The following is a 41793-nucleotide window of genomic DNA, read 5'->3' as shown; positions in this document are numbered from 1 at the left end:
TTACTTTTGGCGAAGCAAATTATAACTCTTTACCATGCTGTTTAAAAAATACTCACGAAAGATCAACACGCCTTAGTCTACTGAGATTATCCAAAATTTTCTAATGTTAGAAACGGATAAACACTCTAGTTATTGAACCTAAACATGTTGGCGGAAATCGTAATATTATCTCCCAACAGCATAACTGTTGGGGAGGATATAAAGGTGAATGCTCTCGTTCAGGTATTAGTTAACAGGATTCGATACCATGTTCTTGGAATTCCTAAAAAGCCGAATTGGCTACTCTTGTTAGGTAAGCTATGAATATCATTAATAGCAAACCACCTCCCCAACGATGAATGGTGTAAGCGGCTTGTTCGTTACTCGATGATTGTGATTTAAGCATGGGAACAGCGAGCATGACACCTAATACTCCTGTTAAAAGAGTCATATAAGGAATATCTCGGCTAAGCACTTGCTCTGGGATGATTAACTCTTGGCCTACTAACGAAGGTATAGCGATTACTCCCAATAGATTGAAAATATTCGAGCCTATTACAGTGGCAAATACAATGTCGTACATTCCTCTGCGCACTCCAGCAATCGCAGCCGCTAGTTCGGGTAAGCTTGTCCCAAATGCAATTATAGTCAATCCAATGGTAAGTTCGCTCAAACCAGCAAGTTGAGCCAAGTTAGCGGCTCCCCAGACCATTAACTTCGATGAGGTTAAAAGGAGTAACAACATCACTAAACTTTCCCACCCTGCTCGTTTTTTAGTTAATGGCAAGAACTCTAGCTCATCTTCAGAAACCTCACCTTGTCTTACGGACTTAGCTAAATAGAAACAGTATATGGCTAGCAAGAGCACCAATAATAGACCGTCAGTCATATTTAGCTTTCCTGTGGACATCAGTGTGCTACAGATCAGCATTGACCCTGCCAATATCGGAAACTCTTTTTTGATAAAGCGCTTGTTAGCTTGGATGGGAGCCATTAACACAGCAGTGGAAAGCACAAGACCAATATTAATAATATTAGAACCAATACCATTGCCTACAGCCAACTCTCCTGCATTATTTAAAGCCGCAACGGCGGATACGAGTAATTCGGGGGCAGATGTTCCAAACGCAACAACAGTCATACCTATAAAGAACAATGATATGTTGCAATGCTTGGCATAGGTTGCTGATGTAGAAATAAGCCGATCTGCGCTGAATGTCAGTAAAACTAAGCCGATTGATAACGCTAACGATGGAAGTAAAAAAGCAGTCATAGAATAAGTAATCAGAGGGCTTATAACAAACACGAACAACCCCCACACTTAGCCCTCGCATAAAGTGTGTAAGTTGTTCGAGTCTCGCTGGGTAGGTACTAAAAACTACTGGTTGCACCATGACGTGTGGTCAAATATGTTGACGCAACCTTTTGCAATGCTAGCAAAGCAAAATAGCTACTCCCTCAAACAGGCGTACACTGTAAACGCATAGAGCTAAAAAAGCAATTTGCAGTACGTAGACTAATCCGTGATTTACTAATTTAGCAAAACCGATGACTCACTTTTGTCCAGATCCTTGCTGGCGGGGCGACTTAACTCAGGTTTTGCCCAGAAATGTGTGGCGTATTCATGTTCACATAAAAATAACCCGAAGCTATACCATGCTTGTATTTATATACCGCTTGGATGTTGAAGTGGCTATGCTTTGTATTAAATCCACATCTGACTTTGAGATAGAAAGCGTCAAATACCCTAGCTTCCCTTTACTAACATAGGAAACTGATAATTCAGATCTAGGGATTGAACCAGAAATGCTTTGTGTAGAGGCAATGCAGTTCTTGGTATATGAGTGCTTAAAACGAGGCCGAGTGAATAGTGAAAATACTTGGTGGACGTATGGCAATCATCTATCTCTATCCATGACATTCTGTGAGCAGAACGGTTTGGACTGGCGAGATATTTCAGAAATCAGTGACAATGTAACGTTAGTCAGTGCATATCGTGACCTTTGTGTTGATGAGTTTGGCATGTCAGTGAATTCGATCAATCAACATTTAAGAACGATAGTGCGTTTCTACTGTTATGGTGTAGGTCAGTGGTTTGAGTCACTACCTTGTTCTCTAGAGTCCGTTTGTAGTAAATAAAGAGCAGCAGTTTCTAGGATGTGTTCAACAAATGAAACTACTGCGATTAGGTATTAGTGATATTGGAGAGGCGGGTATAGAGAATGTCAGAAAAGGTATGGAACGCGGTGAAAAGGTACTAACTGCGTTAGGATTCAATGTTGAAGCTATAAAGCAAGAAATTAACGCAACTTATATACAGCTAATTATATGAATTTTAATAAGATTGCTTTTGAAGTAGTTAAAAACCTTCAAAAGTGTGACTAAAAACGAAACGATGTAAAACAGCAAGTTAGCTGTAGTTACATGTAACGAGCTATTTATAAACTATGTACAAAAAATTTGAAGGCTTTACTCAAGCCTTTCCAAAGGAAGAGCCGATACAACCTCCGGCTGGAATCTTGGCATTCTGCCGTCATTACACTCGAGGTTTCGAAAAGCCGTTAATCTTGCTTGGGCTGATGAGCATGACCATCGCGATCGTCGAAGTCGCGCTATTCGGTTATATGGGGCAACTGGTTGACTGGCTATCAACCAGCAACCCAGATACTTTCTTGGCAGACAACCAATCGACATTGATCGGGCTCGGAGTCCTACTATTGGTTGTGATGCCAATTTTGATCAGCGTCTATTCGCTATTGCTTCACCAAACTCTACTCGGTAACTACCCAATGTCGATTCGTTGGTTGGCGCACCGCTATCTTTTGAAGCAAAGCTTGTCATTCTATCAAGATGATTTTGCCGGACGTGTTGCCACCAAAGTTATGCAAACATCACTCGCAGTGCGTGAAACCGTAACCAAAATGGTCGATGTGTTTGTTTACGTGACGGTTTACTTCACCGCGATGCTATTCATGCTTGCAGAATCAGATTGGCGCTTGATGGCTCCGATGCTGATTTGGCTGTTCATTTACATCGGTATCCAACTGCACTTCGTACCAAAGCTAAAAGACGTATCTTCAGAGCAAGCGGATGCTCGCTCGTTGATGACGGGTCGCATTGTTGATAGCTACACCAATATCGCAACGGTCAAACTGTTCTCACACAGCAAAAGAGAAACCGAATACGCCGAAGAAGGCATGGAAGGTTTCTTAGATACGGTACATCGTCAAATGCGTTTGGTGACTGGCTTCAACATCTGTGTGGAATTCGCGAACTACTTGCTGGTGTTCAGCATTGCGGGGATCTCAATCTACCTGTGGCTCGATAGCGCGATCACCGTGGGTGCGATTGCGATTGCGATTGCGGTCAGCTTGGCTTTGCGTATTAACGGCATGTCAAAATGGATCATGTGGGAAATCGGTGGTTTGTTTGAAAACCTAGGTACGGTAATTGATGGTATCAAAACCCTGTCTAAGCCCATCGCTATCGAAGACAAGCAAGACGCGAAGCCTCTGAACGTTCCACAAGGCGGTATCTACTTTGATAATGTCAGCTTTAACTACGGTGAGAATAAGGGGGTAATTAACAACCTAAACCTCAATATCAAACCGGGTGAGAAAGTCGGCTTGGTTGGTCGTTCAGGCGCGGGTAAATCGACCCTAGTCAACTTACTGCTGCGCTTCCACGATGTAGAAAGTGGCCGCATCTTGATTGATGACCAAGAAATCTCACAAGTCACGCAAGATTCGCTGCGCAGCAACATTGGTATGGTCACGCAAGATACTTCACTGCTGCACCGCTCGATCAAAGACAACATTCTTTACGGTAGACCAGAAGCAACCGATGAAGAGGTATACGCGGCAACGAAACAAGCGCATGCACATGAATTTATCGAAACGCTGACCGACCCGTTTGGCAACCTTGGCTACGATGCTCAAGTCGGTGAACGTGGCGTTAAGCTTTCTGGAGGTCAGCGTCAACGTGTCGCTATCTCACGTGTACTGCTGAAAAATGCGCCATTACTTGTTTTAGATGAAGCAACCTCAGCGCTGGATTCGGAAGTCGAAGCAGCGATTCAAGAGAGTTTGATTGAGCTGATGCAAGGCAAAACGGTGATTGCGATTGCACACCGCTTATCGACCATTGCAGCGATGGATCGCCTGATCGTACTGGATCAAGGCAATATCGTCGAAGAAGGTACGCACCAAGAGTTAATTAATCAAAATGGTATCTATGCACAGCTGTGGAATCACCAAACTGGTGGTTTTATTGCCGATGATCTTGAGTACACGGCAAGTGCGTAGTTTTTACATCATCCGTGAATTGCGGCGTATTTCACACCATTGTGTAGATAATCTGTAAATTACCCATAGCAGAGTGTTATGGGGTGATTATATAATAAGCTCAACAACCAAGACGCTTCGCTTGCGCGTTCTGGAATAAGGCTAGACTTCGGGGGGAGGCTAGCCTTTTTTACGCCTGCAGCTCAGTCACTACTTCGACGGCTCGATACACTTGAGCGATCCTTTTGTTTTTTTCTTGGCATTTTTTTCTTAAAATGCGCGCAATATTCTTTCTAGAGATCAACCATGAACAAAAGTGTCTTAACTAACGCTATCGCGCTAGCACTGCTTGCTGGCGGCTATGCGACAGCAAACCAATACATACTCTATGCTGGGCTATTTGCCTTTTCTGGCGCGATCACCAACTGGCTTGCCATTCACATGTTGTTCGAAAAAGTACCCGGCCTATACGGTTCTGGCGTAATTCCAGCACGCTTTGAAGAGTTTAAAGCCGCCATTAAGCAACTGATGATGGATCAGTTCTTCACTGAAAGTAACATCGACCGCTTTCTAAGCAGCGAAATGGCAGGTAAATCGCTCAATTTAGAGCCTGTCATTCAAAAGATCGATTTCAACCCAGCATTCGACTCGCTAGTGCATGTTATCGAGAATTCGCAGTTTGGTGGCATGTTGGCAATGTTTGGCGGTACAGAAGCACTAGAGCCAATGAAAGCGCCATTTGTTGAAAAGATGCAAGAATCTGTAATAGAAATCAGCAACAGTGATTCCGTAAAAAATGCCATCAAGGACGAGCTAGAATCTCCTGCGATGATGGATGAAATCAAAGAGAACATTGAGGCGATCATCGATCAACGCTTGAATGAACTAACGCCAAAACTGGTAAAAGAGATGGTACAGACCATGATCAAAAAGCACCTTGGTTGGCTGGTCGTTTGGGGTGGCGTATTCGGTGGTGTGATTGGCTTAATCTCAGCAGCAATTACGTTGTAAGCGGTTTACCCACCACCCATTTATCTGATTGCCTTTCTCTGGCACTCAAAAAAATGGAAGCTCATTAGCTTCCATTTTTTATATCGAAACAAACACGTTTGAAGTAAAAACCGAGCCCTATTTTAAGGTTGCCAACAACTCAGGGTTAACACCAAAGCCCTTTTTATGCTCTTCAATCACCACTTCACTGCGAGTCTGAATGACACCCGGTAAGGTGCCCAACTTGGTGGCCATAAATGCTTGATACGACTTCATGTCTTTCACTCGAACCTTGATCATGGTGTCAAAGTCACCAGACAAAGAATAGCACTCCTCAACCTCTGGCATTAGTTCAACCGCTTGAGCAAATTTATCAAAAATCGAAAAGCTGGTCTGGTCGAGACGAATATGGATAAAGACTTGGACATCAAGCCCCAACTTTTCCGAACACAGCTCAGCATGATAGCCCTTAATATAGCCATCCTTTTCCAACCGTTTCAATCTATCAGAGCAAGGCGACGTGGTGAGGTTAACCTGCTTTGCCAATTCCACCACAGGTAAACGCCCTGTAATATGCAGAATTCTTAGTATCTCTTTATCGATACGATCGAGCTGATGCTGAGACATACCATTCCTTAAACATTCTAAATTTAGCTCAGTATATTGCATAGTAACAACAATCACGCAAAACTTTGCTCACACATTTAAAAAACCAAACACACTAGGGCGTGTTGATCTTTCGAGCTGATTTTTGCAGCGAGTTGCTGGGTATTTATACAAGACAGAGGCTTCTCATGTAGCTAGCCTACATGAGAAGCCGATAACGTAGTAGAAATGACCAGCAAACGCTGCCCGAAGGGTTCGGCTAAAAGCATTTTACTCTTTGTTGAGGAGGAATTGCTTAGAATAACTAGGCGACTTCCCCCTCGCCGCGATTAAACGCTTTTATCTCGAACAAAATTTAACCGCGAAAGGTCAACACGCCCTAGTATTCACCGGGTAAATACCCAAAGACACACCGATAAGCAAACCTATAAATAGGCTTTAGGTGTTAACATTTGCTTACAGTGATGAACCGATTAACAAATAAGTTGAGCCAGAAAAGAAAGAAAGGATATAGGCCAAAGTGAATAATAGAATTATCAAAGAGAAAGGATGACTCTATTATGAAAACACAAAAACTCGCATATAAACCATACGGTATTTCATGGACATATGTCACCGTATCAAAAGATGTCGCTCAAGCACTCGCAGCTGAGTATTCAAGCTATGGATGGGAAGTAACCATTGATGGCAACGCCATTGAAAGTGAACACCCCCTCAAAGCCGCATAGCAGTCAAAAACCTCCTAAATGGAGGTTTTTATTATGGGTTTCTCATATGCAGACTGCTCGTTAAACGAATCAGTTAAACCAGTCCAACTTGAGGGATCGAGCTGCCGGTTTCACAGCGACAGTTACACGTACGGCAGAAGTGTTGCGGTTCCATGTCGTAATGCAACTCACCACTAAATAACTTTGACGTCCATTGCAATATACGGCTAGAAGCGGTCTCGGGCTCTGATTCACAGCGTTTCATTATCGACTTATGCTGTGTTGTTTTTTTGCATCCTTTGCAATAGAGATCTGGCATTCCTTTGTCCTATAGGTCTTTAGTAGTTACTGACAATTGACACATCATGTCCAATACCGTTCCATAATTCATCGTTCTAATGTCAAAAATGAGTACCAAGTTCAATAAATAGCCATTTTTTTGACATCAAACATGACAGATATTGAGCCTGTTACTCATGCACAACTAAGATTAATGAGCTTCACTGCCAAGTTCGAGCAAGGTCGCGTTACCGCCCACGGCTGTTATATTTATAGTTCGCGTACGCTCGGTAATGAAGCGCAGCGATAGGTGTGGATCATTAGCAACATTCATTGCCGTTAGATCCGTTTCAGCTACTAAACCGACGATTGCACCGTCACGCTGAGCAAGTTGTAAATTGATAGCTTGAGCCGTTTGTGGATTGCCCACATAACCTGCACTTCGGACATCGCAAGACAGCAGCTGTTGAGCAGCGTCATACGAGGCAACCTTTACTAAGTTAGTTGGTAGATTCGCTTGTTTCGCGGCGTCAGCAATTAAGGTATTGAACTGCACGTCATCACTGCACAATTGAACGCTGTTACCTGCCAATAGTGCAGCAGTAATCATTGCCGTTGCGGTTTGCAGCGCGGGCACTTTCTCTTCGCAATCATCAACAATCACCAAAGCCACACCACGACCTGCAGCGTACAACTCATTGGTTTCGCCCGTAGGGCCCGCCATAAGGTGATGTTCAGAAAGCAGTTCAGACGCTTGCTCTAGATGATAAGTCGCCACTGCAGCCAAAGGCGCAGATTGACTTTCGATCTCTGATTTAAATGAAAGTACCTGAGCACTCTTATGATCAAAGTCGGTAAGATTCCATTGTTCCCACGCTAGCAAAGCATCAGAAAAACCTGTCACTTGATGAACCATGATACTGCTCCTTATGCCTTGTCTTGTGATTGAGAAAACTGAACATCAGTAAAGCGATATAGGTAGTGAGGACCACCCGCTTTAGGACCTGTACCCGACAAGCCTTGACCACCAAATGGTTGAACACCAACAACAGCGCCCACTTGGTCACGGTTGATGTAGCAGTTACCCACTCGAACGTGTTTTTCGATCCAACGGTAAGTTGTTTCGTTACGGCTGTGGATACCCATGGTTAAGCCAAAACCGGTTTGGTTAATTTGGTCTACGACTTGCGCTAACTCACTCGCCTTGAAGCGAACGATGTGTAGCACAGGGCCAAACTGTTCTTCTTTCAAACAGCTGATGTCATCAATTTCAAAAGCACTTGGTGGGACAAAATCACCATGTTCACAATCAGCACCTAGAGAAAGTTGAGCCACCTTCTTCTGGGTATTGGTCATGTTTTCTAGGTGCGTCATCAATTTCTGTTTCGCATTTTCATCGATAACAGGACCAACATCCGTTTTGTGTAGATGTGGAATACCAACACTTAGCTCGTCCATTGCACCGTGAATCAATGCAATTACGCGGTCCGCAATGTCTTCTTGGATGTAAAGCACACGCAGTGCAGAACAACGTTGACCTGCAGAAGCGAATGCAGAACGAATCACGTCACGAACCACCTGCTCAGGCAGTGCGGTACTGTCGACGATCATTGCGTTTTGGCCACCGGTTTCCGCGATAAACGGAACTGGTTTAGCATTACGGCTTGCCAATGACACATTGATACGTTGCGCTGTTGGGGTTGAACCCGTAAAGGCAACGCCAGCAATGGCATCATGGCTGGTTAGCGCACTGCCGATCTCAGCACCACGACCAGGGAGCAACTGAATGGTGCCAGCAGGGAAACCCGCTTCGTTCATCAGTTCCACCGCTCGAGCTGCAATCAAGCTTGTTTGCTCAGCAGGTTTCGCCACAGCCGTGTTACCCGCGACGAGTGCTGCTGTAATTTGGCCAAGGAAGATAGCAAGAGGGAAGTTCCAAGGGCTGATACAAACGAACACACCACGACCTTGTCGTGAAGCGATTCGAGTTTGGCCGTCAAAACCTTTTAGTTCGAAACCTTGTAGGTTGTCCGCTTGTTTTGCGTAGTAGCGACAGAAGTCGACGGCTTCACGTACTTCATCAATGCTATCGTGAATTGTCTTACCCGCTTCTTGATGACAAATCGCCACCAATTCAGCAAGGTTGTCTTCCATCAGATCAGCCAACTTCTCAAGTGCAGCCGCTTTGGTTGCAACCGAAGTTGCGTTCCAATTAGCAAATGCCTCGTCTGCGCCAGTGATCGCTGCAGAAACATGATCAAGGTTAGCGAAAGCCACCTTACCCACGTTAATTCGACGATCGTAAGGTGCCGTGACTTGCTCAACGTTCTGATCAGCCTTGATCATGCTTTCGGCAAGAGATTCACCGTTGATCACAGGGCCTGCAGTCCATTGATTATTAAGGAAAGACTTAACCTGCTCTTCAAATTGATGCGCTTCACTCTCGATATCAATGTTGACACCGCATGAGTTCTTACGCTCAGGGAATACCGCTGGAGGCAGAGGGATCTTGGTGTTGTTCAGCGTATCGAACGCCAGAAGCATATCGACTGGATGTTGAGTCAGCTCTGCCACTGGGCACCGTGCATCCACCAAACGGTGTACAAACGAGCTGTTTGCGCCGTTCTCTAGCAGGCGACGTACTAGGTATGGCAGTAGATCTTTGTGGCTACCAACTGGCGCGTAGATACGTACCGACTGTTGGTAAGCTTCCATCGCGTGGTTGTAAAGCGAGTCACCCATACCGTGTAAGCGTTGGAATTCAAAGTCTTTATGATCGGCCATGACGGCAATAGCAGAAACCGTATGCGCATTGTGGCTCGCAAACTGCGGGAAGATATTGCCACGAACACTTGAGCTCAATAGGTAACGTGCACAAGCAAGATAAGCTACGTCTGTCGCTTCTTTGCGAGTGTAAACTGGGTAATCAGTGAAACCAGCCTGTTGTGACCATTTGATTTCGCTATCCCAGTACGCGCCTTTCACCAAGCGAAGCGGGATTAAATCACCCTGCTCTTTCGCTAAGCGGTTTAGCCATACCAGAACCGGTAGTGCACGTTTTGAGTAAGCTTGAATAACCAGACCAAATTTACCCCAACCTTTAACAAGGTCAGTGCGGTACAGTTTTTCGAATAATTTAAGAGAAAGCTCTAGACGATCCGCTTCTTCAGCATCAATCGTAATCGCAACATCGAGCTCTACTGCTCGGCGTAATAGCTGCTCTAGCGTGTCGCAAAGTTCATTTAGAACACGGTCTTCGTTCGCCACTTCATAACGTGGGTGAAGTGCAGAAAGCTTGATAGAAACAGACGGTGCTGGGCTCGATTTTGAAGAGCCATTCGATTCCGAAGAAACATAGCTGTCTCGACCTACGGCTTCAATCGCCATTAGATAATCTTTGAAGTATTTGTTTGCGTCTGCCGTAGTCAGTGCAGCTTCACCTAGCATGTCGTATGAGTAGGTAAAACCTTTGTCACGCATAAACTTACCGTTCTTCTGCGCTTCAGCAATGCTGCGGCCAAGAACGAATTGGTGACCCATCACCTTCATTGCTTGGTGCATCGCTTTACGAATTACCGGCTCAGAAAGCTTGTTCACTAAACGGTTAACCGCTTGACCTGCACTCTGCTCTTTAGATGAAAGTCCAACCACCTTGCCCGTTAGCATTAGGCCCCAAGTGGATGCGTTCACAAACACCGAATCAGAATTCTTAAGGTGAGACTTCCAATCCGCAACGCTTAGCTTGTCTCGAATCAGTGCATCTGCCGTTGCTGAATCAGGAATACGTATCAAGGCTTCCGCCAGACACATCAGCAAGATGCCCTCTTGAGTATCTAAGCTGTATTCAAGCAACAGTGCATCGATCATCTGAATAGAAGTCTTATCGGCACGAATTGCTTCGATCAATGAGGTGGTTTTTTCTGTGATTTGCTGCTTTTCTGACTCAGAAGGGATCGCAAGCGGCAGAAGCTGCTCTAGCCATTGGGTTTCATCCACCATATATAATGGTGAGATAAGCGACCATAGTTCAGCAAGCGGCTGCTCGTTGAACTCTGGCTTTAACACGTCAGTCGCTGTAAACATGTGTTTTCCTTAAACTCACACCCGAAAATAGTTCGGGATCTCTACAATGGCTGCAGTGTATTTAGACTATATAAGGATTACTTGTCAAAAACTCCGAGCTTTTTGCTAAAAACTCGCTTTATTAACAAAATAAACACAATGTCACATGTTAAACGATAAAATAATATGTCGTTATGTTTCACAATTTAACAAAGTTTTTCTTTTTGTATTGTGATGGTGACATGCCTTGCAGGCGGGAAAAGGTATGCGTAAAAGAAGATTGACCTGAGAAACCAGCCAGTTCAGCGACTTGACCTAAGTTCAAGTTCCCTTGATCAATGAGACGGCGAGCACGGTCGATACGTTTACCCAGAACATACTGGTGTGGAGTAATACCCATTTGCTCTTTGAACAGCATATGGAACTGGCTTTCGCCCAAAAATACACAACCCGCAAGTTGAGTAACTGAGATCTTACTGGCGAGATGCTGCTCGATGTAGCGATCAAGCACCTCAAGATCCAAACGCGAATCCTTGATTGAGGTTTCAAATGCCGAGATGTGCCTTTGCATGAGCGCGATCACTGTATCATTACACGCACGACTTAATAGTAAATCATCAGGGCTCGCCTGCATCTCTTGCACCAACATATGAATAAGATTTTGAATTTTAGTGTCTAATTGAAAATAAACGTTCGAGGATTCTAACTGGTTCATCTTCTCCAACATCACTGGATCCCCCTCCGTTGGCAGCGGCATATTAAGCACTAAGATCTCTGACTGACCCACCACGCCACCGAAAGCATGATCACAGCGAGCCGTCACCACACAACCTTGACCAGGGCCAACAAGATTACCTTTACCACTGACTTCAAATTCTGCCTGACCTTTTAAGCCAATCACCACTTGAGAATAATGGTGATCATGACAATCCATATGCGATGGCAAGGTAATGATCTCCGCAGGACGAGGCCCGGTGAGACCTAGCGGAGACAAGTCAAAATCAGCAAAAGGCAAAGGGTTAGACATAGCAGCAAAATACTCGGGGTAACAGATCCAGAATCATACTCTTAAACCTGCACAAGATGAATTTGTAAATGATCATGAGAGTCATTTCCTGACTTCAAAGGAAAGATCATTACTGGGACTCTCTTGATCATACCTCCGGAAAGATGATCAAGAGTGTATAAACTACGGACATTGTAAAACCAATTGTTCCGATGGATTTAAAGGCTTACAACGCAACTCTACAAACACCCAGAATCATGTCATAGATAAATGCTTCTACGTTTCAACATAACGAATAAATTTTCTTATATAGCTCAAATAATTATAATTGACTATAAACCTGTAAAAAATGCATCCAAAGTACCGAAACTTGGCTTTTGAGTAGATTGGACAGCAATAAAACGGTATAAAGACGGGTACTGTGTTAATTGCTAATAACTAGTGACTCACTAATAGTGAAGTAGACACTTAATTAACAAACGAATTTCAATCTACAAGTTACAGAGACCTATGACTAACTTTCGAATTTCAGCGCTTTTACTTGCGCTATCCCCACTTTGGGTATCTGCATCGGTATCCGCTGAAGAACTGAATCAAGTCGACCCCGATCCCGTTTCAGCTATCGATGCAAAGCTAACAGAGAAAAACTCATATATTGAGCGTATTTCAGCAACCAAAGTATCGGCGACTGAGAACCTAAAACAACTACAAAACAAAAACAGTAAGTTGTTACGCGAAGGTGAAGAGCTTAAGGCAAAACGTAACAGAGCCAAGTCCGTACTAGACAAACAGTACAGTCGCTTACTTGAAGACCCAGAAACGGATCTGGTCTCTTTCCAGAAAAGCTACCAAGATGCTTGGGCGGCCGTTAAAGAGAATCAATCTGCTCAGTTAGACAATCAACAAGCAATGAATGAAGGTGAAATTCACCTTTCTCAAATAAAGCAAAAGCAAGCTCGCCTAAATAGTGAACTAGCAAACTTGAGAGAGTCAAAAGTTGAAACGCGAGTAAAACGTATTGCAGCAGAGCTGCGTGAAAGTGCAGTTCTTGAAATCAGCTACACCACCACATGTTCATCAGCAATGACACTGGGTGAGTGTACTGCGCAAGGTAAACACCTAGCCAATCAAAAAGCCGTGCAAACATTCAAGAGCCAATTACTTGAGCAGCTCACAGAAAGCACATTAGCGAAGCAAAACTTACAAGGTGTTCAACTGAACATCCATGTTCAAGACAGCCAAGTAATCAAGAGCGGCTTCTCTGGCAACAACTCTTACTTCATGCAGATGCAAGCTCAGCTTCAAGCAAAGCCTGAAGCGGTTGCTGCGTGTAACCTATTGAACGTTTCAACGCGCTACTGTTTAACTGGCAGTGATGTAGCGGTTGTTGAAAAGAATGACAAGCAGTGGGCTAATGTGACGGTACGCTCTGATCAATACAATGATTCAGTGACTATCAACGGCATCAAGTACGGCAGCACGCCTCTTGAGGTTAGGCTACCAAACGGTCGACACCAAGTGACCGTTTCCAAACAAGGTTACGAGCCTTATAACCGCACAGTCACCATCAACGGCAACGACACTATTTGGGTTAAGCTTCTTCCTAATAAAGAAAGCTAAACACCCTTTCTACATAGAGCTGAGTTAATACAAAACGCTTAACTCTATAGTCAGATAACCGTGCCTATTTCAGAAAGCTGAATGAACACTCGCCATTTTGTTGATCGTTATAAACTTGTATGGTCATTATAAACAATAGCTGCAGACAAAATGGCGTTCTCGTTTAGAATATTCGATTAACCTAAATTACGATTAAAGTAGCCCAACATGCGCCAAGGTTTTCCTACTCTACTGTTTGCACTCGCTCCCTTCTTAATTAGCCCTGCTGTTTTCGCTGAAGCAACACCACCAGCAATTACATCGTCTGTCAGCGACATTGAAAACTCGCTCTTAGAAAATCGCGCCGATTTAGCAGCTCTCAACAAGAAGGTTGTGGACAAACAGAAGCAACTCGACAGTCAGGTGCTACAATCAACATATCTATCGAAGTTGGTAATGAAGGCGGAACAAAATCTAGAGAGAGCCAAAACGAAACTAGAAAAAGATTACGCGCGCGTAATTGACGAACCTGATTTCGATATTTCTCACTCTACAAATTTATTTAAATCGGCTTCGATATCAATTAAAGAAGCCAAGCTTGCAGCGTCAGACTCTGAACAGAAGCAACAAGGCTTGATGATGGATCTAGAAGCAATTCAAGCAGAGAAAATAGCTACAGAAGCTTCAATCGAAAACCTAAATCAAGACAAGCTAAGAGCAAGAGCCGAGCGACTAAGAAACGAGATCACTCAAACGGAAGAACAAACTATCAGCTTCACTAACCGTTGTAGCAACGACATGACACTGGCGCAGTGTTCTGATCAAACAGTGACCTTGGCGCTTCAAAAAGCGGTAAAACAATTCCAACACAGCCTTGTAGACAACGCGACTGAATCGAAAACAGTGAAAGAGCACTTAGCGTCTGCTTCACTGAACATTCACGTTTTACAGCACAAGATAAAATCCTCAGGCTTCTCTGAAGATAACCGTTACCGAGCGGTGATTGCGACGAGTCTAGAAACTCGTCCAAATGAAAACACTCCTTGTCGCCTGCTGGGCATTCAGTTATCAAACTGTTTCACACAGAGCGATCAACAAGCCAGCGACCAACAGAAAGAAGTCGCTTGGGTTAAGTTGGTGGTTCGATCAAACCAGTACAACGATAAGGTATCGATTAACGGCGTGAACTATGGCAGCACGCCAGTTGAAATCATGCTGCCAATCGGCCAACACATGGTGACGATCGAGAAAGAAGGTTACCTTTCTTTCCACCAAGAGCTGAAAATCGCTCGCGATCACAACCTAAGAGCCGTACTACAAGCTAAACAGAATTCACTGAATGTCGGTACTAAGTTTGCAGATTCTATGGGTAACGACATTCAGAGCCCAGAAATGATTGTGGTTGGATCGGGGCGCTACCTACTTGGTGAAAACAATGCCCAGCAAGTAACCATCAAACAACCTTTTGCATTAGCCGCTACCCCGACTCGTGTTCAAGATTTTAAAGCATTCGTCGAAAGCACTGGCTACCAGACAGACGCAGAACTGATGAACACCTGCGACACCTTCGTCAATGCCGAGATCACCACCATTTCTGACAACGACTGGCAGAGCCCTGGCTTTAAACAAGCAAATAACTCTCCTGTCGTTTGTGTGAGCCAAAACGATGCCAAGGCATACACGCGTTGGTTATCTGACAATACAGGCTTTACCTACCGTTTACCAACACCACAAGAGTGGGAAGCAGCAGCAAGAGCAGGCCAAGACACCAACTTCTGGTGGGGCAACGAATTCCGCTCTGGCAAAGCCAATACAGGTTGGGCAGGCACACCTTGGTCAAACGTCAGCACTTCTCCAGTCAAATCATTCTTACCAACACCTACTGGTTTCTACGACATGGTGGGTAACGTATGGGAATGGACAACCACTCAGAAAGGCTTAGCGAAGGGCGGAGCTTGGAGCTTCTCTCCAGAAGAAGCTAAAGTGTATAACGAACTGAACGTTGCGCCTTCAACCGCAGCCAACTACCTAGGATTCCGAGTATTGCGAGAGCTGTAAGCTCTCCATTACTTACTGGAGTTTTAAAATATTTACTCTAGGTTCTCAATTCTCACATTGAGCAGTGTTTATAGGTGAATTCCCCCCTTATGCATTAGCATTCCTAGTAGTAGATTCGTTGATAGGGTAGTAAGTCACTCTGGGTATCTAACTGATGCTCAGTTTTATTTGCATGACCCTCGTGAATAAAACTTAAAATCTTCTACATGTCGACAAGGCATATTTTGTTTTTGGTCAGCCCCTCTTCAGGCTGCTGGGGCTGCAAAGATACTGACTCGGTCTTCATATACGTAAACCTAGCTTACAACCAACTGATTGTCTTAAAACAGGGCGAAACGTGTACAAGCTTGACTGATTGACGGTTCTGTAAGCCGCATCCAGATGAAAGTACAGACGAAAAAATACCGTTGATGTGAGTCAACACAAAATCAACGGTATCTTTTGATTGGTACAGCAGGTTCGAACTAAGGCGCTAGGCGATCGATGTCCCAGCTGTTGTCTTGGCGTGAGAACAAGAAGCGGTCATGCAAGCGGCGTTCACCACCTTGCCAAAACTCAATACTATCAACGCGTACTCGAAAACCACCCCAGAAAGAAGGCACGGGGATCTCTCCTTTCTCAAATTTCTGCTTAAGCTCTAGATATTTACCTTCTAAGATGCCACGGGCAGAGATACGGCTGCTTTGCTTACTGGCGATCGCCGCCAGTTGACTCTCTTTAGGACGCGATGAAAAGTACTTCATATTTTCCATCGCTGACAACTTTTCAGCCGTACCCGTGATGTGAACTTGTCGCTCAAGTGGGTGCCAAGGGAAATGTAGGCTGATTTTGCTGTTGTGCTCAAGTTGATGCGCTTTACGGCTACCTAAGTTGGTGTAAAAAACAAAACCGTCTTGATCAACATTCTTCAGCAAGACAATGCGTTGATAGGGTTGACCGTTTTCATCAACCGTTGCAACTGTCATGGCTGTAGGATCCGTCAACTTAGCTTCAATCGCTTGCTCAAGCCATAAATTGAATTGCTCAATCGGGTCTGAGGCTAAGTCTTTACGTCTCAATCCACCCTTAGCGTATTCACGACGAATATCTGTCAGTTCCATTTGGTTGTTCCTTTTCATTTTTCTGTGATTTTGCGCCGTAATCTTTTTAAACACAAGCCTAAGCGATGCTTTGCCTAGTTTGAAGCCGATTCTCCTTCATGAAAAGTCATGCAATTAAAATGCAACTCACATCATATTAAAACCACCCTAATTCCGACTACAATGATAAGTAAACTGCGCCAACTTATTTAACCTCCTTTGACATCAAGTATCACCAACCTAGAGAAAAACGCTTGATAACAAGCAAAAAAGACAGCAATACGTCAAAACAAATTTTAAAAATAGATAGGAATCAAAAAATACATAAATTCAATCATTTAAAGGAGCAAATTCTTAACATTCATCAAAAGTAAGAATACACTGAATAGGCTTGCACTTTTATTAAGTAAACAAGGACTGTTATGAGCAAGAAAAGTTTCAGCAAATTGAACGAAACCGAACTAGAGTACGTTGACGATAAGACAGCGGCTCTACTCCTCAATACGCCAACCAGCGCGCGTATTATGCTTTGGATGATTGTTCTATTTTTTATTGCTGCTATTGGCTGGTCCTCTTGGGCTGAGATCGATAAAGTCACCGTAGGTCAAGGCAAAGTCATTCCCTCTTCCCAAATCCAAGTGGTACAAAACCTAGAAGGCGGCTTAGTAAAAGAGATATTGGTCAGAGAAGGTCAACAAGTGAAAAAGGGTCAGCAACTGCTGTTGATCGATGACACTCGATTCCGCTCTGATTTCCGAGAGCGAGAACAACAAGTCGCCAACTTAACCGCCAACGTATTGATGCTTTCAGCTTCGTTTAACAGCGTGGTCATCAACGAAGAGTTTTCTGTAGAAAACTGGAAAAAAAGCGTGATACTCGACTACGGTAAACTCGCCTTTCCGCCCAATTTTTACGAGCTTCAACCTAAACTCGTTAATCGTCAAAAAGCAGAATATCGTCAAGATCTCAATAACCTTAAAAACCAACTTTCTGTATTTGATCAACAAGTCGAACAGAAACAACAAGATCTGATCGAGATTCAAGCGCGGGTCACCAACCTGCGACAAAGTTACCGTTTTGCTCGCAAAGAATTAGAAATTACCGAACCGCTTGCCGACGAAGGCATCGTTCCTAGAATTGAGCTTCTCAAACTGCAAAGGCAAGTGAATGATACTCGCCGAGAAATGACCTCTAGTGAACTCAAAATCCCTCTCCTACGCTCTGCAATCAAAGAAGCCATGCTAAGCCGTATTGATGCCGCACTCAGCTTCCGCTCGGAGCAACAAGAAAAGCTCAACCAAGCGCAAGATAAGCTCTCTGCCATGATCGAATCTGCGGTCGGTCTTGAAGACCGAGTTAACCGTACTGTAGTGGTCTCTCCGGTCACCGGAACCGTCAAAACGCTTGGCATTAATACGGTGGGTGGTGTTATCCAGCCCGGTATGGACATTGTTGAGATAGTACCGACAGAAGACTCGCTATTAGTCGAGGCGAAAATTGCCCCGCAAGACATCGCATTCCTGCGTCCAGAGCTAACCGCTATCGTTAAATTCAGTGCTTACGATTTCACTAAATATGGCGGTCTAGAGGGCGTGCTCGAGCACATCAGTGCCGACACCACGCAAGATGAAGAAGGAAATAGCTTTTACATCGTACGGGTGCGCACCGAGCAGTACAGTTTTGGCCACAACGAAGAGCTGCCGATCATTCCGGGAATGACGGCTTCTGTCGATATCATCACCGGTAAGAGAACAGTGCTTGAGTACATGTTGAAGCCAATACTCAGCGCTCAAAACAATGCCCTAAAAGAGTAAGGATGTTTGATGTCGAGTAGCGTTCATCAGTCAGATAGCCAACAAGAGCAACCGCGATGAAATCTCGGTTTTCGCTATTGTTGCTGGTCCTCACCTCTTTTACCTCTGGCGCGCTGAATAAGAGTGACCAAAGGTGGATAGACGCCGTTTCACAAACCTACGGCGAAAGAGCCGGAAAACGAGTGGCGACATGGCGCTCAAATATGACGTCCTACGCAGGGTTAAGTGAAAAACAGAAGCTGGAGTCCGTGAATCAATTTTTTAACCAGATGTATTTTGTCAATGACATCCGCTTGTGGGGCAAAAACGACTACTGGGCAACGCCATTGGAGTTTTTAGGCAGTAACGCTGGGGATTGCGAAGATTTCACTATCGCCAAGTACTTTTCTTTACTTGAACTGGGTGTTCCAGATAAGAAATTACGTTTGGTGTACGTAAAAGCACTTGAGTTAAACCAATTCCATATGGTGTTGGCCTACTACTCAACGCCCAGTGCAGAGCCGCTTATTTTGGACAACTTAAACCCTGAAATTAAACGTGGTTCTAAGCGTCGAGATCTACGCCCGGTCTACAGTTTCAACGGTAAAAATCTTTGGCTAATGAAGTCAGCAGCAGGCAACGGTAAGCTGGCAGGGAAATCTTCAAGATTGAGTTTATGGAACGACTTACGTTCGCGTGAGCGCTCTCTAAAATTAAACAAACCCATTATCAATTACGATGAGTAGGTACAATGACTTTATATAAACAGCTTGTGGTCGGGATGGTCGCGGTGTTCATATTACTGATGACATCAGTCTTTATGATCGAATTCAATACCACCCGTGGATACCTAGAGGAGCAGCAACGCTCTGAGGTCAGTAATACCATTAATACTGTTGGACTGGCTCTCGCCCCTTACCTAGAGGAAAAGGACAAGGTGGCCGTGGAGTCGGTAATCAACGCCCTATTTGATGGCAGTTCTTACTCCGTGGTTCGATTGATTTTCCTCGACAGCGGTGAAGATATTCTTCGCTCATACCCTGTAAAACCGACCGGTGTTCCGCAATGGTTTACCAACCTTGATCTGTTTGAGCCGGTGCATGATCGTCGAGTGATAACCAGCGGCTGGATGCAACTGGCTGAAGTCGAGATCGTCAGCCATCCAGGCTCTGCCTATGATCAACTTTGGCAAGCATTCATCCGCCTACTGACCATTTTTGGATCGATCTTCGTAATAGGACTGATCTCTATCTCATGGATCCTTAAGCGCGCGTTGCATCCACTGTCTTTGATCATCACGAAAATGGACCAGATCGCGAAGAACCAGTTTGGCGAACCACTGGCTCGCCCAAAAACAAAAGATCTGATCTTAGTTGTTGATGGCATCAACCATATGTCAACTCAAGTTGAATTGGCGTTTAAAAACCAAGCGCGTGAGGCTCAAAAACTGCGAGAGCGAGCGTATATCGATCCAATCTCGCAATTGGGCAACCGCGCTTACTACATGTCGCAGTTAAATCAATGGTTGGAAGAGTCTAGCTTAGGTGGCCTTGCAGTATTACAAGCTCAGTTTATTAGAGAAGAGTACGAAGAGAAGGGCTATCACGAAGGTGATGCTTTAGTACATCAACTGGCGAAGCAGCTACAAGCTTCAATCTCATCACCTGAGATCACGATTGCTCGTATTTCAAGTGACGAATTTGGCTTCATTCTCCCCAATATTGATGAAAGCGAACTCAAGCTTCTCGCGGATAGCATTGTGAATTGTGTGCAAAATCTAGGGTCAGACCCAACCGGAACCGCCAACGCTCAGATTGCACTGGGTGTCACCTACACCAACAGAACTAAGACCAGCACCGAGATTATGTCGTTGGTAGATAATGCACTCTCCAGCGCTAAAGCCAATCGTGAATTAACGTACGGTTACATTATCGCTGACGACCATGGCGCGGTGATGGGTAAACAGCAATGGCTAATGCTGGTCGAAGAAGCGATCATCAACGATTTAGTCACCTTCCGCTTACAAGCTGCAAATAACGCCTTTGGTAAAACGTACCACCAAGAAGTATTCTCTGCGATAGAGAAAGAAGGCGTTCGTTACGGCGCTAACCAATATCTGTACGCGCTCGAACAGCTTGAAATGAGCCATGTTCTCGACCAATACGTCATCGAGAAGATGATAGAAAAACTCGAAGCAAAAGAGGTCACAAGCCCGATTGCAATCAACATTTCACCAAGCAGTATTTCCCAACCAAGTTTCATTCGTTGGGTTGGCACTATGCTCGATAAGCATGCCTCCATCGCTCACCTGCTGCATTTTGAGGTCCCTGAAAACTGTTTCATCAACATTCCGCATTACACCGCACTATTGTGCAGCACAATTCGTAACGCCAACTCTGTGTTTGGTGTCGATAACTACGGACGTAACTTCCAATCTCTGGATTACATCAATGAATATCGTCCGAGCTACGTCAAGCTGGATTACCTATTTACCCACAATCTTGATGATGAAAAACAGAAATTCACGCTGACATCAATCTCCAGAACGGCTCATAACCTTGGCGTCACGACCATTGCATCACGAATCGAAACTCAGACTCAGCTCGATATCTTGTCTGATAACTACGTAGAAGTGTTCCAAGGCTTCATTGTTGATAAATAGTTGTAAGGGTTATATCACATGCAAGATCCACTATTGAACTCACTGATCTACGTTAGCCGATATTATGGCTTAGCCAACTCACCCGAGGCGTTGATCAATGGGTTGCCATTATCAGACGGAAAGCTCACCCCTTTCCTATTCCCGCGCTCTGCTGAGCGAGCCGGATTAGTCGCAAAGGAAAACCGTTCCGACTTAGAAAGTATCCCTCACCTGATCCTGCCTGCCGTTTTATTGCTAAAACAAGGTGAGGCATGCGTTCTTAATAGCATCGATATCGAAAAACAAGAAGCCGAAATCATTACCGCAGAAAGTGGAATGGTGCCGATCAACATTCCGATGGCCGAACTCAAAGCGCAGTTCATCGGCCGTTACTTCTTAGTCAAAAAACAGTTTCGTTATGACGAACGATCACCCGAGGTTCTGAAAACTCGTAAAGGGCATTGGTTTTGGAGTACGATCTGGGAATCTAAAAACATCTATCGCGATGTATTGATCGCATCCATTCTTATCAATGTATTTGCGATTGCTGCGCCGATGTTCACTCGTTTAGTGTACGACAAAGTAGTGCCAAACCTTGCCTTTGAGACCCTGTGGGTGCTAGCGAGCGGTATCTTCGTGGTATTCCTGTTCGACCTGCTTTTAAAATTAATGCGCAGCTACTTCATTGACGTTGCAGGCAAAAAATCCGATATCCTGATCTCTTCCAAACTCTTCAGTAAGGTGCTTGGAATTCGTATGGAAGCAAAGCCTGCTTCTGTCGGTGCTTTCGCCAAGAACCTGCAAGAGTTCGAATCAATCCGTGAATTTTTCACCTCAGCAACCATTGGATCATTGATCGATTTACCGTTTGCTATCATGTTTTTGGCTTTGATCTGGTTAATGGCTGGCAACTTGGTGTTGGTGCCTGTCGTTGGTGTTGTGGTGCTGATCATCTACGCACTGTTAATTCAAGGACCACTGCGCCGTACCATTGAAGAGGGATCTCGGCTCGCTTCTCAGAAGTACGCTAACTTGATTGAGAGTTTGGCAGGGCTTGAAACGGTAAAGTTGTTTAGCGCGCAAAGTCAGTTCCAATTCCGCTGGGAAGAAGCAGTAGCCCACATGGCAAACTGGAACATTAAAAGCCGTCGTATTACTGACAGTATCCAAAATACCGCAGGGTTCGTTCAGCAAAGTACCAATATTGGTATGATCATTTTCGGTGTATACCTGATTGCCGAAGGGGAACTAACGATGGGTGGCTTGATCGCTGCGACCATGTTGAGCGGCCGTGCGATAGGTCCTCTGGTTCAATTGTCACTACTCTCTACTCGTTACAACCAAGCAAAATCTTCCATGACCTTAATTGAGCAGGTGATGTCGATGCCCGATGAACAGGAAGAAGGTAAGCGCTACATTCACCGCCCGATCATTCAAGGCCATATCGAACTCGATAAAGTGACCTTCCACTACCCTGATTCTCCGGTTGCTTCCGTTCGGGATCTCAGCCTGACCATAACACCAGGTGAGAAAGTCGCGATCATTGGTCGTATAGGCTCAGGAAAAACAACTTTAGAGCGCCTTATTATGGGCCTGTACAAGCCCACAGAAGGCCATGTTCGCGTTGATGATACAGATATGGAGCAACTTCATCATGTCGACGTACGACGCAATATAGGCTGCGTACCTCAAGACAGCAACCTGTTCTATGGTTCAGTCCGAGACAACATCACCTTAGGCCACCCTTTAGTCGATGATCGTGATGTGATGGATGCGGCTAACCGTGCTGGCGTAACTACTTTTACCCAGCAAGATCCTGCGGGCTTAGAGCGTCAAGTCGGTGAAGGTGGCGGATTGCTATCTGGCGGTCAACGTCAAGCGGTTGCGATTGCTAGAGCCTTCCTAGGACGCCCTCCGGTATTATTGATGGATGAGCCGACCAGTGCCATGGATAACCGTTCAGAGATGCACATTAAGCACCAACTGAACCAGTTGTTGCCAAGCGAGACCTTGATCCTAATTACACACAAGACTTCAATGCTAGACGTTGTAGACCGTGTGATAGTGATGGAAAAAGGCAGCATTATTGCTGATGGTCCAAAAAATCAGGTGCTGTCAGACCTAAAGCAGGGGCGAGTCAGAGCCGCAGGTTAAGGTGGTAAAACGAGAAAGCGAGGTAGCTTTTATCAATACTCCGTCATGACCACTCAGCAATACGTCACAATCACTATATAAATAGAAAGGGGAGCATCCGCTCTCCTTTCTATTTATTGAATTTTAAAACCAATTAGCTCATATAGAAATATGACGGATTACAACTCCGTGCCCTCTTGTTCGATCTTAAATGCACTCTGAATCTTATATTGATTGAATGAGAAAACAGCGCCACCATGGGTTCGTTTGGTGGTTACCGTTTCATTGCCAAACTGGATAGTAACCCGAGTATAAACCTTTTCATGAACCTCAACGGTGCATTGGTTGAGCTGACTTTTAAACTCAGCTTCAAGCGCTTCAATCTGTGACTTAGTACTTTCAATCGCCTGATTATTTTTTCCCCGTTGTTGTTCAATCTGCTGCGCTTGCTGTTCACAGCGACTCGCTTTAGGCAATCTCTTAAATTCAAGCTCTTGACGGATCACTGCCATTGTTTGCTCTTGAACCTGTTTGTAGATCTCTTTTAGCTCAGCCATCTTTTGTCGGTAGTTGTCATAACGTGCAAACCCATGAACTTTGGTTGCGATATCACCTTCAACACCTAACAAAACACATTCTACTTTGCCACCGACTTTGGCTTGTCCGCCACTGAGCGTGCCATGTTTCTTCATCGTGTCCATAACCGTCAGGTTGTTACCACAACGGATTTCGTTACCCATGCTGTGTACACCAAGTCTAATGTCTTTCGCTGTTTGTAGTTCGGCATTCTGGGCATAGCTTGCGGTAATTGAGCCCTTGGTAAATACCTTACAACTTTTAGGTTCGCCCTCTTTGGTTGTGCAGCCAATAATCCCTTTGGCAACTTTGATATCCCCCTGAGCTTGAACTTCGGCTGATTCAATGAACCCACCGACCGTAATCGAGCCCGTTGCTTTAACTTTCATTCCCGGTTCAATATTCCCAGAAACAAACACATTGCCTTTAAATTTCACGTGACCCGTTGAGACATCAACATTGCTTACACACAAGGCCTCATCGACTTCAATAGTTTGGTTTTTGATAATGGGTAACCCCGGATATGAAGCCAGCAATATATTGGGATCGTCCGGCGAGATGTAGGTGCCCTTACCTGGCTTAATTAAGCCGTCTTGCCCCGGAAGTGGTGGGATAATTTGTCCTTGAACGGTAACACCAGCAATGCCTTTTGTTGCAGGGGTGCGTTTCATCAACGGGTCATTTTGATCGACGGTAATGGTTTCGCCTAGATCCCGCATATCTATCTTGCCTGCATCTTTGCTGCGCGGCTTCAATACTTGGCGAGTAATATCTTCAACCAAAGCCGCAAACGTTGCACCTTTGCCTTTAATGGGTTGCGTCCCTTTAGCAACTGGCTGAGTAAACTTTTCTCCCGGTTTAAGTTTGCCGCTCATCGTCAGTACCTTTCTGAGCGCTAACTTATTTATGCCTTTGGTTATGCCCGCATGAGCCAGGCAGTGAATGATGTCACTACTGCTCAGCGCATTACCGCTATATGCCCCTCGCACCACTAAACTCGCGAGCATCTTATCATCAGACAGTTCGACCGTCACAGTCGCGTCTCGAACCTCAGCAATCAAAATGCCTTGGTAAGCTTCGCTTCTATCTTGTTTAGCAAAAGAGACAAAGCGCAGCACTTCATCTTCCAGTAGGAAATAGTTTGATGCGTTTAAAGTCTCCAAAGCCGACGGCAATGTCTTGTTGTCAAAGCTTGCATCGATCACAAACTCAGGCGGCAGAGTCGCGATCACATGTTGCTTATCTTCTGACAATGTAACAATGTTTTCCCACATTCGAATTGAGTACCCCTAATAACTCAGCTGATATTCAGTCTATATAATTCGTTGTAACCTTAGAATCACAACACCAGAATAATCAGCGGTGCATCACTTACTTTCGACTCGATAAAGATGGCCCATAAATCGAGCTTCGCCATTTTATGATCCAGCTCACCTTTACCGATGCCACGGCAAATACTTTCACGCTCTCTGAATAGAATAATCAACATGGATAAAGGTGGAGTCGCAATATCAGCCAATACAGGCCTTCGACTCGTTGGATTAACCAAGTATGGTCTATCTATAGTGGTAGTGGCAGCAAAGAAACGGGGATGAAGAGACGTGTATTAAAGGAAAGCTTATTAAACAGTTTAGAGGGCAGTTTACAGTGTAAATCCAACATTCTAATTTACACTGTAAATCTAATTTTGGGTGGCAAGTAAGCTTATGGCGGTATGTGAATTTTAAAGTGACCCCGCCTATTTACACTGTAAATTTGATAGTAGGCTAGCGACGTCTTGTCGAAACTGTAACTCTGCTTGTTTACGACCAACAAGACCAAACTGTTCAACACAAGTTCCCCACTCTTTTTGCTGCACCACCTTTGCGATAAGTAACTCCGAAATCGCAGGGTCTTGAACAGCAGAAAACTCAGCGTCACCAGCATGGTTGAGTAGGATTAACTTCAATACGCTGAAGCCGATCGCATCATAACTGTTACCGCCATTAACGTAATTTCTGACTAACTCGATTTCTAATTCACTAACGTCTTGGACACGCTTTGGTAGCAGTGCTCGCACCATATCTGTTTCAAGACCGGCCAAAGAGCCCGAAACCAGAAAACAGTAGCTACGCTCAAAGTGATTTAGAACTTGGTTAATCCAACTTTGGGAGTTTGAATTAAGTGCCTTAACCATCAGCACCGAGTGACAACCACTTGCCTGATCTCGCTGGTGGCCAATGTGTACCGCTTCAAATTCGCTATCGTGCCAGAAAGAGACAAGCTCACTGGTCGCACCGAAGCTTGTCGCCAGATAATCGACTTGGCTATTTTCCGCAGACAACGCATCAAGCATCCAGCGACCAATCCCTAAACCTTGATGACGAATTGAAACAGCGATACGCATAATTCGAAGACAGCGACTCTGCGCCGCTTGCGCGCAGCCAAGTTGGTTTGCCAATAATACAGGGGCGAGATGACCTTTAGGTCTGCGTGTCCCAAGTTGAATTTGCGATATAATTTCGCCATCCAGCTCCCCCTCTTGCGTCACCAACATGCAACCCAAGCATTCGTTTTGCTGCCAAGTTGCGTACAAGCGGATGGCTGGGTTATCAAGAAACTGCATCAAATCGTTTGGCGACGTTTGATAATGCGCATCGACCAGAAGCGAAAAACATTGCTGTAGTTGCTGAGGGTTAGCCAAGCAATCTGTTTTTGATAGTTCGACTAAATTGAGTTTGTTGCTCCCCTTTGCAGAAAAAGGCGCTAACTCATCAGACGCCCCATCACTTGTCGAGCCGTCATTTGACGAACTGTCATTTGACGAACTGTCATTAGCCGATACGTCATGACCAAGCAAGAAACAGTCAAATAACCAGTCTTCGAGTGGATCGTTGTTACTCCAGCGAATCGGCTGTTCGAGCTTAAAACCTCTCCATCCCGGGCGATGCTCAGAAAGCCAAGCTTCAAACTTAATTCCGAACCCTCGCCCACTGCCCTCGTAGCCGTGAACCGTGGTTGAAAAAACCATACGATGATAAATACCGACCATGGATTTAAGCATTGGAATAGGAATCGCAGCCGCTTCATCAACCAATAGCAAGTCACAATCTGGCTTATATTTAAGTAACTCATCAGGTGCGACGAATCTTAAACTACCGCCTTGATGACGAATGTCAGTAGCGTTAACCACTTCGCAAGATTCTAACCCTTGGCTAGCATGAGAAAATACTGGCTCAACCGCTTTTACAGAAGGCGCGCAAACAAGGATATTTATCCCTTTTCGCTCCAGCAAAAGCTGCGCTGCAGCAATACCGAGCGTCGAGCTTTTACCGCGTCCTCTGTCTGCGGTAAGAATCAAAGGACGTTTACGATGTCCTGACTGCACTTTTTTAACTAACTCAATTGCTGCACTTTGTTGTTCAAATTTATCCAATCCGTTTCTAACGGTTTGCTTTTGAGGAAGAGCGAGAGTCGCTTGAACGACATCGCCTACTTCATTATGTTGTGACACAGAGAGCAGTTTATCGAAATGGCGTTTTAGCCAGCGTTGACCAAAACTCTCGCCATCGTCAGAGTCGTCAGCTTTTGGCGGCAACACCAACAACAGCCCACCACCGACTAACGAACCCAGTGCAGCACTAAAACTATTCGCATCAAACTGCGCTCTAAAATCACACACCAAAACTTGGCATTCACGCCCTAAAAGTTGTTGGCCTTTTTTTACTGGCGCATGAGTCACATCATCAAACGGAAAACCGCCAATTTGAAAAATAGTTTGCGCGTTCAAATCTTGAAGGAAGTTAGAAATCGAAAAATTTTGCCAATCAAAGTCGCCATTAAAGACCACGCCGTAACGGTGATCATTATGCAAAGCGATATCAGAAAGTGTATGCAGAAAAGTGTTGGTTGGGTTTGTCATAGTTAGCATCCAGATTGATCTAAACACAGTTTATCACAGCCAAATAAAAAGCCGCATATAGCGGCTTTAGAGTCATTGGATAGTGTGTAAGCTTAATCGAGCTTCGATTGTACGAAGGCGAGGATTTCTTCCATTGTTGCATCATCAACTTTCTTAAGATTCAACGCCAAATTTGACCCCTTACGGCTGTATGATGCGCGGCCTTTAATAAGCTCAACTTTTGGCGATGTTTTAGTTGCTGGCGCAGGTGCTAGTTCAAAAATCCAACCCTCTAACGTTTCTGTCACGTCTTTGGTTAAGCGAGTTACACCTTGAGCTTCGCTACGCTGCCAAACAAAACCTTCTGAAGCATCACACTTAGTCAGTAATGTTTGTTGCTGCTCACGAGTCAGCCCGCCAAATTGCTTGTGTAGTTTAACAATAGTTGGGCGACCAAGGTCACTAACATTTGGATAAGCTTGCAGGAGTTCAAGCGGTAATGCAGCCGCTTTCAACGCACCACTCACCAAAGCTTCACTGCACTGGAACATTTTCGCCAGTGCTTTCTGATCTTCAGCTTCGCCTTTATCCAACTTCGCTTGCATCTCTTTACCCTTCTCGTAAAGAGAAAGCGGCTTATGAGCGTTAGCAACGTCTGATAGGAACTTAGCGTGTTCGCCGTTAATGTTTTCAGCAACATAGATTAAGAACTCTTTGTCGGCCAAAATACACGACATGCGACGACGGCTACCATCAAGCACTTCGATCTTGCCATCTTTGTTCTTACGCCCCACCGCAGGGTACTGCTGACCGCGCTCTTTCAGCGTGGTGAGTACGTCAGAAAGCGCATGTTCATTTAGGAAAGATTGCTCACGCGCATTCTCTTCAAAAACAACCGTTCGAGTCGCCACTTCAGAAGCAGGAATTCGAACCAATTCAAATGAAACCAACTCTTCGCCCGCAACTGAAAGTTCAATCACTTGAGCCTGTTCTTTAGCAGCAGTTTGCGCTTCTTGAGGCGTTGCTACGCGACGTTTGTTTGCTTTACCAAATAGCTTTGCATTTAAGTCAGATGTTTTAATTGCCATTCTTGTTATCCCTGATTAAGTGAAGGCCAGTTGCTGTGTAATACACGCTCTAATTCTAGAGCACTTTTTTGTACTGCGTCTTGAGCGACAGCCAGAGTTTTCTTACCACCTTCGAAGTCGCTAACCGTAAGATCGAAAACGGTGCTGTAGGTATCGGCACAGGTTTCAAAAGCACGACTTCTTGGAATCGTCGCCATCATCACTTGGTCGTTCAACAGGTAGTTCATTTCAGTGAGAACCGAAACCTGCTTCTTGTTGTCATCTTCGAACATGGTTGGCATAAGGCGAACAAACTCAAGCCCTTTCCAATCGTCCGGGAACATCTCGTACACGGTTGGTAAGTGTTGGAAGAAGTTCACCGTTGAAGCCCAATCCAAACGCTTTGCAGCACATGGAATCAGAAGCGCGTTCGACGCGTACATTGCGTTCCACACTAGTGGATCTACGTGCGGGCCGGTATCAATCATAATCACATCAAAATCGTCGGCGATTTTGTCGATAAGCTTCTCTTTAAGAAGACGAACGATATCAAGTGACTGATCTTGAGAGAGGCTTTGCCACGCTTCAGCGTTAAACATCGCATCTTCTGGGAATGCAGAGATTGTCTTTAGGTTTGGATACTGAGTTGGTAAGAGTACGTTTTTGCGAAGAAACTCTAGGTCAACATCTTGGCCTTCAGGCACGTTGTCCAACATGATATCAACGGCAGAATAGATACTGTCATGCTCTGCACCACTGATTTGTGGGTTTAAGAACAGACGTAATGAACCTTGTGGATCCAAGTCAATCAGACAGATACGGTAGCGCTTATCTAAATTCAGAGACAAACAAGCCGCTAGGTGAACCGCCGTCATTGATTTACCTGTACCACCCTTCTGGTTTTGTACGTTGATAATCCAAGGTTTGTTGTCTGCGTGCTGTTTGCGTTGGTGGAACTTTGGCACTTCCGCCGCGTCCATCAGCATGTGAGCTTCAGTCAATGAAATCGAGTAATGATTGGCGTTGTTCTTTGTAAACTGGTGACCATCCGCTTCAAGCTTGGTAATTGCCTCATCCAATTTTCGACGAGTTAAGCCTGAACGAGTCTCCATCATAGCTTTAGACATTGGAGGGAAATGTTCATCACTTCGCTCTTCCAGAATAATCTCAATTCGGTCAGCCTGAACTTGTTGAGTTTGTTCGGCCAGCTGATAGAGCTTATCAATCGTTTGTTCTCTTTTCATTGCCAGTTTCCGTAATGATTAACTAAGTACAAATTGTACAGCGATTAACAACAAACACAACAAAAACATGAACATACATTTATGAGTAAAATCACATAAAATAGACTGTATTTTTACAGTTTGATGAAACAACGACTAAGACAAACACAAAAAGTGACCGTTTTTATCATGCACAACCATGCTATTTCTGGCTTACATTTTAAATGTTACAGTATCACTTATTTACAATGTAAATGCAATTTCAGCAAAGAACCTTCGGAACGATTGAAATACAAGCATAGATTACGGCTCGTGTGATTTGCATTCGAAATTGCGAGCTTTTCAACCAAGAAATAATAGAAAACCAAAAATAGCATCGCAAATACAAAACCACGACAAGATGAAGCGTCACCTAGATAAAAGAGAGTTGAACCTAACACGGAAGAATGATCATGGGATACATCATGCGTAAGAGAATTGATAAGGCGGTATTATGAAGCATGATCAAGGTGTAAACGCATCAATATCGATCCGCATGAGTGACTGTTCGAAATGATCAACTTCCGGAAAAATGATCAAGTAAATATCATTCCGGAAGCATATAATTTAACAGCTAACTTACGGACAAATGCTTTTGCAATGGGGATTCAGGGCCTATAAGGCCTCATTGCTTGGAAATTCAATCTGCACAGACTCAGAATACAGAAACATGACAATTTCATGATCATGCTTCCTAAGTATTGCAGGCCCGCTTTAATGACACTCAAGCCAGCCGTTAACACCGGCTTCAGAACAAATTTTGTACGTAATAGGGTAGGAACGATAGAAAAGGGCACTTACTTGATCATTGTTCCGATAGATAAGCCATCAAATCTATCCACATTGACGAGTTCGAAGTGACTTAACAAACCATGTTGAGTTATGGACTGTGGATAAGCTGCACAAGTATAATGATCATGCTTTCGAACCAATAATGATCATGCTTACAATGACTTAATGATCATCGTTCTGACGCTCTGTGATCATGCTTTCTTAGGTTTAATGATCATAGTTTCGGACTATTTATGATCATGCTTTCCAAGCGGATTTTTTTTAATACTTTAAATTCAGCAACTTAAAGGCAAACTTACGTCCAGATCATTAGATCACTTAATCATTTAAGATCATATTAATCAAAAAGATCAGTTATTTAAAAGCCAATAAATTCTCTTTATTTATGATCATTCTTTCTTTATCATTCAGGAACTATAGTGAAATTACGGTTAGTGTGATACGGATCAAAAATGAAACCAGAAGAGAAATTGTTAATTAAGGCACGAAGCCACAAAGATGGTCATTTATTTGAGGTATCTGAAACAGCCGTTGAATGGATAGAACAATATCAACACTTCAAAGGTGTCACCAAAAGCATAGTTGAGCTTCTTAACCTAATTTCACTTCGTGGGTTTAGCAGCAAAGACGGATACGTTTCAACCACTGAGATTATCGAATCAACCGATGGTCAAGTCACTCGCGCAGCCTTGCAACAAAGGCTGAGAGCAGCGGTAAATATCGGTCTTTTCAAACAAATCCCCGTTCGTTTTGAAGAAGGCCTTGCAGGTAAAACCATGCTGCATCGCTTTGTTAACCCAAACCAATTGATATCGGTACTGGGTGCCACCAGCTTAGTCACAGAAAGCGTAAAGCAAAACGAAAAGCAAAAGCGTTCTAAAGCCCTCGCTCAAACCAAAGTAAACAAACGTTTACTGAATGAACATGGTCTGAATACTCCCCCAACGATGAAAGACGAAGCGGATCAATTCATTGTTTCGCCAACCAATTGGGCGGGCATTATTGATCAAGCGTTAGCGCCACCTAGAACGCGCAAGAGCTACCAGAAATCAATGGTTTCGATCTCGGGAACTCGCGCTGTGATCGAGACAAGATCGTCTAAAAACATTATGACGGTTGATGATCTGATGACGCTTTTCGCTTTGTTCACGCTAACCGTTCAGTATCATGATCATCACCAAGATGATTACCACCTAGACGCGAAACACACACCGAACAAAACACCACTCTACATCACTGACATTTTGTCTTTGCGTGGCAAGAAAGACAGTGGCCCTGCTCGTGACTCGATCCGCGACAGTATTGATCGTATTGAGTTTACGGATTTCCAACTGCATGAGCTTACTGGTCGCTGGCTTAGTGAGAACATGCCAGAAGGCTTTAAGAGTGATCGTTTCCGATTCTTAGCGAGAACCATTACTGCATCGGAAGAAGCGCCTACAGAGGGCTCTGACGGCGAAATTCGCATTAAACCGAACCTATACATCCTCGTTTGGGAACCTTCGTTCTACGAAGAGCTCCTGACTCGTGATTATTTCTTCCTGTTCCCGCCAGAAATCCTGAAGCAACATACCTTGGTTTTCCAAATGTATTCGTACTTCAGAAGCCGTATGGCACGCCGTCATTCAGATTGTATGTTGTTGAGCGAACTGAATCAGAAATTGGCTCGTAACATCGATTGGCGTCGTTTTTCGATGGATCTGATCCGCGAACTGAGAAAGTTGGGCGAAGTCGGGGATCAAGAAGATACCTTCCTGGTTAATCTTTGGGGTTATCACTTGACGATCACCGCGTTGATCGAAAAAGGCAAAACGACCGATTATCAAGTTGATATCAAATGTAACGTGGAAGAAGTACTGCGTTATTCAAGAGCACGTACCACCAACGCTGGTAAACGTAACATGGCGCCAACGCTGCCAAACCCACTTCGCAACGAGATGGTGTCTAAGCAGAAGCTGGAAGAGCTGTCTGAGATTATCGATGGTGAGTTTGAACCTATTCAGCGCAAGGCACCGTCGCCAAGAGGCAAATTAGGGCGTCGAGTGAAGCAACGTAAGCACTCTGTTGAGATCAATGCTGACGAGATCATGATAACGCTCTCTAAATATACCTCTGCAGAGGCTCTAGAACGCAGTATAACGGCTTTATCTGCTATGACAGGGCACTCACATGCCTCAATCAAAGAAGAGTGCTCAGAGCTCATTGAGAAGCTTGATTGGTTGAGAGTAGGGGAAGACGTTATCCCTTACGAAACATTAAGTAAGCTAATTGAGCTGTACAACGACCGTGATAGCAACAGTAATCGACATCTCTCTATCGAACGCCTGATTTCAGGTTTGGCGGTGCGTCGTAAAGTGTGCAAACAAGTGCACGAAGGTCATCTAGACGAAAATGTGTTCTTGGCGCTCGATGAAATGGCGATTGGCCACTAGTTTTCGGCCCGCTTTCACTGCTGTGAATAGGTCATTTAATCATCATTAGGTGCTGATAATAATCACACCTAATGCTGACAAAGCGATGACAATGTAACGCATCCAGTTGATTATTATTTATCCCGAATAGACAACCTTTTGTCCTTTCTTATGATTAATAGATTGGCTCATATTTTGTTACATCATACTGAATAGATTTTTTGCGAGTTCCCCAAGGGACTCGCTTTTTTTTGTCCTAAATTTCGGCAACCTATAAAAATCAGTAGCTTATGAGATTACCTACCGAAGCATGATCAAGGTCAGATCATGCTTTCAATGGATCCTGTTGTTTCAAGTAAACTGTCATTTTGATGCGTTGATATTGGATCTATAGGGGATGATCAGTGAATTTGATGTTTTACATTACCTTGATCATCGTTCTGGGATTGGCTTGCCATAAAACGAACATGCGATTCGATCAATTTTTCGGATTCTTGTAACCAGCGCGGCTCTTGTTGTTGATTTGCAAACTCCAATGCGAGCACACACAAGTGTTGTATTCGCTGTGTACACCACTCTTGTAAGTCTGGCTCCGCTTTCGTGTCACAACACACCGCTTGAAGCTTGCTGTAAGCGAACATCAGGTATTGATACGCCTTTTCTTGGTGATGTGGGTTGTGGTCTGAATTTCGGTAGAAAGTAAAGATACGCAGGCACCCGTCTAACCAACATGCGATGCCTTTGCTTTGTTCATCCGTGATCAAAGGCCCCCAGAGTGCATCTGGAGGCGTTAAGATCAAATGTTCCAACCGTTCCACTTGATCATGCTTTCGGTCTTTGTACCAATCTCCGATTCGCTCTAACCAAGTGTCTAGTTCATTCATGCACATTATCCCACTGTTTTACAAAGTGATTATCGGAGACTTGCTTGATTTCATGCTGTATTTCACTGCTCTGCTCTCGAATACGATCTGCGTCTATGGAATAGTTTGGCTCATTTTTTACGAGTTCGCCAAATGGCAGATCAGGATCTGGCACTGCAGAGATCAACAGCTTGGTATATGGGTGCTGCGGATTCGTTAAGATCGACTGAGTTGATCCCCATTCAACGATCTGTCCTTTGTACATCACCGCGGTCTCTTCTGCGATGTAATGAGCGGTCGCAAGGTCGTGAGTAATGTATAAGAAGCCTATCCCAAGCTCTTTCTTCATTTTTTGCATGAGATTGAGCACGCCAAGTCGAATTGAAACATCCAACATCGAGGTCGGTTCATCGGCAAGAATGACTTCAGCCCCAACCGCAAGCGCTCTGGCTAGGTTAACCCGTTGTCTTTGGCCGCCACTGAGCTCGTGAGGGTATTTCGCGAGCGTTTCGACGGGTAACTCCACCAGCGTCAGTAACTCTTTAAGGCGTGCTTCTAGAGCTGCTTTATTGGCGACTTGCTTATGAATCTTAAGCGGGCGAGTTAAGTGGTGCTCTATGGTGTGAGTAGGATTGAGTGAGCCAAATGGGTCTTGAAACACCATTTGCACACGGCTGCGGTAATCCAAGATATCTTTGCGGCTATTGAGCGTAGATATGTCTCTGCCGTTGAACAAGATTTCTCCCTCTGTCGCAGGGTAAACTTTAGTCATCAGCCTAGCGCAGGTGCTTTTCCCGCAACCGGACTCGCCAACCAGTGCCAGCGTTTTTCCTGCATATAGGTCAAAACTCACGCCGTGCAGCGCTCTGAATATCTCTTCTTTGCCAAATCCACCGCCAACTGTGAACTCTTTGACGAGGTTTTTTACTTGAAAAATAGGTTGTGACATAGAGCTCTCCTAGCACGCTGTCGCGTGAGCATGTTCGTGAATATTAGGGAAAGAACTCCATAGCTTTTGGGTGTAGGAGTGCTGCGGGTTGTTGCGAATCTCGTAGGCTTGATTGACTTCAACGATTTGGCCATGGCGCATGATGGCAATGCGGTCACACAGTTGGCTCATTAATGCTAAGTCATGAGTGATAAAGAGGATCGAGAAGCCAAACTCCTCTCTGAGTTGGTGTATCTGCTGCAGAATTTCACGTTGTACAACCACATCCAAAGCTGTAGTTGGCTCGTCCATGATGATCAGTTTAGGGTTGAGGGCGAGGGCAATGGCAATCACTAAACGCTGACGCATGCCGCCACTGAATTGGTGAGGGTATTCCGTGAGTCGGTTGCGCGGAATGTTTACCAAGTCGAGTAACTTCTCTGCGCGGTCTTTGGCTTGTTCATTGCTCATGCCTTTGTGGTGGCGTAGCACATCAGCAAATTGTTCTTCGATGGTTAATACAGGGTTGAGTGAATTCATTGCACTTTGGAACACCATAGCAATCTCGCTCCAGCGTAAGGTATTCAAATGGCTGTCTGACAAGCTCAGCAGATCTTGTCCACCAAACAATATCTGGCCTCCGGATATGAACGCGGGCGGCTTATGAAGACGGTTAATGGCAAACGCGATGGTACTTTTGCCACAGCCAGATTCTCCGGCTAAGCCAAAAATCTCACCTTGGCCTATGCTAAAGCTGACGGATTTGACCGCGTTGAAATCACCGTCATCGGTGATGTAGTCGACACATAAATTCTTCACTTCGAGAAGTGGTGTATCTGAAATTCCCACAGACATGATAAATACTTAGTTATGATATTGATAACTATTATCATTAACATGTGTTGAATTTAGTGAAAGCGATGAGCACAAAAAGAATGAAGAGCCTCGAAATTTATCTTGGGTTATTTCACGAATTTTCGGCGGAAAAGAAGAATTGGGAGAGGGGAAAATGAGAGTTGGATCAAACCACATTTCTTATGGGTAATCTTTTAAATGTAATTGCAGAAAATGCCTTTGGCAAAGTTTAAATGAGGCATTTATTAATTAGGTTTGTGAAGCGTCGGAATCATCACATTTCAGTACAGATTTTCTTAACAAGCGAAATAGCATTTGCTACAGATTACCTGTCCATTACATGGTGCTTTTCGGAGGAAAACATGTCCATTAATTCTATCAACCATGATGAAATGACAAATATTGCAAACAAGTGGGATGCTGAAGAAGAAGTATCTTTCAAACCAGAAAAGAAAATGAAGTCCGCAGAAGCTCGTCGTCGTATCGAGGCTCTAAGAGAAATTAGAGAAAGCGGTTTGAGTCTGGAAGAAGCGAGGGAGCTAGGTCTTATTCACTAATAATCCCCATTGCATTTAGAAGGGTGGCACCATGTCACCCTTTGATTTATAAGTACTTTTCCATGATTTCTGTCTGTGTAATATCAATAGCTTGATTCTTTTCTCTGGTTTGCAGCTTCGCTACACCCTTTTTGAAATCACCTCCTTCAGACTAAAAACACGCCCATGGCATACTCTTTAACCAAGTTGTTTGACAGCAATATGCAACGCCACTAATTTTAAAGTTAAAGCAAAAATATGTGATGTCGTTGGTAAGGAGAAGGCTATGTCTAATTCTGTGGCTCAAGCCAAAGAAGTGCTATTTTATGAACCTGAAGATCCAAACGGATACCTGTCAAATTTTGCAACTTGCCCCATCAAGGTTGATGAGCAAATTTGGCCAACCAGCGAACACTATTATCAAGCCATGAAGTTCGCCTGCGGAGTACTTCGCAATACTATTCTGCAAGCTAGCACACCTGCTGAAGCATTCTCTTTGAGCCGTGACTACGAAGACCAAGTTCGTGAGGATTGGTATGAGATTCGCGTGCAAGTCATGCAGTTCATCGTCACCGAGAAATTCAGACAGAATCCTCAGTTTGCACTGTTTCTTGTCAATACCGGAGATTCGGTGATCAAAGAACATTCCCACAAAGACCATTTTTGGGGTGATGGCGGCGATGGCACTGGCGAGAACCATTTAGGCAAGATCCTAATGGCTGTGCGACAACAGCTTCGTGCTCAGCAACTGCATTTGATTGCAGCGCATTAATCCGTTGACCTTCGGTTGTTCCAAATTAAGTGGGTCGATTACGGGTAAACTCTTTTAGCCCTTAAAGACGAATTGAAAAGGCCGCCCTGTTTAGCTTGTGTGCTTAACAGGGCGGCCTTTTGAGTTGTAGAGTGAGTAGGCATCGAAGAGAGTTAAAGTGCGTCACCTAAGCTATTTGGTGACGCTGTGTTTATATGTGTTTCTGCTGTTGCTATAAGTAACTCTGTACGATGTCGTTGAGCTGCCCATTGTCTTTCATCTGGTCTAGACGTTGGTTAATGAAGGCTTGCAGTTTAGGGTCCATCTCAGGGTCGAACGCCAAATGGATAGGGTAGTTATTTATGACGGAATCAAATTCTTGCATCTGGTAGTCATCAATACTCAGCTTCTGCTCGTTTAGGTTGTATTTGATGCGCGATTCCATTTCCACGAATACAGTATCGCCGGGTGCTCGGTTCAGGACACGAAACGCAGCAGTGTAATCTTTAACTCGAATCTCGTTGAGCTTGCCTTGTTGAATGTATGGCTCTAGGTTCGGATATTCAAACCCCACTAGCAGTACTACTGCTTTTCCGTCTAGATCGTCGATTGTATTGAACTCAAACGGCTTTTTACCGCTGCTGAGTAACACGTGTTTTACATTGTAAATCGGATCTTCAGACAGGTTAACAGATTGGATATTTCCCCAACTTGGACTGCCGTAGGTTACCCAGTTTGGGTTCTCTCTAGCATCGAGCTTGTCGATCATTCGGTTAAAAGGGTAGGTGTGGTAGTTGATCTCATATTGGCTGTCATCGAATACCGCCTCAACAATATCCGATACCATTCCTCTGTGAGATGACCCGTCAGTTTCGATCTGAAAAGGTTGTGCTTGGTTCGCAATAATATAGTAGTGAAGAGCTTCGCTTGAAAAAGCATAACTATTTGAAAATAAACTGACTATGGATGCAATAATAAGATGTTTTTTCATAACCTTCCCTAGTTATTTGATAAATGACTACTATTATACTAGTTGAGTAAATACAGTTTACTAGGATAACAGTAACAGTAATGGTAGTTAGTGTATGGTGACAGAAGGAAAGCGTTACATTGGACTGTCTCGACAATTGATCGGGATAATTATCGCAGTTAGTACCTTGTTTACAGTTATAGTCACAGGCCTTGGGCTTTATATTGAATACCAAAGTCGTGTTTCTTTTATCAGTTCTCAGATCGAACAGGTTAAAGCTGGCTACCTCTCTGGTTTAACGGCGAGCTTATGGGTAGAAGATCGAGAGCAGTTACTGGTGCAGGCTGAAGGTATTTCTCGCTTACCCTCTGTGAGTTATCTCTTGATAGAAAGCCCCGATGAAAAGATTCTCGAGATCGGGGAGCCAACCATTGGGCAATCTTATTCTCAGTCGTGGAAGATGACCCATCAGATGGGGAATCAAGACTTTGTTCTTGCTACGTTAACCGTGCAATCGGATCTTAGTATGATCCTTAACGACTTTGAAGCCCGTGTGTTACTGCTGCTGGCCTTTGAAGCTGTTAAAATGTTTTTATTATCTCTGGTATGTTTAACCATAGTATATCGCCTTGTGGTCAAACGCTTGATGATCATGTCCTCTCAGATCAACAAGCAACAGATAGCGGGTAATAGCCCGCGTTTCTTAAAGCCAACCAACTCTCTCTATAGTGATGAAATTTCAGCATTAGAGAGCAGCTATAACCATTCGATTGAGCGTATTCGTCAACAGTACCAAGAACTGGAAAAAGCCAAAGATATCGCCGAGGTCGCTAACCGTAACAAGAGTGAGTTCCTGGCTAACATGAGCCACGAGATCCGAACGCCAATGAATGGGATTATCGGCTTGTCATCTCTGCTCTCTGAAATGGATATGCCGAAAGAGCAAAAAGAGTATGTCAACATGCTCAACACCTCTTCACTGACGCTGCTTGACCTAATTAATGACATCCTCGATTACTCGAAGATTGAAGCTGGTCGCTTAGAGCTTCAGCAAGAACCGATAAAAATGATGGGCATTGCAGCCGATGTTGAATCTACCTTCCGAGTTAAAGCGGAACAGAAAGGGCTTAGATTCCAGCTCGCGATTGATCCTAAGATCCCAACCATGGTGATTGGCGATGGTACTCAGCTCAGACAAGTTTTAAACAATTTAGTGGGTAACGCCATCAAATTTACTGAGCATGGTCATGTCACGTTTTCGATTCACTTACAAGAGGTAGTTGAGCCAGAACAGAAGCTAAGGGTAAAGTTTGAGGTTAGCGACAGTGGAATTGGCATCGCAGAAGACAAGCAGCAATCGGTGTTCGACAAGTTTCAGCAAGCTGATGGCAGTACCACCCGTATTTATGGCGGTACTGGGTTAGGCTTAACGATATGCGAGAAGATAGTCACGCTGATGGGCAGCAAGCTTGAGCTGTCCAGTGTTGAAGGTAAAGGGAGTACGTTTTATTTTACGGCAGACTTTGCCTCTTGTTTGGACGTTGAAGAACAAAATATCGATTTCAACAAATTGTCGGTACTGTTGGTTGATGATAGTCAATTGAATACACGTATTACCTCAACACAACTGCAATCATTCGGCGTTACCTCAGAGTGCTGTGAAACGGCAACTCAAGTCGTGTCGTTGGTATCGGATTCTCTGGCTAACAATTCGCCTTATGATTTGGTTCTGATTGATAAAGTGATGCCCGTGATCGACGGTTTTCAGCTTGCAAAAAGTTTACTGGATCGCTTTGGTAAAGCGTGCCCTAAGTTAGTGATGATTTCTGCCGACCCACGAAAACAAGATGAAGCTCGTGCGAAACAAGTGGGATTTGCAGCCTACATTGCTCGCCCACATCAAGATAATCAACTTAAATGGACCATCAGTGAGGTGCTTGCGAGAGCGGCTGATACTTCAACCTTCACCTATCCAAATCGAGGCGAGGTGGCGTTTAAAGATAATGAACCTGCACCTGTAACCAAACCAGTACAACCAGAAAAAACTGCTCTAAAAGAAGAACCAAAACCTGCGGCGGTCACGGCTTCTTTTAGTGGCAAAGTTTTAGTTGTGGAAGATTCGAGAGTGAATCAACAAGTAGCCAAAATGATGCTTAAGAAGCTCGGTTTTGAGGTCGAAATTGCCGATAACGGGGAAATTGGCGTTGAGATGTTTCAGGCCAATGACTACGTGATGATCTTTATGGACTGCCAGATGCCAGTTCTTGATGGCTTTGAAGCGACTAAGCAGATCCGAGAGCTGGAAGAGGGGTCTTCACAACATATTCCTATCGTTGCACTCACAGCCAACGTAGTGCAAAGAGATAAGCATTTGTGTTTTGATGTGGGTATGGATGAGTTTCTACCTAAGCCCGTTAATCAAGGGAAGCTGAGAGAGATCGTTGAGAGTTTTTTGTCTAAAGAAAGCGACTCAACGAGCGAAGAAAGTGAGCAGAAGATTGTCTAGCTTGATGTGAGTTATATACCCTCCTCTTACTAAGACCTAAAGCATTTCCGTGCTTTAGGTCTTTTTTATGTGTCGTTAGAAGGGATTAGCACCCGTCAGTTAAAAAAACAGTTAAAAAACAGCGAACATTGATCGCCAACTCACTTTGAGTTAGACAAAGCAACGTAACTATTCGACGACTTCTTAGCGGGCATGCCGGATATCTCAATCAATACCGCTCACACAGATGCACCAAGCAGCATGAACATCAATGATAATGAAGAAGTACAGGCTTATCTCAAATACTCATTCTCGCAATATCTCAGCCAGACACCCACCACGAACCTGAATTGAAGCCGCATCGATATGCGGCTTTGTTTTAGGTGATGGATATCTGCTTAAAATCACCGATCATAAAGTCGATCAAGCCTCTTAATGTCGGGCTGAGTAATCGGCTTGATGGATAGATTAGATTAACGGGCAGGGGCTCTGGTGCAAACTCTGAGAGCACCTCAACTAACTCCCCTGATTCTATCGCTTCCTTGACGTAAAACTCCGATAGTAGAGCAACCCCAAGCCCAGCTTTAGCAAAAGATAAAATACACGACGATTCATTGGTTTCTAAATCACCATCCACCTTGATGGTCTTATTGTTCCCATCGATGTTGTAGTTCCAACGTTTAGGCACAGAGAGAGCACCATTAATGATGCAGTTGTGTTCATGCAGGTCTTTGGGTGAAGTAATGATGGGGTGATTATCGAGATATGTTTGATGAGCAACGGTTTTAACTCGTACCCCTCTTCAATGATATCGACCTTACGATTCAAAAGCGTCAGTGAGAATTGTACTTTAGGGTTCTGCTGCTTAAATTGCGACAAAATATCAGGAATGACGAATTGGCCAAGCATCATTGGATGCGGTTAATTTCATTCGCCCTTCAAGCTGAGAACGGTCTTGGTTTAGTGTTTTTAAATCACTTATCTGACGGCTCACCGCTGAGGGCACAAGGTTTAGTTTGTCTGCAGTACGGCTGAAGCTCTGTTCTTCGACAACCTGTTGGAATATATGAATAGATTTAAGCAGGTCCATTGCGAGCTCCTGTGCGGCTAAGCATTGCTTCTATTGGTTTTGTTGCTTAATTCAGATAGAAGACATGCCTGGTCCATAGTTGCCTAATTCTTAAACAATGCACTGAGTTTCA

At 44.3% G+C, this 41793-nt stretch carries 32 protein-coding genes and 2 pseudogenes; 16 read left to right on the top strand and 18 right to left on the bottom strand.

Annotated elements, in window-relative coordinates; all coding sequences use genetic code 11:
* Window positions 1–262 precede the first annotated feature (262 nt).
* The gene (locus Q1A70_RS09780) at window positions 263–1285 is read right to left on the bottom strand and encodes a calcium/sodium antiporter (RefSeq protein WP_299689837.1); all 1023 of its coding nucleotides are present in this window, start codon (window positions 1283–1285) and stop codon (window positions 263–265) included.
* A 500-nt stretch (window positions 1286–1785) separates the two neighbouring features.
* Here Q1A70_RS09780 and Q1A70_RS09775 point away from each other — a divergent pair, with 500 nt between their 5' ends.
* The 4 genes from Q1A70_RS09775 (at window position 1786) to Q1A70_RS09760 (ending at window position 5273) form a co-directional block, all read left to right on the top strand.
* Window positions 1786–2118: a hypothetical protein gene (locus tag Q1A70_RS09775; RefSeq protein ID WP_299689840.1), complete on the top strand. Its 333-nt coding sequence runs from the start codon at window positions 1786–1788 to the stop codon at window positions 2116–2118.
* Between the two features lie 31 nt (window positions 2119–2149).
* Window positions 2150–2311, top strand: a complete 162-nt coding sequence (locus Q1A70_RS09770; protein ID WP_299689843.1) for a hypothetical protein — start codon at window positions 2150–2152, stop codon at window positions 2309–2311.
* A 115-nt stretch (window positions 2312–2426) separates the two neighbouring features.
* Window positions 2427–4283, top strand: coding sequence for an ABC transporter ATP-binding protein (locus Q1A70_RS09765; RefSeq protein WP_299689846.1), 1857 nt, complete (start codon window positions 2427–2429; stop codon window positions 4281–4283).
* Window positions 4284–4568: 285 nt separating this feature from the next.
* Window positions 4569–5273 carry a DUF445 domain-containing protein gene (locus Q1A70_RS09760; RefSeq protein ID WP_299689849.1) on the top strand — a complete coding sequence of 235 codons (705 nt, stop codon included), beginning with the start codon at window positions 4569–4571 and terminating at the stop codon, window positions 5271–5273.
* A gap of 117 nt (window positions 5274–5390) precedes the next feature.
* Here the strand turns inward: Q1A70_RS09760 and Q1A70_RS09755 are convergent, their stop codons facing one another.
* Complete coding sequence (locus tag Q1A70_RS09755) at window positions 5391–5879, bottom strand: Lrp/AsnC family transcriptional regulator (protein ID WP_299689852.1); 489 nt, start codon at window positions 5877–5879, stop codon at window positions 5391–5393.
* A gap of 539 nt (window positions 5880–6418) precedes the next feature.
* On the opposite strand from Q1A70_RS09755, the gene Q1A70_RS09750 reads away from it, so the two are divergent.
* Window positions 6419–6586, top strand: coding sequence for a hypothetical protein (locus Q1A70_RS09750; RefSeq protein ID WP_299689855.1), 168 nt, complete (start codon window positions 6419–6421; stop codon window positions 6584–6586).
* Window positions 6587–6659: 73 nt separating this feature from the next.
* On the opposite strand, the gene Q1A70_RS09745 is transcribed toward Q1A70_RS09750, so the two are convergent.
* From Q1A70_RS09745 to Q1A70_RS09730, 4 genes are all read right to left on the bottom strand, one after another.
* Window positions 6660–6884, bottom strand: a complete 225-nt coding sequence (locus Q1A70_RS09745) for a hypothetical protein (RefSeq protein WP_299689858.1) — start codon at window positions 6882–6884, stop codon at window positions 6660–6662.
* Window positions 6885–7055: 171 nt separating this feature from the next.
* The gene (locus tag Q1A70_RS09740; protein WP_299689860.1) at window positions 7056–7760 is read right to left on the bottom strand and encodes a 1-pyrroline-5-carboxylate dehydrogenase; all 705 of its coding nucleotides are present in this window, start codon (window positions 7758–7760) and stop codon (window positions 7056–7058) included.
* Between the two features lie 11 nt (window positions 7761–7771).
* Window positions 7772–10927, bottom strand: a complete 3156-nt coding sequence (gene putA, locus Q1A70_RS09735) for a bifunctional proline dehydrogenase/L-glutamate gamma-semialdehyde dehydrogenase PutA (RefSeq protein WP_299689863.1) — start codon at window positions 10925–10927, stop codon at window positions 7772–7774.
* 178 nt (window positions 10928–11105) lie between these two features.
* Window positions 11106–11933 (bottom strand): AraC family transcriptional regulator, encoded by an 828-nt coding sequence (locus tag Q1A70_RS09730; RefSeq protein ID WP_299689869.1) that lies wholly within the window; start codon window positions 11931–11933, stop codon window positions 11106–11108.
* 489 nt (window positions 11934–12422) lie between these two features.
* Between Q1A70_RS09730 and Q1A70_RS09725 the strand changes: the two genes are divergently transcribed.
* The 3 genes and pseudogenes from Q1A70_RS09725 to Q1A70_RS09715 all read left to right on the top strand — a co-directional run.
* Complete coding sequence (locus tag Q1A70_RS09725) at window positions 12423–13532, top strand: PEGA domain-containing protein (RefSeq protein WP_299689872.1); 1110 nt, start codon at window positions 12423–12425, stop codon at window positions 13530–13532.
* A 207-nt stretch (window positions 13533–13739) separates the two neighbouring features.
* On the top strand, window positions 13740–15569 hold the full coding sequence (locus tag Q1A70_RS09720) for an SUMF1/EgtB/PvdO family nonheme iron enzyme (protein ID WP_299689875.1): 1830 nt from the start codon (window positions 13740–13742) through the stop codon (window positions 15567–15569).
* A 206-nt stretch (window positions 15570–15775) separates the two neighbouring features.
* Window positions 15776–15925 (top strand): annotated as a pseudogene (locus Q1A70_RS09715) (helix-turn-helix transcriptional regulator); the annotation flags it as partial.
* Window positions 15926–16033: 108 nt separating this feature from the next.
* On the opposite strand, the gene pdxH reads toward Q1A70_RS09715, so the two are convergent.
* Window positions 16034–16669 (bottom strand): pyridoxamine 5'-phosphate oxidase, encoded by a 636-nt coding sequence (gene pdxH / locus Q1A70_RS09710; protein WP_299689878.1) that lies wholly within the window; start codon window positions 16667–16669, stop codon window positions 16034–16036.
* A 401-nt stretch (window positions 16670–17070) separates the two neighbouring features.
* On the opposite strand from pdxH, the gene Q1A70_RS09705 reads away from it, so the two are divergent.
* From Q1A70_RS09705 to Q1A70_RS09690, 4 genes are read left to right on the top strand one after another with little or no spacing between them, the layout of a single operon-like run.
* Window positions 17071–18462, top strand: a complete 1392-nt coding sequence (locus Q1A70_RS09705; RefSeq protein ID WP_299689881.1) for an HlyD family type I secretion periplasmic adaptor subunit — start codon at window positions 17071–17073, stop codon at window positions 18460–18462.
* A 56-nt stretch (window positions 18463–18518) separates the two neighbouring features.
* Window positions 18519–19187, top strand: a complete 669-nt coding sequence (locus Q1A70_RS09700) for a transglutaminase-like cysteine peptidase (RefSeq protein WP_299689884.1) — start codon at window positions 18519–18521, stop codon at window positions 19185–19187.
* Window positions 19188–19192: 5 nt separating this feature from the next.
* Window positions 19193–21103: a LapD/MoxY N-terminal periplasmic domain-containing protein gene (locus Q1A70_RS09695; protein WP_299689887.1), complete on the top strand. Its 1911-nt coding sequence runs from the start codon at window positions 19193–19195 to the stop codon at window positions 21101–21103.
* A gap of 18 nt (window positions 21104–21121) precedes the next feature.
* A complete protein-coding gene (locus Q1A70_RS09690; protein WP_299689890.1) occupies window positions 21122–23236 on the top strand; it encodes a type I secretion system permease/ATPase in 2115 nt (704 codons plus the stop codon).
* 158 nt (window positions 23237–23394) lie between these two features.
* Here Q1A70_RS09690 and Q1A70_RS09685 read toward each other — a convergent pair whose 3' ends face one another.
* From Q1A70_RS09685 to Q1A70_RS09665, 5 genes are all read right to left on the bottom strand, one after another.
* Complete coding sequence (locus Q1A70_RS09685) at window positions 23395–25065, bottom strand: FapA family protein (protein ID WP_299689893.1); 1671 nt, start codon at window positions 25063–25065, stop codon at window positions 23395–23397.
* A 65-nt stretch (window positions 25066–25130) separates the two neighbouring features.
* On the bottom strand, window positions 25131–25340 hold the full coding sequence (locus Q1A70_RS09680) for a hypothetical protein (protein WP_299689896.1): 210 nt from the start codon (window positions 25338–25340) through the stop codon (window positions 25131–25133).
* Between the two features lie 189 nt (window positions 25341–25529).
* Entirely contained in the window at window positions 25530–27692 is a 2163-nt protein-coding gene (locus tag Q1A70_RS09675) for a GNAT family N-acetyltransferase (RefSeq protein ID WP_299689899.1), read from the bottom strand.
* A gap of 92 nt (window positions 27693–27784) precedes the next feature.
* Complete coding sequence (locus Q1A70_RS09670; RefSeq protein WP_299689902.1) at window positions 27785–28759, bottom strand: ParB/RepB/Spo0J family partition protein; 975 nt, start codon at window positions 28757–28759, stop codon at window positions 27785–27787.
* A 5-nt stretch (window positions 28760–28764) separates the two neighbouring features.
* Window positions 28765–29982 carry a ParA family protein gene (locus Q1A70_RS09665; RefSeq protein WP_048660527.1) on the bottom strand — a complete coding sequence of 406 codons (1218 nt, stop codon included), beginning with the start codon at window positions 29980–29982 and terminating at the stop codon, window positions 28765–28767.
* 1262 nt (window positions 29983–31244) lie between these two features.
* On the opposite strand from Q1A70_RS09665, the gene Q1A70_RS09660 reads away from it, so the two are divergent.
* On the top strand, window positions 31245–33224 hold the full coding sequence (locus tag Q1A70_RS09660) for a replication initiator protein RctB domain-containing protein (protein ID WP_176679076.1): 1980 nt from the start codon (window positions 31245–31247) through the stop codon (window positions 33222–33224).
* Between the two features lie 380 nt (window positions 33225–33604).
* On the opposite strand, the gene Q1A70_RS09655 is transcribed toward Q1A70_RS09660, so the two are convergent.
* Genes Q1A70_RS09655 through Q1A70_RS09645 form a run of 3 tightly spaced genes read right to left on the bottom strand, consistent with a single transcriptional unit; the run spans window position 33605 to window position 35849 of the window.
* A complete protein-coding gene (locus tag Q1A70_RS09655) occupies window positions 33605–34087 on the bottom strand; it encodes a transcriptional regulator (RefSeq protein WP_299689907.1) in 483 nt (160 codons plus the stop codon).
* Complete coding sequence (locus Q1A70_RS09650) at window positions 34080–35015, bottom strand: ATP-binding cassette domain-containing protein (protein ID WP_299689910.1); 936 nt, start codon at window positions 35013–35015, stop codon at window positions 34080–34082. Before Q1A70_RS09650 ends, Q1A70_RS09655 begins: the two co-directional genes overlap by 8 nt.
* A 9-nt stretch (window positions 35016–35024) precedes the next feature.
* A complete protein-coding gene (locus Q1A70_RS09645; protein WP_146492671.1) occupies window positions 35025–35849 on the bottom strand; it encodes an ABC transporter ATP-binding protein in 825 nt (274 codons plus the stop codon).
* A gap of 362 nt (window positions 35850–36211) precedes the next feature.
* Between Q1A70_RS09645 and Q1A70_RS09640 the strand changes: the two genes are divergently transcribed.
* Together Q1A70_RS09640 and Q1A70_RS09635 are read left to right on the top strand one after the other, a co-directional pair.
* Window positions 36212–36406 (top strand): PA3496 family putative envelope integrity protein, encoded by a 195-nt coding sequence (locus Q1A70_RS09640; RefSeq protein WP_004736928.1) that lies wholly within the window; start codon window positions 36212–36214, stop codon window positions 36404–36406.
* Window positions 36407–36596: 190 nt separating this feature from the next.
* The gene (locus tag Q1A70_RS09635) at window positions 36597–37157 is read left to right on the top strand and encodes an NADAR family protein (RefSeq protein ID WP_299689917.1); all 561 of its coding nucleotides are present in this window, start codon (window positions 36597–36599) and stop codon (window positions 37155–37157) included.
* A gap of 211 nt (window positions 37158–37368) precedes the next feature.
* Here the strand turns inward: Q1A70_RS09635 and Q1A70_RS09630 are convergent, their stop codons facing one another.
* Window positions 37369–38127, bottom strand: coding sequence for a transporter substrate-binding domain-containing protein (locus tag Q1A70_RS09630; protein WP_299689920.1), 759 nt, complete (start codon window positions 38125–38127; stop codon window positions 37369–37371).
* A 94-nt stretch (window positions 38128–38221) separates the two neighbouring features.
* On the opposite strand from Q1A70_RS09630, the gene Q1A70_RS09625 reads away from it, so the two are divergent.
* Entirely contained in the window at window positions 38222–40612 is a 2391-nt protein-coding gene (locus tag Q1A70_RS09625) for a response regulator (RefSeq protein WP_299689923.1), read from the top strand.
* A 358-nt stretch (window positions 40613–40970) separates the two neighbouring features.
* Here the strand turns inward: Q1A70_RS09625 and Q1A70_RS09620 are convergent.
* Window positions 40971–41360 (bottom strand): annotated as a pseudogene (locus tag Q1A70_RS09620) (substrate binding domain-containing protein); the annotation flags it as partial.
* Between the two features lie 114 nt (window positions 41361–41474).
* Window positions 41475–41681 carry a LysR family transcriptional regulator gene (locus Q1A70_RS09615; protein WP_299689926.1) on the bottom strand — a complete coding sequence of 69 codons (207 nt, stop codon included), beginning with the start codon at window positions 41679–41681 and terminating at the stop codon, window positions 41475–41477.
* Between the last annotated feature and the right edge of the window lie 112 nt (window positions 41682–41793).

The organism is uncultured Vibrio sp. (assembly GCF_947488985.1).
Taxonomy (GTDB): domain Bacteria; phylum Pseudomonadota; class Gammaproteobacteria; order Enterobacterales; family Vibrionaceae; genus Vibrio.
This window is presented reverse-complemented; position numbering and strand designations above follow the sequence as displayed.

What these genes read in the sequence shown, in the direction of transcription:
- Q1A70_RS09740 (WP_299689860.1), bottom strand. Translation starts at nt 7,760, where the DNA reads ATGGTTCATCAAGTGACAGGTTTTTCTGATGCTTTGCTAGCGTGGGAA.
- Q1A70_RS09700 (WP_299689884.1), top strand. Translation starts at nt 18,519, where the DNA reads ATGAAATCTCGGTTTTCGCTATTGTTGCTGGTCCTCACCTCTTTTACC.
- Q1A70_RS09770 (WP_299689843.1), top strand. Translation starts at nt 2,150, where the DNA reads ATGAAACTACTGCGATTAGGTATTAGTGATATTGGAGAGGCGGGTATA.
- Q1A70_RS09645 (WP_146492671.1), bottom strand. Translation starts at nt 35,849, where the DNA reads ATGTCTGTGGGAATTTCAGATACACCACTTCTCGAAGTGAAGAATTTA.
- putA (WP_299689863.1), bottom strand. Translation starts at nt 10,927, where the DNA reads ATGTTTACAGCGACTGACGTGTTAAAGCCAGAGTTCAACGAGCAGCCG.
- Q1A70_RS09750 (WP_299689855.1), top strand. Translation starts at nt 6,419, where the DNA reads ATGAAAACACAAAAACTCGCATATAAACCATACGGTATTTCATGGACA.
- Q1A70_RS09615 (WP_299689926.1), bottom strand. Translation starts at nt 41,681, where the DNA reads ATGGACCTGCTTAAATCTATTCATATATTCCAACAGGTTGTCGAAGAA.
- Q1A70_RS09660 (WP_176679076.1), top strand. Translation starts at nt 31,245, where the DNA reads ATGAAACCAGAAGAGAAATTGTTAATTAAGGCACGAAGCCACAAAGAT.
- Q1A70_RS09765 (WP_299689846.1), top strand. Translation starts at nt 2,427, where the DNA reads ATGTACAAAAAATTTGAAGGCTTTACTCAAGCCTTTCCAAAGGAAGAG.
- Q1A70_RS09725 (WP_299689872.1), top strand. Translation starts at nt 12,423, where the DNA reads ATGACTAACTTTCGAATTTCAGCGCTTTTACTTGCGCTATCCCCACTT.
- Q1A70_RS09630 (WP_299689920.1), bottom strand. Translation starts at nt 38,127, where the DNA reads ATGAAAAAACATCTTATTATTGCATCCATAGTCAGTTTATTTTCAAAT.
- pdxH (WP_299689878.1), bottom strand. Translation starts at nt 16,669, where the DNA reads ATGGAACTGACAGATATTCGTCGTGAATACGCTAAGGGTGGATTGAGA.
- Q1A70_RS09775 (WP_299689840.1), top strand. Translation starts at nt 1,786, where the DNA reads ATGCTTTGTGTAGAGGCAATGCAGTTCTTGGTATATGAGTGCTTAAAA.
- Q1A70_RS09685 (WP_299689893.1), bottom strand. Translation starts at nt 25,065, where the DNA reads ATGTGGGAAAACATTGTTACATTGTCAGAAGATAAGCAACATGTGATC.
- Q1A70_RS09690 (WP_299689890.1), top strand. Translation starts at nt 21,122, where the DNA reads ATGCAAGATCCACTATTGAACTCACTGATCTACGTTAGCCGATATTAT.
- Q1A70_RS09625 (WP_299689923.1), top strand. Translation starts at nt 38,222, where the DNA reads ATGGTGACAGAAGGAAAGCGTTACATTGGACTGTCTCGACAATTGATC.
- Q1A70_RS09695 (WP_299689887.1), top strand. Translation starts at nt 19,193, where the DNA reads ATGACTTTATATAAACAGCTTGTGGTCGGGATGGTCGCGGTGTTCATA.
- Q1A70_RS09665 (WP_048660527.1), bottom strand. Translation starts at nt 29,982, where the DNA reads ATGAAAAGAGAACAAACGATTGATAAGCTCTATCAGCTGGCCGAACAA.
- Q1A70_RS09640 (WP_004736928.1), top strand. Translation starts at nt 36,212, where the DNA reads ATGTCCATTAATTCTATCAACCATGATGAAATGACAAATATTGCAAAC.
- Q1A70_RS09670 (WP_299689902.1), bottom strand. Translation starts at nt 28,759, where the DNA reads ATGGCAATTAAAACATCTGACTTAAATGCAAAGCTATTTGGTAAAGCA.
- Q1A70_RS09650 (WP_299689910.1), bottom strand. Translation starts at nt 35,015, where the DNA reads ATGTCACAACCTATTTTTCAAGTAAAAAACCTCGTCAAAGAGTTCACA.
- Q1A70_RS09705 (WP_299689881.1), top strand. Translation starts at nt 17,071, where the DNA reads ATGAGCAAGAAAAGTTTCAGCAAATTGAACGAAACCGAACTAGAGTAC.
- Q1A70_RS09720 (WP_299689875.1), top strand. Translation starts at nt 13,740, where the DNA reads ATGCGCCAAGGTTTTCCTACTCTACTGTTTGCACTCGCTCCCTTCTTA.
- Q1A70_RS09675 (WP_299689899.1), bottom strand. Translation starts at nt 27,692, where the DNA reads ATGACAAACCCAACCAACACTTTTCTGCATACACTTTCTGATATCGCT.
- Q1A70_RS09755 (WP_299689852.1), bottom strand. Translation starts at nt 5,879, where the DNA reads ATGTCTCAGCATCAGCTCGATCGTATCGATAAAGAGATACTAAGAATT.
- Q1A70_RS09655 (WP_299689907.1), bottom strand. Translation starts at nt 34,087, where the DNA reads ATGAATGAACTAGACACTTGGTTAGAGCGAATCGGAGATTGGTACAAA.
- Q1A70_RS09760 (WP_299689849.1), top strand. Translation starts at nt 4,569, where the DNA reads ATGAACAAAAGTGTCTTAACTAACGCTATCGCGCTAGCACTGCTTGCT.
- Q1A70_RS09730 (WP_299689869.1), bottom strand. Translation starts at nt 11,933, where the DNA reads ATGTCTAACCCTTTGCCTTTTGCTGATTTTGACTTGTCTCCGCTAGGT.
- Q1A70_RS09745 (WP_299689858.1), bottom strand. Translation starts at nt 6,884, where the DNA reads ATGCCAGATCTCTATTGCAAAGGATGCAAAAAAACAACACAGCATAAG.